Source organism: Mycobacterium sp. (assembly GCF_040509115.1).
In the GTDB taxonomy this organism is placed as follows: Bacteria; Actinomycetota; Actinomycetes; order Mycobacteriales; family Mycobacteriaceae; genus Mycobacterium.
On record NZ_JBEVLO010000276.1, the window covers coordinates 1 to 57671 of the forward strand.

The 57671-nt window shown below is 67.1% G+C and carries 40 protein-coding genes and 1 pseudogene (1 of these 41 running past the window's edge); 17 read left to right on the top strand and 24 right to left on the bottom strand.

What is annotated here, in order from left to right:
• Both ABW137_RS18540 and ABW137_RS18545 read right to left on the bottom strand, forming a co-directional pair.
• Positions 1–1542, bottom strand: a 1542-nt coding sequence (locus ABW137_RS18540) for an FAD-dependent oxidoreductase (RefSeq protein ID WP_526402601.1), incomplete at its 3' end; no start/stop codon positions are given.
• The gene (locus ABW137_RS18545) at positions 1539–2327 is read right to left on the bottom strand and encodes a carotenoid biosynthesis protein (RefSeq protein ID WP_526402603.1); all 789 of its coding nucleotides are present in this window, start codon (positions 2325–2327) and stop codon (positions 1539–1541) included. The genes ABW137_RS18545 and ABW137_RS18540, both read right to left, overlap by 4 nt.
• A gap of 66 nt (positions 2328–2393) precedes the next feature.
• Here ABW137_RS18545 and ABW137_RS18550 point away from each other — a divergent pair, with 66 nt between their 5' ends.
• Positions 2394–3518, top strand: coding sequence for a glycosyltransferase family 2 protein (locus tag ABW137_RS18550; protein WP_526402605.1), 1125 nt, complete (start codon positions 2394–2396; stop codon positions 3516–3518).
• The gene (locus ABW137_RS18555; protein ID WP_526402607.1) at positions 3515–5059 is read left to right on the top strand and encodes a phytoene desaturase family protein; all 1545 of its coding nucleotides are present in this window, start codon (positions 3515–3517) and stop codon (positions 5057–5059) included. Before ABW137_RS18550 ends, ABW137_RS18555 begins: the two co-directional genes overlap by 4 nt.
• On the opposite strand, the gene ABW137_RS18560 is transcribed toward ABW137_RS18555, so the two are convergent.
• Positions 4968–5666, bottom strand: coding sequence for a CDP-alcohol phosphatidyltransferase family protein (locus ABW137_RS18560; RefSeq protein ID WP_526402609.1), 699 nt, complete (start codon positions 5664–5666; stop codon positions 4968–4970). The genes ABW137_RS18555 and ABW137_RS18560 overlap by 92 nt on opposite strands.
• Before the next feature lie 45 nt (positions 5667–5711).
• Here ABW137_RS18560 and ABW137_RS18565 point away from each other — a divergent pair, with 45 nt between their 5' ends.
• Together ABW137_RS18565 and ABW137_RS18570 are read left to right on the top strand one after the other, a co-directional pair.
• Positions 5712–6566, top strand: coding sequence for a YhjD/YihY/BrkB family envelope integrity protein (locus ABW137_RS18565; RefSeq protein WP_526402611.1), 855 nt, complete (start codon positions 5712–5714; stop codon positions 6564–6566).
• Positions 6567–6640: 74 nt separating this feature from the next.
• Positions 6641–7729, top strand: a complete 1089-nt coding sequence (locus tag ABW137_RS18570; RefSeq protein WP_526402613.1) for a polyprenyl synthetase family protein — start codon at positions 6641–6643, stop codon at positions 7727–7729.
• A gap of 42 nt (positions 7730–7771) precedes the next feature.
• Here ABW137_RS18570 and ABW137_RS18575 read toward each other — a convergent pair whose 3' ends face one another.
• The 3 genes from ABW137_RS18575 to ABW137_RS18585 form a co-directional block, all read right to left on the bottom strand.
• Positions 7772–8461, bottom strand: coding sequence for an ANTAR domain-containing protein (locus ABW137_RS18575; protein ID WP_526402615.1), 690 nt, complete (start codon positions 8459–8461; stop codon positions 7772–7774).
• Positions 8462–8644: 183 nt separating this feature from the next.
• Entirely contained in the window at positions 8645–9085 is a 441-nt protein-coding gene (locus tag ABW137_RS18580; protein ID WP_526402617.1) for a hypothetical protein, read from the bottom strand.
• A gap of 110 nt (positions 9086–9195) precedes the next feature.
• A complete protein-coding gene (locus ABW137_RS18585) occupies positions 9196–10137 on the bottom strand; it encodes an SDR family oxidoreductase (RefSeq protein WP_526402619.1) in 942 nt (313 codons plus the stop codon).
• 101 nt (positions 10138–10238) lie between these two features.
• Here ABW137_RS18585 and ABW137_RS18590 point away from each other — a divergent pair, with 101 nt between their 5' ends.
• Positions 10239–11135 (top strand): MmyB family transcriptional regulator, encoded by an 897-nt coding sequence (locus ABW137_RS18590; protein ID WP_526402621.1) that lies wholly within the window; start codon positions 10239–10241, stop codon positions 11133–11135.
• Positions 11136–11186: 51 nt separating this feature from the next.
• Here ABW137_RS18590 and ABW137_RS18595 read toward each other — a convergent pair whose 3' ends face one another.
• Positions 11187–12518 carry a DUF2252 domain-containing protein gene (locus tag ABW137_RS18595; protein ID WP_526402623.1) on the bottom strand — a complete coding sequence of 444 codons (1332 nt, stop codon included), beginning with the start codon at positions 12516–12518 and terminating at the stop codon, positions 11187–11189.
• A 344-nt stretch (positions 12519–12862) separates the two neighbouring features.
• On the opposite strand from ABW137_RS18595, the gene ABW137_RS18600 reads away from it, so the two are divergent.
• Together ABW137_RS18600 and ABW137_RS18605 are read left to right on the top strand one after the other, a co-directional pair.
• Complete coding sequence (locus ABW137_RS18600; protein WP_526402625.1) at positions 12863–20221, top strand: SpvB/TcaC N-terminal domain-containing protein; 7359 nt, start codon at positions 12863–12865, stop codon at positions 20219–20221.
• A 95-nt stretch (positions 20222–20316) separates the two neighbouring features.
• Complete coding sequence (locus ABW137_RS18605) at positions 20317–30276, top strand: Tc toxin subunit A-related protein (RefSeq protein ID WP_526402627.1); 9960 nt, start codon at positions 20317–20319, stop codon at positions 30274–30276.
• Positions 30277–30597: 321 nt separating this feature from the next.
• Here ABW137_RS18605 and ABW137_RS18610 read toward each other — a convergent pair whose 3' ends face one another.
• Positions 30598–32346, bottom strand: a complete 1749-nt coding sequence (locus tag ABW137_RS18610) for an asparagine synthase-related protein (protein ID WP_526402629.1) — start codon at positions 32344–32346, stop codon at positions 30598–30600.
• Entirely contained in the window at positions 32346–33065 is a 720-nt protein-coding gene (locus tag ABW137_RS18615) for a lasso peptide biosynthesis B2 protein (protein WP_526402631.1), read from the bottom strand. The genes ABW137_RS18610 and ABW137_RS18615 overlap by 1 nt, the downstream gene beginning before the upstream one ends.
• A 186-nt stretch (positions 33066–33251) precedes the next feature.
• On the opposite strand from ABW137_RS18615, the gene ABW137_RS18620 reads away from it, so the two are divergent.
• Positions 33252–34862: a phospholipase D-like domain-containing protein gene (locus ABW137_RS18620; RefSeq protein WP_526402705.1), complete on the top strand. Its 1611-nt coding sequence runs from the start codon at positions 33252–33254 to the stop codon at positions 34860–34862.
• Here ABW137_RS18620 and ABW137_RS18625 read toward each other — a convergent pair.
• Positions 34856–35620: an endonuclease/exonuclease/phosphatase family protein gene (locus ABW137_RS18625; RefSeq protein WP_526402707.1), complete on the bottom strand. Its 765-nt coding sequence runs from the start codon at positions 35618–35620 to the stop codon at positions 34856–34858. The two genes, ABW137_RS18620 and ABW137_RS18625, sit on opposite strands and share 7 nt — an antisense overlap.
• Before the next feature lie 182 nt (positions 35621–35802).
• Here ABW137_RS18625 and ABW137_RS18630 point away from each other — a divergent pair, with 182 nt between their 5' ends.
• Complete coding sequence (locus tag ABW137_RS18630; protein WP_526402632.1) at positions 35803–37251, top strand: short-chain fatty acid transporter; 1449 nt, start codon at positions 35803–35805, stop codon at positions 37249–37251.
• Here the strand turns inward: ABW137_RS18630 and ABW137_RS18635 are convergent.
• On the bottom strand, positions 37155–37868 hold the full coding sequence (locus ABW137_RS18635; RefSeq protein ID WP_526402634.1) for a TetR/AcrR family transcriptional regulator: 714 nt from the start codon (positions 37866–37868) through the stop codon (positions 37155–37157). The genes ABW137_RS18630 and ABW137_RS18635 overlap by 97 nt on opposite strands.
• Before the next feature lie 115 nt (positions 37869–37983).
• Here ABW137_RS18635 and lipP1 point away from each other — a divergent pair, with 115 nt between their 5' ends.
• Positions 37984–38979, top strand: a complete 996-nt coding sequence (gene lipP1 / locus ABW137_RS18640; protein ID WP_526402636.1) for a LipP1 family hormone-sensitive lipase — start codon at positions 37984–37986, stop codon at positions 38977–38979.
• Between the two features lie 19 nt (positions 38980–38998).
• On the opposite strand, the gene ABW137_RS18645 is transcribed toward lipP1, so the two are convergent.
• The 4 genes from ABW137_RS18645 to ABW137_RS18660 all read right to left on the bottom strand — a co-directional run bounded on the left by ABW137_RS18645 (position 38999) and on the right by ABW137_RS18660 (position 42757).
• A complete protein-coding gene (locus ABW137_RS18645; protein ID WP_526402637.1) occupies positions 38999–40021 on the bottom strand; it encodes a fused (3R)-hydroxyacyl-ACP dehydratase subunits HadA/HadB in 1023 nt (340 codons plus the stop codon).
• Between the two features lie 90 nt (positions 40022–40111).
• On the bottom strand, positions 40112–40756 hold the full coding sequence (locus ABW137_RS18650; protein WP_526402709.1) for a response regulator transcription factor: 645 nt from the start codon (positions 40754–40756) through the stop codon (positions 40112–40114).
• Positions 40753–42054, bottom strand: a complete 1302-nt coding sequence (locus ABW137_RS18655) for a sensor histidine kinase (protein WP_526402639.1) — start codon at positions 42052–42054, stop codon at positions 40753–40755. Before ABW137_RS18655 ends, ABW137_RS18650 begins: the two co-directional genes overlap by 4 nt.
• Before the next feature lie 94 nt (positions 42055–42148).
• Positions 42149–42757, bottom strand: a complete 609-nt coding sequence (locus ABW137_RS18660) for a TetR/AcrR family transcriptional regulator (RefSeq protein WP_526402641.1) — start codon at positions 42755–42757, stop codon at positions 42149–42151.
• 128 nt (positions 42758–42885) lie between these two features.
• Here ABW137_RS18660 and ABW137_RS18665 point away from each other — a divergent pair, with 128 nt between their 5' ends.
• The gene (locus ABW137_RS18665) at positions 42886–43632 is read left to right on the top strand and encodes an SDR family NAD(P)-dependent oxidoreductase (protein ID WP_526402643.1); all 747 of its coding nucleotides are present in this window, start codon (positions 42886–42888) and stop codon (positions 43630–43632) included.
• 30 nt (positions 43633–43662) lie between these two features.
• Here the strand turns inward: ABW137_RS18665 and ABW137_RS18670 are convergent, their stop codons facing one another.
• A complete protein-coding gene (locus ABW137_RS18670) occupies positions 43663–44385 on the bottom strand; it encodes a DUF2306 domain-containing protein (protein ID WP_526402645.1) in 723 nt (240 codons plus the stop codon).
• Between the two features lie 128 nt (positions 44386–44513).
• On the opposite strand from ABW137_RS18670, the gene ABW137_RS18675 reads away from it, so the two are divergent.
• A complete protein-coding gene (locus ABW137_RS18675) occupies positions 44514–45119 on the top strand; it encodes a TetR/AcrR family transcriptional regulator (protein WP_526402647.1) in 606 nt (201 codons plus the stop codon).
• A 9-nt stretch (positions 45120–45128) separates the two neighbouring features.
• Here the strand turns inward: ABW137_RS18675 and ABW137_RS18680 are convergent, their stop codons facing one another.
• Complete coding sequence (locus tag ABW137_RS18680; RefSeq protein ID WP_526402649.1) at positions 45129–45551, bottom strand: winged helix-turn-helix transcriptional regulator; 423 nt, start codon at positions 45549–45551, stop codon at positions 45129–45131.
• 103 nt (positions 45552–45654) lie between these two features.
• Here ABW137_RS18680 and ABW137_RS18685 point away from each other — a divergent pair, with 103 nt between their 5' ends.
• Positions 45655–46287, top strand: a complete 633-nt coding sequence (locus ABW137_RS18685) for an FMN-dependent NADH-azoreductase (RefSeq protein ID WP_526402651.1) — start codon at positions 45655–45657, stop codon at positions 46285–46287.
• A 24-nt stretch (positions 46288–46311) separates the two neighbouring features.
• On the opposite strand, the gene ABW137_RS18690 is transcribed toward ABW137_RS18685, so the two are convergent.
• Positions 46312–47571: an oxygenase MpaB family protein gene (locus tag ABW137_RS18690; RefSeq protein ID WP_526402653.1), complete on the bottom strand. Its 1260-nt coding sequence runs from the start codon at positions 47569–47571 to the stop codon at positions 46312–46314.
• Here ABW137_RS18690 and ABW137_RS18695 point away from each other — a divergent pair.
• Positions 47534–48643, top strand: coding sequence for a glycoside hydrolase family 6 protein (locus ABW137_RS18695; RefSeq protein ID WP_526402655.1), 1110 nt, complete (start codon positions 47534–47536; stop codon positions 48641–48643). The two genes, ABW137_RS18690 and ABW137_RS18695, sit on opposite strands and share 38 nt — an antisense overlap.
• A gap of 12 nt (positions 48644–48655) precedes the next feature.
• On the opposite strand, the gene ABW137_RS18700 is transcribed toward ABW137_RS18695, so the two are convergent.
• On the bottom strand, positions 48656–48784 hold the full coding sequence (locus tag ABW137_RS18700; protein ID WP_526402657.1) for a hypothetical protein: 129 nt from the start codon (positions 48782–48784) through the stop codon (positions 48656–48658).
• 101 nt (positions 48785–48885) lie between these two features.
• Here ABW137_RS18700 and abc-f point away from each other — a divergent pair, with 101 nt between their 5' ends.
• A complete protein-coding gene (gene abc-f, locus ABW137_RS18705; protein ID WP_526402659.1) occupies positions 48886–50550 on the top strand; it encodes a ribosomal protection-like ABC-F family protein in 1665 nt (554 codons plus the stop codon).
• Between the two features lie 69 nt (positions 50551–50619).
• On the opposite strand, the gene ABW137_RS18710 is transcribed toward abc-f, so the two are convergent.
• Positions 50620–51234 (bottom strand): TetR/AcrR family transcriptional regulator, encoded by a 615-nt coding sequence (locus ABW137_RS18710; RefSeq protein ID WP_526402661.1) that lies wholly within the window; start codon positions 51232–51234, stop codon positions 50620–50622.
• Between the two features lie 77 nt (positions 51235–51311).
• Here ABW137_RS18710 and ABW137_RS18715 point away from each other — a divergent pair, with 77 nt between their 5' ends.
• Positions 51312–52538 (top strand): FAD-dependent oxidoreductase, encoded by a 1227-nt coding sequence (locus ABW137_RS18715; protein ID WP_526402663.1) that lies wholly within the window; start codon positions 51312–51314, stop codon positions 52536–52538.
• Positions 52539–52604: 66 nt separating this feature from the next.
• Here the strand turns inward: ABW137_RS18715 and thiC are convergent.
• From thiC to ABW137_RS18735, 4 genes and pseudogenes are all read right to left on the bottom strand, one after another.
• Positions 52605–54044 (bottom strand): annotated as a pseudogene (gene thiC, locus ABW137_RS18720) (phosphomethylpyrimidine synthase); the annotation flags it as partial.
• Positions 54041–55462, bottom strand: a complete 1422-nt coding sequence (locus ABW137_RS18725) for an NAD(P)(+) transhydrogenase (Re/Si-specific) subunit beta (RefSeq protein ID WP_526402665.1) — start codon at positions 55460–55462, stop codon at positions 54041–54043. The pseudogene thiC and the gene ABW137_RS18725, both read right to left, overlap by 4 nt.
• On the bottom strand, positions 55459–55785 hold the full coding sequence (locus ABW137_RS18730; RefSeq protein ID WP_526402667.1) for a proton-translocating transhydrogenase family protein: 327 nt from the start codon (positions 55783–55785) through the stop codon (positions 55459–55461). Before ABW137_RS18730 ends, ABW137_RS18725 begins: the two co-directional genes overlap by 4 nt.
• Complete coding sequence (locus tag ABW137_RS18735) at positions 55785–56870, bottom strand: Re/Si-specific NAD(P)(+) transhydrogenase subunit alpha (protein WP_526402669.1); 1086 nt, start codon at positions 56868–56870, stop codon at positions 55785–55787. Before ABW137_RS18735 ends, ABW137_RS18730 begins: the two co-directional genes overlap by 1 nt.
• A 204-nt stretch (positions 56871–57074) precedes the next feature.
• Between ABW137_RS18735 and ABW137_RS18740 the strand changes: the two genes are divergently transcribed.
• A protein-coding gene (locus tag ABW137_RS18740) for a ketopantoate reductase family protein (RefSeq protein WP_526402671.1) crosses the window boundary here: on the top strand, positions 57075–57671 show its 5' portion. 429 nt of this gene lie beyond the right edge of the window; the window shows 597 of its 1026 coding nt (coding positions 1–597); the start codon lies at positions 57075–57077; its stop codon lies beyond the right edge, outside the window.

The following is a 57671-nucleotide window of genomic DNA, read 5'->3' on the forward strand; positions in this document are numbered from 1 at the left end:
GTTCGGGACGCCGGCCAGCAGGCCGCGCTGGGGGACGCCCATGATCGGTTCGGCCGCTGCGCCCAGCTCGGCCAGCACGTCGTTGGCGGCGAGGACGCCAGACATCGATGACCTCTCCATCAGCCCTGCGAGATAGGGCAGCTCGACGAAGTCCCCGGCGATCCGCAATCCGCGGGCGTCGGTGCGTACCCCGGGTCGGGTTCCCGCCGAGCCTGGCGGAAACGCCGGTGCGGTCGCCTCTAGCCGGTCGTGGCTGTGGACGACGGTCGCGTCGGCGGTCTCCGGCCAGAGCGCGACCAATTCGTCGCGCATCGACTTCGCCGCGACGGCGGCGTCGGTCAGACGGCAGGAGTAGGAGTGCAGTTCGATTACCGAGCCTCCGGTGGCCGACGCCCACCGGGCGCTGGGCTCCTCGAGGCGGGAGTAGATGGCGATCGAATCGAGGTTCGGCTGTCCGCTGACCGCGCTGAACGGGGCCCGTTCGGGCGCGACGTCGCGGTCGAGCCAGATCCTGCTGACCGCGAACGGCGGCGCGACCCGCAGGGCGTCGCACTGCCGGGCCAGCAGGGGAGCAGCTGCCGCGGTGGCGGTGGAGGCGTCGAGCAGCGACCGCAGCGCACCAGGATCGAGGGCAAGGATGAGGTTGCGCGTCGTCAGGCCGTCCGAGTTTTCACCCCCATCGACGACGATCCGCCAGCCCTGGCCATCGGGCTCGACGCCGACCACGGGCGTGGCGGTGCGGATCTTCGCACCATGGGCCTCGAGATGGCGTTGCAGCGGGTTCCAGATCGCCGACGCGTGATCGGTGGAGGTCACGTCGAACCCGATGCCCTCGGGGTTGCCGAGGAAGTAGTAGTGGAACATCGCCACCAGTTCAGCGGCGGACAGCTCACCCTGGTTGCAGAAGAAGGACCGGGCGAACGCCTCGAAGAGCATGCTGCGGGTGCGTGCGCTCATGCCGAGCCGGTCGAGGAACGTAGCGGCGTCGACGTCGTCGAGCTGGGCCACGGTGGTTGCGCGGTCGTAGGCGAGGAGCGCCATTCCCGCGTCGGGATCCGCCTGTGTCATGTCCTTGCGCGACAAGCTCTTCGAACGCAATGCCAGGGCCAGAAGGTTCAGTGGCGGCGCGGCGGGCAGACCGGACAGATCCTCGGCGGGCCAATCCGCGGAGATGACCGGATACTTCGGCACCGGTGTCAGGAACGCCAGATCCGGTTGGGCGCGGCGCAGGATCGACCGCCACGTGTAGTAGTGCCGGAAGAACGCATGAAAGCCGTGCTCGACGTTTTGGGAGTCGCCGTCCGGCAATCGCTCCGGCCAGGCTCCCAACCTGCCCCCGAGGTGGCCTGCTGCTTCGAGCACGGTGACGCGGACACCGCGCTCGGCCAGCACGACGGCAGCGCTGACTCCCGCAATTCCGCCGCCAACCACGACGGCCTCGGCGTCCACTGCGACTCGCCGAGGCAACAGCGGGTCGGGAGTCACCAGGCGGCGGGGACTCATCCGAAATGGTGCGGCCCGGCTGGTCAGCGGATCGTTCACGAGACTCCTTCGTGGCGAGCGCTCCGGCTGCGCCGCACCAGCTCGATGGCGAACGGTACCGCGACGGCGCCCATGAGCAACCCGCCGGTCACCGCCGACCCGGGAAGGCCGAAGAACACCACATGGCCCATGACGGACGAGAAGTACACCCACAGGTAGAGGGCTGCCGCGGGCGCGGAAGTCGCATGGTGGCGGGGCAGAGTCTTGTCGAGGACCGCAATCACGGCCGCCGACACCAGAAGCCAGCCGACGTAGTTGGTCAGCGGGATGCCGGGGATCAGCGGGAGGCTTGGGGACGGGTCGAACCACTCCCAGTGGCCCGCCGCCACCATCTGCGGATCGAGGAACACGTCCCACGCGGTCAGCGCCGCGGCTCCGACCACGATGACCGGGAGCCGTCGCACCACTAGCGTGCGGGCGACGACTAGCGCGGGCCAGGCCATCATCACCCACGCCAACGGCACGACCGCAGGCACGCCGAGCACCTCCGCTCCCAGGGTGCCGGTGTAGGCGTACCGCCCGAACGGCCACCCCGTTGCCACTCCGACCGCTTCTGCGGCCAACCCGAATCCGCCGGCGACGACCACCAGCAGCGCGGCCGCCGATGGGCCGTGCACCCGCGCCGCGTCCGCCACGACCGCGAGGAAGAACACCACCACGCTGGCCACGGTGACCTCGGTCAGTAGCGACTCCGGCATCAGCGGATACGCGATCTGAACGAGGACGGCCGCGGCGGCCAGCGCCCACGTGGGTCCGACGGCGTGCCGCCGCGAGGCCTCAGACATCGCAAGCGCCACGCACGTACCTCGCGATCCTCGGAGCAGGAGCCGTGAGCTCCGTAGAGTTTGCAGGTGCCCGCCGCGCGATTCACCGAAACCCTCCACGCGTTGGTGGCGACCGGCTCCACGCTGGCCTGCATCGGCACCGTTCATCAACTCGTCAATCAGCGGCGACTGCGGCGCCCTCCCAGCGAGCCGCCGCCCGTGACCGTCGCCGTGTCGCTCTTGGTGCCTGCGCGCGACGAGGCGCACCGCATCGAGCCGACGATCCGATCGCTGCTCGCCCAGCGCGGACTGCGCGACGTCGACATCCTCGTGCTCGACGACGGGTCCACCGACGGGACTGCCGACGTCGTGCGCGCCGCAGCCGGGTCCGACCCTCGCCTGCGCGTCATCCCCGGCACCCCGCCCCCACCCGGTTCGCTGGGAAAACCACACGCCTGCGCACAGTTGGCCGCTGCCGCCCGCGGCGAGATCCTGGTCTTCGTCGACGCCGACGTCGTCCTGGCTCCCGATGCCGTGGCCGCCGCAGTCGCGGTGCTCAGGGGCCCCGATCCGCTGGACCTGCTCTCCCCGTGGCCGCGGCAGATCACCGCAGGCGTGTTGGGTGGGCTCGTCCAGCCGTTGCTCGCCTGGTCCTGGCTGACGACACTTCCGCTGAGCCGCGCCGAGCGCTCCGGGCGCCCGTCGATGGCGGTGGCCAATGGACAGTTCCTCTTGGTCGACGCCCAGGCGCTGGCCAGGGCCGGGGGGTGGCAGGGCGTCTCGGGCGCAGTGCTCGACGACATCGGACTGGCGCGCGCGATCCGAGCCACCGGCGGCCGCACCGGCGTGGCCGACGGCTCGACGCTCGCGACGTGCCGGATGTACGCCTCCGGTCGCGAGTTGCGCGAGGGGTACCGCAAGTCACTGTGGGCGGCGTTCGGGTCACCCGCGGGTGCCATGGCGGTGGGGACGGCTCTGGTCATCGTCTACGTCCTGCCCGCGGCCGCCGCCATGCGCGGCTCCCGGATCGGCGCGCTCGGTTATGCCGCCGCCGTCGTCGGACGCGTTTCGGCCAGGCGGTGGTGCGGCGGACGTTTCGGGTGGGCCGCTGCCGCGCATCCCCTATCCGTGCTGGCGTTGCTCTGGTTGATGATCTCGTCGTGGGTGGGACGCGTCCGCGGCTCACTCCGATGGAAGGGCCGGGCGGTATGAGCCGAGCCGTCGTCATCGGAGCGGGTCTAGGCGGGCTCGCGACCGCCGCGCGGCTAGCCGCCACCGGCCATCGCGTGACCGTCTTCGAGAGCGCCCCCACCGTCGGAGGAAAGCTAGGCGTCCTCCAGCGCGACGGCTTCACCTTCGACACCGGCCCGTCACTCCTGACCATCCCAGCTGTGCTTGAGCAGCTGTTCGCGGACACCGGCGGGCCGGTCGACCTCGGGTTGACCGCCGTCGACCCGGCCTGCGCCTACGTCTTCGCCGACGGCACCGAACTCGTGCTCCCGCACGACCCGCGCCTGATCCCCGCGGCCCTGGATGCCGCGCTCGGCGTCGGAGCGGGCGCGTCGTGGCGGCGGCTGCACGCACGCACGGCCCGGCTGTGGGAACTGGTCGGCGAACCTGTCCTGCGTCGACCGATCTCGGTTGCGGCGCTGGCCAGGATGAGTGCCCGGCCAGCCGACCTGAGGGCGGTCGCGCCGTGGCAGACCATCGACGGGCTGGGGCGCGGCATGTTCTCCGATCCGCGGCTGCGGACCTGGCTCAACCGATACGCCACCTACTCCGGGTCCGACCCGCGCCGCACCCCCGCCGTACTCGCGGTCACGGCATACGTGGAGCAGGAGTTCGGCGCCTGGTACGTCCCCGGTGGGCTGCGCGGGATCGTCGTCGCCGTCGAAGAGCGGTGCCGCGAACTCGGCGTCGACGTCCGCACCGGGACCGTGGTCGAGTCCGTGGTGGTCACAGACGGGCGGGCCCGCGGTGTGCGGGTTCAGGGCCGAGACGTCGCCGCCGACGTGGTGGTGAGCAACGCCGACGCCGCCGTCCTCCACGACCGGCTGTTGCCCCGTGGTTCGGCGAAGGCCGTGCGACGCCGAGTGCGTGGTAGTGAGCGCTCGATGGCGGGATTCGTTCTGCTACTTGGGCTTTCGGGGCGGAGTCCCGGTCCTGCCCACCGGGTGTACTTTCCCGACGACTACGACGCCGAGTTCGACGCGATCTTCGGTCGCGGGCCCACGCCGGTAGCCGATCCCACCGTCTACGTCCACGCGCCCGACGATCCGGCGCTCCGACCCGACGACGACTCGGAGGGCTGGTTCGTGATGGTCAACGCTCCGGCGCACGATCCCGGCAGAGGGGTCGATTGGGACCGCCCCGGGCTGCGCGACACCTACGCCCGACACGTGCTCGACGTGCTGGCCGGCCACGGCGTCGACGTCCGCGACCGAGTCCGATTCTGCGAGACCGTGACACCCGCCGACTTGCAACGGCGCACCGGCGCGCCGGGCGGCGCGATCTACGGCACTGCGTCGCACGGGCCGCGGGCGGCGTTGCGCCGCCCCGCCAACCGCAGTCCGGTGCCGGGGCTCTACCTGGTCGGCGGCTCTGCACACCCCGGAGGGGGCATCCCGCTGGTGTTGATGTCGGCAGAGATCGTCGCCGGCCTCATCGGTCCTGCGGAAAGCTCGGTGGCATCGACTTCCGCACGCCACGGAGCAGCTGACCCATCCCGACGACGCCCACGACCGTCCACGTGACCGCCAACGTGTCGGCCCAACCCCATCCGAGCACCGGAACGCCCGCCGGAGAGACCGCGACACCTCCGGCGGCCACTGCGACCACGATCAGCCTCGTCGGGCGCTCGGCGACCGTGACCGCGCCGACGCCCGGCATGCCGACGGCCTGTGCGCGAGCACGGACGTACTCCAGCAGCAGCACCAACGCGACGGTCGCCAACACCCACCCGAGCGCGGCACCAAGCGCCAGCAGCACGCCACCCAGCACGACGTCGCCGATGCGATCGGCCACCGAGTCGACCACCGCGCCGAGCGGCCGCGCCCGCCCCGTCCTCAGCGCCACCGCGCCGTCGAGACCGTCGAGCACCCCCGCTGCGACGATCAACAGGACCGCGACCGCGGGGCCACCGTGGTCGCCGGCAAACACGACGACGACCCAGGCGCCGACCAACGCCGCCACCCCGGCGAGGGACAGCACGTCCGGTGGGATGCGGAGCACCGGGCCGGAGGCCAGGATCCGCACCATCCGCAACCAACCACGGACGACCGGTGACGGCCGCACCCCACCGTGCAGCGAGGACCATTCCGAGTCGGCGGCGTCGTCGCCACCCGAATCCCCGGACGTCATCGCCTCAGCCTGCCAGGACGCACGACCCCGCGGGCGGTCGGCGGCATGAGACGACGACTACGCCAGATGGCGTCCGGGGCGAGAACGACGTTCCCGGGTAGCGACCTCGCGCTGTGGGCGGCGGGTGCCACCTACTTCGGTGCCATCGGCCTAGTGCCGCTGGCCCTGGCATCGCTCTGGGTGGTCGGCCGCGTGGTGGGCCACGACACCGTCACCGCGTCGATGGAGGAGGCGATCGGCGGGCTGCCTGCCGGGCACGGTACCCCGGAGGCGCTGCGCACGCTGACCTCGGTAGCACTGGCGATGTCGTGGTGGCAGGCCCTAGTCGTGCTGTTCCCTGCGAGTCTGTACGGCGAAGGTCTTCGCCGCGCTTTCGTCCAAATGTCTTCAGCCCCTGACACTCTCACCGGCTGGCGCGGGCGAGCAGGCCTGCTCGGGGTGGCTCTCGTCGCCCCCTTTCTCGTCTTGGCGGTGCTGGCCTCCGCGCCGTACGTCGGCCCGTTGTACGCCGGCGTCGGGTGGTCGCTGGTGTGGGGTGTGGTGGTCGCGTTTCACGTCGTGTGGATCACGGTCTCGACGGCATTGCTGGGTGTCTTCTCACTGATCGGCCCTGGGCGCCTCGGTTGGCGGGCGTTGCTGGTGGGTGCGTTCAGCACGGGCGCCATCGTGGCCGGGTTCCTGCAGGGGTTCGTTCTCTTCCTGGCGATCCCCGTCTCCTGGTCGGCGCCCTTCGGCGGTCTGCCGATCATCGGCGCGGTCTCGGCGCTCGCGCTGTGGCTCTACGTGCTCCACATCCTGGTGCTGTGCGGATTCCGGGTGACCGTCGTACTGGACGAGACGGTGTTCGGCGAGACGGTGTTCGACGAGAAGGGGCGCAAGGGCTCGGCAGGCGCAGATTGAAACGACGCGTTCGGGGTAAGTGCAGGGCACTGAGGTGCGGAAAGCGACTCTGGACCGCGCGTGAAGGGACGACGGTGAGAACTGGTGAGCTCAAGTCGTCGCGCTCGACCCTAGACGAGTGGCGCGCAGACGTGCGCGCCGACGTCAGTGCCCACCTCTCCGACTTCATCGCCGAACGATGCCTGGCCGACCTCGATGGCGCCAGGGTCGACGTCGCAGGCTCGGTGCTGTCTGCCTTCGTCGGTGGTGGCAAGTACGTGCGGTCGACGTTCATGTATCTGGGCTGGCTGTGCGGAGCGCGGGAAGACGAGGCGGCCCTGCGCGCGTCGGCCAGTCTGGAACTGCTCCACGCGTTCGCGCTGATGCAGGACGACGTGATGGACGGATCTGCGCTTCGCCGTGGGAGACCTTCGGCGCACGTCTCGTTCAAACGGTGGCACCGTGAGCGCCAGTTCACGGGGTCGTCGATCCGATTCGGGGAGTCAGCGGCGATCCTGCTCGGTGATCTCTGCCTGGTGTGGGCAGCCAAGATGCTGCGCGAAAGCGGGATCGAGGCCGAGGCGCTTGCGCGCGTGTGGCCACGCTACGACGACATGCGCGTGGAGTTGGCGGTCGGCCAGTTCGCCGACCTGGTCAACGAATCCCACGCGTCGCCGACCCTCGACGAGGTGCTCGACGTCTTGAGACGGAAGTCGGGTTGTTACACCGTGCAACGTCCGTTGGAGATCGGCGCCGCGATGGCCGGGTGCCCTCCCGAGGTGCTCCGCGTGCTCGGTGGGTACGGCGGCGCGATCGGCGAGGCGTTCCAACTGCGTGACGACCTCCTCGACGCCTTCGGAACCGAAGCGATGACCGGAAAGTCGGTCGGCACCGACCTGGCCGCGCGGAAGGCCACCAGTGTCGTGGTCGCTGCGTTCGAACTCGCCAATCCCAGCCACCGTCGCCAGCTCGACGAACTGATGAAGAGCCCGACGCTCGGTGCCCCCGAAGCCGAGAGATGGCGCGGACTCCTCGTCGCCACCGGCGCCGTCCACCGGATCGAACAACTCATCGACCAACGTCTGGCCGAGGCAATGGACCATCTCGATGCAGGCGTCATCCCCGAGATTCCCCGCAACGCACTGGAGGCCATGGCCGTCGTGTGTACCAAACGGGCAGCCTGATTCGTCGAAGACGTGAGGGACGAATCCAGTCCGCTGGCTACTTCAGAGCGCGTCGCTTTCGATGATCCGCTTGGCGATGGTCCGCAGCGGAATGTTGCCGTCCTGGGACAGGCGTCGCAGCATGTCGAACGCGCGTGTCGCGTCAATCCTGAAGTGGTTCATCAGGATTCCCTTCGCCTGGCCGATCTCGTCGCGACTTGCCAGCGCCGAGGCGAACTGCTTGCCCCGATCCGCGGTCATCAATGCGATCGTCGCCACCGTGGCCAACAACGCGCCGATGGCCTCGGCGGCGGGATCCGTCGTTCGCGGTGCGCGACCGAACAGGTTCAGCGCTCCTGCGCCGTTGCCATGGCTGATCAGCTGGAAAGACAACATGCTGTGCACGCCTGCGGTCACTGCGGCCTCGGCGAAGCAGGGCCAACGCTGTTCCTCACGCATGTCGGGGCACAGGATCATCGCGCCACCGACCGCTGCCGCCAAACACGGACCTTGGCCGAGACTTATCTGCACCGCGTCGAGGTCGATGACCAACGGGGCCGTCGCGCTGACCGACTGTGACCGGCCGTCGGCGATCACCATCACATCCGCGTAGTCGATTCCGTCGACGAGATCGACGGCGGCAGCGGTGACACGGGACAGGGTCCGCTCCACGGCAGCGTCTTGCTCGATGCCGCTGATCAGTTCGGCCATCGCGTTCCGGATGGACCCGTCGTAGTCTCGGCGCTCGGCCATTGGCTTCTTCCCGGACGGAGTTGAATCAACATCCAGGCTCGCCCTTGTTGCGTTCAGTATGCGCTCTCGTTTCCCGTCCGTGTCCGTCGTTGTCGCGGGAGCCTTGATCTTGCCTGACGGGGGACGTCAGAAATCGGTGACAACGCCGCCCACCGTCGGAGTATGTGGCCCCTACCTGCGGTTCTACCGCACCGAGCCGGGTGGTAGGTCGACGCCGATCTCGTCGCAGATCGGCGGAATGATGATCAGTGACCCCCGCGGACTGCAGAACGGCGTCCCCGGAGGCAGCGGCTCCGGTGCTGGCGCAGGTGCGATCGGGGGTGGGGGCGCAGTCTGATGCGGTACGCCAGCCCAGGGGTAGATGGTGCTGGTGCTGACATCCACGATGCCCTCGGAGTTCCAGTACCAGTCGTGGCAGACGTTCCAGTCCCAGCTGAGCACCTGGCTTCCCGGTATGGCGGGGTCACCAGGGCACCAGTGCGTACAGGTCAGCCCCTGCGGACAGTTGCCGCCCTGGTAGCTCGGCCCGTCAGCGGCTGAGGTACCCATGGCGAGTGTCAGGCCGGCCGCAGCCATGGCGCCCGTCACGACCACTGAAGCGGCGAACCGCGCGACTCGGCTCATTCGAGTCCTTCCATCGTGCACCGCCCCGGTGGCGTTGCGTGTGCACCAAGTAAAGGTCGACTCCTCGGCTACCGATCCCAAGATTGAAGAGATGCCGCACGCGGATGGCGCTAGTTCGTCGCAAACTGGAGGCCGACGGCCTGCTCGGACAGGCTCCAGAGCCGGGCCGCGTCGCCGGGGTCCCGAGCCGGCTTGTAGACCTCCTGCTCTGCGGCAGGCCCCGACAGGTGCTGGAACCCTCGCGGGCCGTAGAACTTGCCGCCGCGAGCGCTCGGGTGAGTGGCGGCATACAGCGCGGGAAGCAAGCCTTCGTCGACCGACTTGTTCAGCACGCCGATTCGGCCGAGGAGCCTGACCATCCGGACGGCCGTCGTGTCGCGGCTTCGGCCCAGGTGCGGTTGGGCGGCCAGCAGGTTCGTCGGCGTCACCCCCGGGTGGGAGGCATTGCTGGTGATGCCCCACCCGGCCGCCTCGCTGCGGCGGTTCAACTCGAGGGCGAACATCAGGTTGGCGACCTTCGACTGGCCGTAGGCCTTGCCCACCGAGTAGGACCTGTCGAAGTTGAGGTCATCCCAATTGATCCCGGCGGTGCGCGCCGCGATACTCGACTGGGTGGTGACTCGAGCGTGGCCGGCCGCCAGCAGTGGCAATAGCCGGGCGGTGAACGCGAAATGGCCGAGATGATTGGTGCCCCATTGCAATTCGAACCCGTCGACGGTTGTCTGGTGCCTGGGCGGGTTCATCACGCCGGCATTGTTGATCAAGACGTTGATCGGGCGACCATCGGCCACCAGGGCACCGGCACAGTCGGCCACCGACTGCTGCGAGGCCAGGTCTAGTTCACGGAGGACGACGCGCGCCCCCGGCGCCACTGCGCGGATCTGCTCCGCGGCGGCCCGCCCCTTCTCGAGGTCCCGCACCGGCAGGACGACCTCGGCGCCGGCCTCGCTCAGCCTTCTCGCCAATCCGAGACCGATCCCGTCGCTGCCGCCGGTGACCACGGCCAGGCGGCCGGTCAAGTCGGGGACTTCGATTCCTGCGGTACGTGACACGTCGTTCTCCCTCTGACCATCAACGGATGAATTGCCTCCACGTTCACAGGTTCTTAGCGGCGCGGTAAGGGGCGGGTCATCCGGGGACCGCCGATCCCTGGATGCCCCGGCCGTTCCTCGCCGCGGCTGGTTTGGGCGAGGCTGAAGTGGTGATGGCGGTGGGGATCGATCGGGCCCGCGTCGGCGATCTGTTGCGGACGCGGCGGCGGGCGCTGCAGCCGGAAGACGTCGGGCTGACGAGGGGCCGTCGCCGCCGGACACCGGGGTTGCGCCGCGAGGAGGTCGCCGCGCTGTGCTCGATGTCGACCGCCTACTACGGCCGACTGGAACGTGACTGCGGTCTGCGCCCCTCGCCCGCGATGCTCGCCACCATTGCCCGCGCGCTACGGTTCAGCAGGCCCGACCGCGACCTGTTGTTCAGCGCGGCGGGCTACGACGTCACCGAACATCGTTGGGGGACGACTCATGTGGATCCCGGCCTCATGCACATCCTTGGCCGTCTGGAGGACACCGCGGCGATGGCGGTGAACCCGATCGGCGAGGTACTCCACCAAACACGTTCTGCGCGGGCGCTGTTCGGTGATCTCACCGGCTACGCGGGATGGAACAGAAGCAGCTACTACCGATGGTTCATCGATCCCGCCGAGCGGCAGCGCCACGTCAGCGCCGACCATCACGCCATCGCCGCCGACATCGTCGCCGACTTGCGCCGCAGCTCGGGTGACGTCGCGGCAGCGCACCTGATTGGTCTGCTGCTGGACAGGAGCGAGGAATTCCGGTGGCACTGGCAGCGGCCTGCGACGGGTGTCACCGACCCGGGCAGTCGTCGGTGCCGGATCGCCCACCGCGACCTCGGCACCATCGACCTGCATCGCGAGATGCTGTGCAACGGCGACCGCAGTCAACGCATCGTGGTCTACCTGGCAACGCCTGGCACCGAGAGTCAGAGCAAGCTCGAACTCATCTCGGTGATCGGCCACCATCGATTCCCGGCGTGACGTCGGGGACGCTTGCAGGGGCCCGCGGTCTCCCGCGAATCGAGCCGTTCCTCAGATGGCACTGACGCCGGGAATCCGGCCTTCGCGAAACGCCTCGACGAAGTGGCGATGGTCGTCTCGAACGACCGCGGCGTAGGTCAGTCCGAACTCGACCATGTCGTCGACGAAGCCGGTTTCGTCGTCGCCGATCACCGCGACGATCGCGTCCTCGGTTTGAAAGTCGACGAGCGACTGGTCGCTATCCGTGTCGCTCACACAGTGCACCTTGGCCACGGCCTGACCGAGTTGTTCGATGACCTCGGCCAGTTCATCCGGTTCGGTCAGCTCGCTCCAGTCGAGATCCGCTTCATACGGCGAGAGCTCGCTGACCACGAAACCCACCCCGTCGATGTCGGTGTACCCGAGCAGCGGGTCGGCGTGTGCCTGCAGTGCGCGTTGGGAAACCGCAGTGCGATGCCCGTGGTGCTTGAAGTACTCGTGCACCTCAGAGTCGTCGACGACCCGGCTGGGTGCCGCCACGTTGCCCTGCTTCATCGACAGCACGACGTCGTTGTCCAGCGCCTGATTGAACCCTTCGATCAGCACGGTGTAGGACGGCAGGCCTGCGCTGCCGATGCCGAATCCGGTCTTGGCGATGACATCCTTTACGTCGTAGGCGATTCCGCGGAAGCGTTGTGCCTCGGGAATCGTGTCGAGGTAGCGCTCGAAGGCTGCCTCCACCGTCGCTCGCTGATCGTCGGTCAGGCGCACGACGCCCGGCAAATCGCGAAAACGGCGGTCGTACCCGTCGACCACGGTGATGTGGTCGAGCATTTCGGCGCGGGTGGAGAGCCTTGCCGCCTGCAACGCCGACAGCACGGCTCCGCGTGCGGTCAGGAGGTTGAGGGAGAAGCTGGCATCGTCCTCGACGTCGACGAACCACCGAACCTGGCGCACGTAGGCGCGGGTGAACGTCTCGATCAGCTTGGTGATCGTGTCATCGGAAAGTGCCTTCTGCCAACACATCAGCGCAATGCTCGCGGCGAATCGTTCGAGGTCCCACGTGAAGTGGCCGACGTATGCCTCGTCGAAGTCGTTCACGTCGAAGATCAGCACCCCCGAGCCGTCCATGTAGGTGCCGAAGTTCTGCGAGTGAAGATCGCCCTGTATCCAGATCCGGCTGGTGCGCTCGTCCGCCCACCTGTCGTCGCGAGTCGAGACGTCCGCGTAGAAGAGGCAGGCGCTGCCGCGAAAGAAGGCGAACGGGTCCGCCGCCATCTTGCGGAACTTGGTCCTGAACGCGTCCGGATCGGCTGCCATCAGATCGGAGAAGGCGTCGACGAGGCAGCGGACGATGTACGACTCCCGCTCGTCGGGCTCCGAGGCGGGTTCCGTGGGACTCATCCGTTCCGGATGCCCAAGGCGGTGCCTACTCAACCCCCGTGCCAGCCGTAAAAGCGCGTAGTCGACTACTCGCTACCTGGCGAGGCGAACCTGGGACCGTTCTAGATGTTCGAGCGTTCCTGTGGCGACTCACTCGGGAAGCGTCTACGCAGTGCGGAGGTGGCGGGAGCCCGATGTTTCCTAACAGCACAGCCGCATCCGATCGGCAGGGCTCCAGAAGTCCGCTGCGGGACACGCACCCTGCGGAGAGCGGGCCGTCGACTGGGCAAGGCTCGCCAGCCATCTCACTCCCCAAGGGCGGCGGCGCCATTCGCGGGATCGGCGAGAAGTTCGCGGCTAATCCGGTGACTGGCACGGGTACGTTGACGGTGCCGCTGGCGACCAGCCCGGGGCGCTCCGGATTCGGGCCATCGTTGAACTTGGCCTACGACTCTGGCAACGGCAACACGCCATTTGGACTGGGGTGGGAACTGTCGTTGCCGGCGATCACCCGAAAGACGGACAAGGGCCTGCCCCGCTACGACGAGGAACCCGACGACACGTTCGTCCTCTCCGGCGCCGAAGACCTAGTGCCCGTCCTGCAGCCATGCGACGAAGGTTGGCGAGACGTCACCGCCCTACGCGACGTCGACGACCGCACCTACCTCGTCCGGCGCTACCGGCCCCGAATCGAGGGTCTGTTCGCGAGGATCGAGCGCTGGGTGGACGTGGACTCGGGTGATACCCACTGGCGGTCGATCACCCCCGACAACGTCACCACCCTCTACGGCGCGACGCCACAGAGCCGGATCGCCGACCCTGCCGACCCGACCCGGGTATTCAGCTGGCTGACCTGCGAGAGCTTCGACGACTCCGGCAATGCCATCGCCTACGAGTACAAGGCCGAGGACAGCGAGGGCGTCGCGACTGACGCCAGCCACGAATACAACCGCAGTCCGTCGGATCGTTCGGCGAACCGCTACCTGAAGCGGGTCAGGTACGGCAACCGCGTGTCACGGCTGATCCAGCCGGACCTGACCGCCACCGACTGGATGTTCGAGACCGTGTTCGACTACGGCGACCACGATCACGAGGATCCGCGACCCGCCGAAGCACGGCCGTGGCGCTGCAGGCGCGATCCGTTCTCCACCTTCCGGGCTGGTTTCGAGGTGCGCACCTACCGGCTGTGCCGTCGAGTGCTGGTGTTCCACCACTTCTCCGACCAGGCTGACGTCGGTGCGGATTGCCTGGTCGGGTCAACCGACCTGAACCACCGCCACGACTCGGTGGCGTCGTTCCTGGATTCGGTGGTCCAGTGCAGGTACCGGCGACTGGCGACAGGGGGTTACCGGAGGAAGTCATTGCCGCCGCTGGAGTTCGGCTACACCGCCGCAGTCGTCGACCAACGGGTCCACACCCTCGACCCGGGCAGCGTCGAGAACCTGCCCTTCGGGCTCGACGGATCGGCGTTCCAGTGGGTGGATCTCGACGGCGAGGGATTGTCGGGGATCCTCACCGAGCAGTCGGATGCGTGGTTCTACAAACCGAATCTCGGGGGCGGTCGGTTCGGACCGATGCGGCCGGTCGGGGCCAAGCCGTCGGCTGCTGCGCTGGGGAGCGGCCGTCAGGAACTGCTCGATCTGGCAGGCGACGGCCAACTGGACCTGGTGGAATTCGGTGGCCCCACCCCCGGCTTCCATGAACGCACCAGCGATCTGGGCTGGGAGGGTTTCCGGCCGTTCAGGTTTCGGCCCGACATCGCCTGGGACGATCCGAATCTGCGACTGGTCGATCTGACGGGTGACGGGCACGCCGACATCCTGATCAGCGGTGACGACGTGATCAGTTGGTATCCGTCGCTCGCCGAGACCGGCTTCGGACCGCTCCGGCGTACCTACCATTCACTCGACGAGGACCGCGGACCCCGGGTGGTGATCGCCGATGCGGACCAAACCATCTACCTCGCCGACATGTCCGGCGACGGGCTCGCCGACCTCGTCCGGATCCGCAACGGCGAGGTCTGCTACTGGCCCAACCTCGGGTACGGCCGATTCGGCTCGCGGGTGGTCATGGATGGTTCACCCCAGTTCGACGAGCCGGATCACTTCGACCAAAGGCGGCTACGCATCGCCGACGTCGACGGCTCCGGCACCACCGACCTGATCTATCTCCACCGCGACGAGACACGCATCTACTTCAATCGGTCCGGCAACAGTTGGAGCCCAGCGCGTAGCCTCACCCAGTCGTTCCCGCTCATCGACAGCCTCAGCCGCGTCACCACGGTGGACCTCCTCGGCAACGGCACCGCCTGCCTGGTCTGGTCGTCACCGCTGCCTTCCGAGGCGGGCCGGGCGCTGCGCTACGTCGAGTTGATGGGTGCCCAGAAGCCCCACCTTCTGAGGGAGATCCGCAACAACCTCGGCGCCGAGACCCGTATCCACTACGCGCCCTCAACGCGGTTCTACGCCGCGGACAACGCCCTGGGGCGGCCGTGGATCACCCGGCTGCCCTTCCCGGTTCACGTCGTCGAGCGAGTCGAGACGTTCGACCGGATCAGTCACAACAGATTCGTCAGCCGCTATGCCTACCATCACGGTCACTACGACGGCGTGGAACGCGAGTTCCGCGGCTTCGCCATGGTGGAGCAGACCGACACCGAGTACTTCGCAGCGTTCAACACCGGACCCCAAGCGAGCAACGTCGACACCGCGACGCATGCGCCGCCGGTGTTGACGCGCACCTGGTTCCACACCGGTGCCGAACCGATGTCTCGGCTCGCCGCGGGATACTTTCACGAGTCCGACCACTGCAGTGCGGACCAAGACGAGCTGCTACTGCCGGATACCGTTCTGCCCCCCAATCTTTCGCCAGGCGAGAGGCGGCAGGCGTGCCGCGCGCTCAAGGGGTCAGTCCTGCGTCGAGAAGTCTTTGCCCTCGATGGAAGCACCGCGACGGGCCGTCCCTACACGGTCACCGAGAACAACTACACGGTGCAGCTGTTGCAGCCAGCCGAGGCCGGCGGCTACGCCGTCTTCATCACCCACCCCCGCGAGGCGATCACCGCGAACTATGAGCGGGCGCTCTACCCCGTTGACGGCGTACTGCGTGCCGACCCGCGCGTCAGCCACGAAATGGCGTTGTCCGTGGACGAATTCGGCAACGTGCTGCGGTCGGTCTCCATTGGGTACGGTCGTCGCCACGCCGATCCCGTTCTGGCTGCGGCCGATCGCGAGAGGCAGCGCCGGGCCCACATCATCGCAACCGAGGCCCGCTACACCAACGTCGTCGACGAAACCGACGCGTACCGCACACCCCAACTCGCAGAGACCCGCGCACTCGAGATACTCGGGCTCGAGCCAGACGCGTGCCGACCAGGTTGCACCAACCCATTCGGCCTCGACGAGCTGAACACCAAACTCAACGCGATCCGTCTGGAACTGCCCGTTGAAGAATGGGACGCCGACCCTGCCGTACTGCCGGGACCGGCGCGGCGGCTGATCGAGCACACCCGCGTCCTCTATCGACGTGACGATCTCACCGGGTGCCTACCGCTGGGCCGTGTCGAGGCGCGGTGCCTGCCGTTCGAGTCGTACCGGCTGGCACTCACGCCAAGCCTGCTCGCCGACCTGTACGGAGGGCGCGTGACCGGTGAAGTGCTCACCTCCGAGGGCGGCTACGTCGAGGCGGACGGCGCGTGGTGGGTCCCTTCCGGGCGAATGTTCTACTCGCCCGACGCAGCCGACGTAGCCGACGCAGCCGGTGCGGAACTGGATCACGCGTTGCGGCACTTCTTTCTCCCGCACCGCTTCCGTACTCCCTTCGGCGCGACCAGCACCGTCACGTTCGATCGCTATGACCTGCTGGTGGAGGAGACGCGCGACCCCGTCGACAACCGCATCACGGCTGAGAACGACTACCGCGTGCTCGCACCCCGGCTGATGACCGATCCGAACCGCAACCGGTCAGAGGTCGCATTCGACACGCTGGGCATGGTCGTCGGCACGGCCGTGATGGGCAAAGAAGCTGAGCACCTGGGTGACTCACTCACCGGATTCGATCCCGACCCCGACGAGGGCCTGGTAGCCGCCTATCTGGCCGACCCGCTCGCCGAGCCGCAGGTGCTGCTGCAGGGCGCCACGTCCCGTCTGGTGTACGACCCGTTCGCCTACCTACGCACCCGTGACTGCCCACAGCCGCAGCCCGCGGTGGTCGCCACGCTCGCCAGGGAAACCCACCGCGCCGACCTCGCCGCCGGAGAGCGCACGAAGATGCAGCAGAGCTTCTCCTACTCCGACGGCCTTGGCCGCGAGATCCAGAAGAAGTTGCAGGCCGCACCCGGCCCGCTCGACGACGACGAGCAGCATGTGGGTCCCCGCTGGGTTGGCAGTGGCTGGATCGTGTTCAACAACAAGGGCGCGCCGATTCGCGAGTTCGAGCCGTTCTTCAGTGCGTCGCATCGCTTCGAGTTCGACGTCCGCGCGGGTGTGAGCCCGGTGCTCTTCTACGATCCGGTGCAGCGTGCCGTCGCCACCCTCAATCCCGACGACACGTGGACGAAGACGGTCATCGACCCCTGGCATCAGCAGAGCTGGGACGGCAATGACACGGTCCTTCTCGACCCGTGCTCCGACCCCGACGTCGGCGGATTCGTCACGACCCATCTGGACTCGTCGGGGGAGTGGCGGAGCTGGTACCAACGTCGCATCGGCGGCCGCCTGGGCCAGCAGGAGCAGACGGCCGCCAAGAAGGCCGCCGCGCATGCCAATACCCCGGGGCAGTCGTGGCTCGACACCCTCGGCCGTCCGTTCCTGTCCGTCGCCCACAACCGAACCGCGGACGGCGACATGCTGCTGCAGACCCGGCTGGGCGTCGATGTCAACGGCAACGAGCGCGAAGTGGTGGATCCGAAGGGGCGGCTGATCATTCGGTACGGATGTGACCTCTTGGGAGGTCGCGTGTCGCAGGCCAGCATGGAAGCCGGGCAGCGATTGGTGTTCAACGACATCGACGGTCAGCCCGTGCGGTCGTGGAACGACCGCGGGTTCGTGTTCCGTACCGAGTACGACGCGCTACGCCGACCGAACCGGTCGTTCGTCGCCGGTGGCGGACTATCGGGAGAACTGCTGCGGGAGCGTACCGAATACGGCGAGGGTCAGGCCGACGACACCCGACTGAATCTGCGCGGTACGGTGTTCCGACATCACGACGGCAGCGGAGTCGCCACCAACGATGCGTGCGACTTCAAGGGCAACACGCTGATGGCCAGCAGGCAACTGGTGAGGGACTGCGCGAACGCGCCCGATTGGTCCCAGGACGTCGAGCTGGATGAACGTGTCTTCGTCAGCCGCAATCGATTTGATGCGCTCAATCGATCGACGGCCGCCATCGCCCCGGACGGCACGGTCGTCCGTGCGACGTACAACGAGGCCAATCTGCTCAGCGGGCTCGAAGCCGACCTGCGCGGCGCTGTCGAGACAACGGTCTTCGTTGCCGACGTCGACTACAACGCGCGTGGTCAGCGAACGGCATGCCGCTACGGCAACGGTGCGCGTACCGAATATGAGTACGACCCCTTCACGTTCCGGCCCACCTCACTACGGACACTGCGCAACGACAAGCGGCTCCAGGACCTCGGCTACACCTACGATCCCGTCGGCAACATCACCCACATCCGGGACGAGGCCCAGCAGACCGTCTTCTTCCGGAACCGCCGCGTGGACCCCTCCACCGACTACACCTACGACGCGATCTACCGACTGATCGAAGCCACCGGGCGCGAGCACCTCGGACAGGGAGTCGGCGGCGGACACGACTCGTGCGACGACGACTCCGCCCGAACGGGCTTGCCGCAACCCGGCGATGGCAACGCCATGGGACGCTACGTCGAGCGCTACCTCTACGACCAGGTCGGCAATCTACTGCGAATGGCCCATCGCGGTAGCGATCCCATCCAGCCTGGCTGGACTCGCACCTACGACTACGCCGAACCGAGCCTCCTGCAACCGGATCAGGTCAGCAACCGGTTGACGAGCACATCCGATGGCGGCGCCGCACGTTCCCAACCGTTCACCTATGACGCGCACGGGAACGTCACGTCGATGCCGGAATTGCCGGAGATGCGCTGGGACATGGCCGACTACCTCCAGGCGACGGCTCGGCAGGTGCTACACGATGGAACGCCCGAGACCACCCGCTACGCCTATGACTCCGCAGGAGTGCGGATCCGCAAGGTGACCGAACGCCAGGCCGGGCCCGGCACGTCACCCAGGCGCAAATCGGAGCGAATCTATCTGGGCGGCTTCGAGATCTACCGCGAGTACCGCGCCGATGGCAGCCTCGACCTCGAGCGCGAGACGCTCCACCTGCTCGACGGCGAGGAGCGCGTGGCCCTCGTCGAGACGCGGGTGGAAGGCAACGACGACGGCCCGACACAACTGCAGCGCTTTCAAATCGCCAACCACCTCGGCTCGGCCACGCTGGAACTCGACGGCGACGGCCAGATCATCACCTACGAGGAGTACTCGCCGTACGGCAGTTCGACGTACCAAGCGGTGCGCAGTCAGACCGAAGTGCCGAAGCGGTATCGATACACCGCAATGGAACGCGACGAGGAAAGTGGCCTGGAATATCACGGTGCGCGGTACTACATGCCGCGGCTCGGGCGGTGGAATGCGGCCGACCCCGCTGGTCTCGTCGATGGCCAGGGGCTATACACCTATGCCCGGGGTAATCCCGTCAATCTTCGCGACGTATCGGGAACGGATTCCCGGATCGGGACGCTCGTCAAGTACGACAAGAAGGGGCTTGGCCTTGGTAAGGACATCCACCAGCTGCACTTCTTCCCCGCAAGCATCCTGCAGAAGATCAGTCCCAAGTGGACCTACGACCTATCGGACACCCTGGGAGAACTGGTCTATGTCGCCCATCGGTCCCTCAACGATGCAACGGACGCCAAGCTCAGAGCGTATGGCAGGTCGATAGACAAGATCACCGACCAGAAGCACTTCATGCGCATAGTCCGTGACGTGCAGGAGATTTGGCGGGACGCGGGCGTGCCGCAGGACATCGTTCGCCCCTGGACGAAGAGTGCATTCTCGACGGCGAAGGACATCGGCATCACCAGGAAACCGACCGGCGGTGCTGTCTTCAAACGCGTCCCCGGAGGAGGCCTGACTAGCGCAATCCTCGACAAAGTGGACAAGTTCGCCAAGCCGCTGGCAGTGGTCGCCGGAGTCATCGTCGCAGGACAGGCGTTGGCGGACGTGGTCAACGGTGACTTCGGCAAGGCGGCGAACAGAATTGGCACCTTCGCGTACGAACAAACCATCGGTCCCGTGGTCGATGCCGCCAGCGCCATCAAGGACATCGGCGAATTCATCGCGGATCCGTTGGCGGGGATCCGGGAGAGCATCGAGCAGATCCAGCGTGAGCAGGATGCGATGCTCGACAGTTTCTCCTTCGGCACCGACGAGGACACGATTCAGTCCGCCCCAGCACCGTCCACGACGGCTGCGGCACCGCCGGCGAAGCGGGACCGAGGCACTCTCTACGAGAGCCTGATGTTGTGGAGCCTGGCCGTCGGGCTGGCCGCGCGGGCCCCATCCGTTGCGGACGTGGACCCAACGGCCGACAAGGAAGATCTCGGCGAAATCGACTGTGAGGGTTTCGACGAGATCGACTTCGAGGGACTCAACGACTTCTACTACTCCTGCCTCCCCGAATAGCGCGACGATGCCGACGAGGCGCAAGGTCGATCGCCCGCGGACAGCACCCAATGCTCTCGGATCACAGTTCTCAACAACATGATTGGACCATTCCAATGGCACTCCTAATTCTCCGGCTACACCCGGCCGAGCCCGTGACGGGCAATGCCTTCGACGAGTACCTCGACGGGCTCTCGATCACGGCATTCGACTTGGCGACGGACAACGCCGACGGAGTCCAGGTCGGCACGGCGCAGTACGTTGCCCCGCCGGATCCTCAGGAACCGTGGGAGCCGCACGGCGACTCCGGCATCGTCCAACACTTCGACCCGCGCCAGCCCGTACCTCAGCCGCCGCCATCCCCTCCGAGAATGCCTGCGGCACAGTCCGTTGCCACCGCGGTGATCGAGCTGGCTCTGCCGCAGGCGCATCCCGAGCACCTCACCACGGACCTGCGCCTGGAGATCACGCGCGGCGCGGGGACGATCGTGCACAGGCAGGTGTACTTCAACGTGCCGGTGTCGGGGGGCGGGCCACCGAGCCCCGACAGCTTCCCGGACCTGCAGCCGACGAGCCTGTTCCTTGCGCTGCCCGAACCGGGCCGGGAGGTCGATCCGGGTGACGCCTTCGTCGAGCTACCCGCAGACGGCACACCGCCGCGGTTCGATGACTTGCTGAGCGCAGTCAACGTCGTTCTCGGACATGACCCGGGCGGACCGTCGACGCTCGCCTCGCTCACCTCACGCCAGGCCTGTCACGTCGCCTACGAGATCGTCTGGAACCAGAAGTTCCGGCCACTTCCACGCCCCGAACGGGCCTCGTTGGAGGAGATCTACACACTGCCGGACGCAGACGACGACGACTCCGTCCAGGCGCGCACCCAATTCGAAGCCGAGTTGCGGGCGTACTACTCGACCGGCGACAACGACGCAGAACGGTTGGCGGCGTTCGTGTCCGCCCTGGCAGCGGCCGCGCACGCGGAGAGTCTCAGTGCCAGCGCAGTACGGGTGGGCTTCCGATTCCCGGTGCGTCTCGGCGCGACGAACGCCGGCGCCAGACTCAAATCCGTCCGGGTCATCCTGAGCGGGCCGAATGCGCCGCTTGAAACCTCGTTCGGCGTACCCGCGGCCTACTTCTACGCACTCGGGGCGACCACCCCTGCGCCGATCGCCGCCGAACAGCGGTACCGGTTGGCGACGTTGGCAGAAGAGGACCAGACGCGGGCGCAGGTGAGCGCCGCGGTCGAGCGTGGCATCGTGGTCGCCGCCCCGAACGGGACGATCGCGGGCATCGACGTCCCCGCCATCAACACCGCTCAGGCCGCCAGGAGGCTGCGTGCTCTGGGCGCCGTCAACGGCGTCGCACCGCAGTTCGAGCTCAACGGCCCCGACGCCGACCAAGTCGTCGTTCAAGCGCTGGTTGCCGGATGGCTCGACTTCTCGGCTGACGATGTGCAGGCGTTCTGGGTACCGACCCTGCCCGCCCAGCACCTCGCAGGACATCTGGAGTTGGTGCTGCGCGCCCTGACCGACGGCCACCAGAGCCTGATCGACGTGATCAAGACGGCGTCCGCGGCGTGGCCACCAGTCGTGACCGCAAGCGACGTCGACGCACGGACGACCGAGCAGTGGCGGGGTCTGTTCGGCGATCCGATCAACGAGGGTCTGCTCCCGGCCTTCACCCTGCCCGGCAGCCCAGCGGAACGCGTGGCCGCGTTCATCCGCCACGTGCGAAAGTTCGTCGACGTCGACCTCGACCTCGATGCGCCGGACGACCCGGAACTGTCCGCACCGCCGAGGTTCCGGCCTCTCACCGAGGACTTGCTCACCCGGTTCGTCGCTCAATACGGCACCGCTGTCGGCACGGACTTCGTGTTCGGCGGTGCATGGACCGAAGCTGACGTGCTGGCCGCGATATCCGTGGTACTTCCCGACGACGCACCCGCCCAGCGCTGGCTGGAACAGGCGATCCGCGCGATCGACGAACTGACCAGGCTCGCGCAGGCGCCGGGAATACCGCCCGAGTTGGCCTTCTCGGTGATGGAGGCGCTGTATGCGCGCGGGTTCACCAGCCGGGGACAGGTCGCGGCGCTGACGCAGGAACAGCTCCATGCCGCGCTCACGGGCACGGCCGCCCACCGGTACGCCGCGGCGATCGTTCAACACGCCGGCGGACCAGCACCGGTCGCACCGTCCGGAGATGACACGCCCCGTTCCGTCAATCCCGACGACTGCCTGGTCAATTGTGTTCCGCCGGTGTACCTTTCCCCGCTGGGCCCGGTCGCCTATCTGCAGGAGCTGCTGCTGCTCACCCATGACCAGACCTGCGCGGACACCCCGGCAGACAGCGACTCGCCCACCCTCGGGCAGTTGCTGTCCGATCGACGTGGACCGCTCGGGGAGTTGCTCGCGACCCGTTCGAACCTGGAGACGCCAGTCCCCCTGATCGACCTCGTCAACGAGTGCCTTGAAGGCGTAGCCGCGGACCCGACGACACCGGCGGGTGTCGTGCATCAGACGAATTCCGTTGTGTTGGGCGGACACTCGATTGGCGAGCACGACGCGGAAGCCTTGTTCTGTGCGCTGCCAGAGCATTCCACACCGGAATCCGACGCCTACGATCAGCTGAGAGCCGACTTCAGTGCCCCCGGGCTTCCTTACTGCCAACCGGTTGACGTCACCCGGACCTACCTGGCCCACCTGGGCACCAGTCGGTTCGCCACGATGCGTCGGTTCCGCAGGGACATCACGGAACTGGTACTGGACCCAGCGCAGGAGCCCGCCGACTTCCAACGCCACTCGTGGCGGTACCCGGTACGCATCGACATCGCACGCGAGTACCTCGGAATCACGCACGAGGAGCACGATCTGTTGTTCACCACGCAGATCACCGGGGTGCCCTCCGGCGGCCGCCCGGCCCTACGAGAGTTGTATGGGTTCCCGGCCAATACCGTCGACGGAGTCGACTGGAAGTTGATCGTCGTCCGGCTTCCAGAGTTCCTGCGCCGCACGGGGTTGACCTACTGCGACTTCCTCGATCTGTGGAGGTCGCGGTTCGTCGAGTTCTCCAGCGCAACTGACGATCACCCCACGTTCCCCAACTGCGAGCCGTGCCATCTCGACGACTATCGGATCGTGTTCCTCAACCCCGACGAACCGGTGAGCGCGCTGCGGAAGCTCGCGGTCTTCATCCGCCTCTGGCACACGCTGCGCAAGATGCCCGGTCGCGGGTACGGCTTCGCCGAGCTCCGCGACATCTGTGTCGTACTCGAGCTCTTCGACGGAAGCGGCACCATCAACCCAGACTTCGTCCGTCAGCTCGCGGCATTCCAGCTTCTTCGCGATCGCTTCCGCCCCGAACTCAGTGACCCCGACGACCCACCCGCACCAACGGCCACCGACGCGAATCGGACGCATCTGCTGTCACTGTGGACTGCGCCCCCCACGGCCAAATACGCCTGGGCCGTCGACGAACTGCTCGACCGGGTGCAGTACTACGCCAAGGACCAGTTGTACTGCGACTGCCGCCCGCCGGAGTTCCGCAAGTTGCTCGAGGAGAATCTTCGACCACTGTCGCGGCTGGCCGGCTTCGATCCGGACGTACCGGGAGACAGCTGGTCCGCCCATCCCACGCACACTCTGCGATTCGTCGAAGTGCTGGCCAAGATCTACGCCTCGGACTTCGGTGTGGGCGAGATCCTCTACTTGTTCACCACCGAGCCCCACCTGCGAGACGACGACCCCTTCCCGCTGCAGCCGGTCAACGAGACACATGACTCGCCGCTGGGGCTTCCCGACGACGAGCTGCCATTTGCGCTGGCGGATCTGCGGACCAAACTGTTGGCCGTCGACGTCACCGCCGAGGATGCCGAATCCTGGACCTGGGACCGAGTGGACGCGGCGCTGCGCCAGACGTTCGGCTTCGCGCCGCCCGCGGGCACGCCCGACTCGCTGCTAGTACTTGGTCAACACTTCTTCCCGTCGGTTCTGGAAGCGAGCGGGTATCCGGTCACGTCGGGGCAGAGCCAGTACCGAGCGGGTCTGGCAGGCACCAGCGCGCTGATGTGGAACACCCCGCCCGGGCCGCTTCGCTACGACCGGTCCAGCGAGGAACTGTTCGTCGAGCTTCCGCTGACCGATGAATCGGTGATTGCCAAGCTGTCCCGCATCCGGCAGCTCCAGCAGGCGGAACAGGACGCCGTGCGGGAGCTGTACTACGCGCCAAGGGCTGACCTGGCGCCATTCGCCTTCCTGTTCACCGACATCGAGGAGGCTGAGGCGGCGCTGATCCAGGAGCCCGACGAGCAACGTCGCTGGGCATACTTCCAGCACGCCTTCGCCGTTGCCCATCGGCGCGCCGAAGTCATCGGCGAACATCTGGCCGCCCACGTGGCCAAGGTGACTGGTCGGCAAAGTGCCGAGGGGACCGATGTCGCGTCAACGGTGTTGCGCGCGCTGTACGCGGACGAGAACGCGGCCAGCGGCAACTGGGAAGACGACAGCGGTGAAGCGCCACCGGTGACCTGGCCGAACCAACCCTCTGGTAGCGCCTTCGCCGCACTGCTCGGGGTGATGGGCACCGGCCTGCTCGGAGAGCTCACCCCGACCGGGTCGTCGACGGCGGCCTGGCGCGAGATCCGGGGTCCGATGGACGCGTTCGGCGCGGCCCGCAATGCCGCCAACGTTCCCGTCCCCACCGTGCTGCCAGATCTCGGTCTCACCGTCACCCCGGGTCAGCAGGACTTCGTCAACGTGAGCAACGGGTTCTTCTCCGCGACCGGAAACGGTGAAACACTCGGCGGCGGTCAGGGTTTCACCGTGGTCTGGACCGGAGCCCTCCTGATCGATGACGGTGGCACCTACGAGTTCCGGGCAGGCGGCCCCACCGCGGACGACCACGAGCCGGACGTCGACGCCGCGAGCGACAAGAGTTGGCGGGTGCTCCTCAAGCGCGGGCAGCGCAGTTGGGTGCTGCTGAGCCACGACTGGCCGGACGAGACGGCGCCTCCAGGCTGCGCCGAGGTGACTCTCCGCCGAGGTGTCTACGACCTGGTGGTCGAGATCAGCCATCCCCGTCCCGAATACGGACGTCAGGAGCACATCTGTCCGCTCAAGGCGGGGTTTCAGCTGAAGTACTCGGGCCCCGACAGCGGCGGCTCCTTGATGGCCATCCCCCATGATCGGCTGTTCCGCACGGCGAAGAACGCCACGCTCGCCGTGGACGGCATCACCGGCTCGGCGCAGCGATATCTTCGCGACCATTACACGGCGTCACTGCGCGACATTCGCCGCACGTATCAACGCGCGTTCAAGGCCGTGCTCTTCGCCCACCGGTTCGAGCTCTCCGCGCAGCCGGTTGCCGATGATGGGCAATCCGAGATCGGCTACCTACTGGCACACGGTGATGACTTCGCGGGCGTGTCCTATCCGCGCGGTGCAGGCGGGTTCACGGTGCACCGCGCCAACTTCGACCTGAATCTTCTTCCTCTGCTGGATGAATACCTACCCCCCACGATCGCCGACGATCAGCGGGTCGCACCGTCGGTGCGCCGACAGCAGGCGTTGTTCGATTGGTGGGAGCGAATCTTCGACTACACCCTGGTGCGCCGCGACACCGCGAGGGCACCGGAGCCGCCACTGTGGCTGCTCTTCCACGAGAATGCCGAGCAGCACCCCGACGTGGCGGCACACCTGCGTAGGCACCTCGGCGTCGAGCCGCGCCATGCCCCGTTGGTGCTGCGTCAGCTGCCCGGATACGACGTCACCGGCGCCGATCTCGAAGACGAGCGGTGGACCGTGCGGCTGTGGCATGCCGACCGCTGGTTGCGCTCGGTCCGAGCGGCATTCCTGGACAAGGGCATTCGGCCCGCCCGACCCGACCTATGGGCATCGGACAATCCGGGGGAGATCCCTGCGGGAGAGACGGAGTCGGGCAACGACAACCTGACCGCCTTCGTGCGTGACGGCTGTATCGAGAATGGCCCACCGCGTCGGTACGAGGACATCAAGGTTCTCAACGACGGGTTGCGGGTGCGCGGGCGCGCAGCGCTGCTCGCGCACCTGTGCGGCATGAACCGCGTCGTGCTGCCGGCTGGTGGTGTCGTGAGCGAACCGAAGGAGCTCAGCGAGCTGGTGCTGTTGGACGTCGAGGCCGGCCTCGGCCAACGGGCGACGAGGGTCGAAGAAGCGATCAGCGCGGTGCAGACCTTCGTGCAGCGGGCCAGGCTCGGCCTTGAGCCGGCGTTTCCCGTCTCGCGGGCCTTCGCGTCCATGTGGGACGAGCGCTTTGCGACGTTCCGCGTCTGGGAGGCCTGTACCCGGCGGCGGCTGTACCGGGAGAACTGGATCGACTGGGACGAGCTTGAGCTCGCGCGGCGCAGCGAGGCCTTCACCTTTCTGGAGGATGAACTGCGTCGGCGCACCTTGACCGTGCCGGTGGCCGGCGGGTTGGAGTACTGGCCGGGCGAGCGCCCACCCCAGCATCCCGGGCTGCAGCTGCTGCAGGCGCGCGAGCCGGCGCAGATCCGCCGAATCGATCCCGACGCGCACGGATTCGAGGTGTTGGGCACACCGGAACGGCACGCCCGCCCGTCCTGGTTGGCGGCGCTCGGACTGCCTCAGGACGAGGTCGTGATCCTCCGCGACACGAACGACGTTGATCCGCAAACGGATTCGGATCGGCTTCCGATGTGGATTCGGGCGGCGATCCGGCTGGGGGTGAACTTCGTCCGGGTGGCCGCCGCAGGGGAGCCGCCCGCCTGCACTGACTTCGCACCGCGGCCCGCAGCCGGCGATGCGGGTTGTTGCGCCGCGTGCGGCCAACCGCATGCCCCATTGGTCGACGAGTACTACTTCTGGCTGATCGATTCGTACGCCTACGAACCCGGCCAGCAGGTGGCCGACGACGGGAACGGAACCGTCCCCGACGGTGGAGTGATCCTCTTCCTCGACGGCCAGACCCCCACCTGGAGCTGGCACGACCCCACCGTGCTGCCCAAACTGCTCCGTTGGGAGGCAGAACCCGAGGTGCATCTCGCGTGGTGCCGCGTGCACAACGGAGAGTTCACCCAGCCGCGCCGCTCGTTCGAGGGTGTTCGGGTGTCCGAGAGCGGCGCCGAATTGGTCCTCCTCGGACGCGACGACGATTCGCTGCGCTTCGAGGTGGTCGGCGGTGAGGTGCCGGTGGGCCATTCCGACCCCGCTGCGCCGGGTTTCCGTTACGACATGGCCACGGACACCGCGGTGACGTTGCCGTTGGTGGTCGCGCCAACCGATCCCGCCACGGAGTATCCGGGTCACCTGGACGCGTATCCCTACTTCGCGTACTTCGACCCTGGCGCTGAGGTAGTACCGCCGTCGGTCTTCGGCCCAGCGGTGGCGGTCGCGAGCAGCCTTCGTGCGCACTGCCGGTTCGAGGCCGCGCTGAAATGGTACGAGCTCGCCTTCGATCCGCTGCGCTCCGACGCGGGCTGGCTGCAGTGCCAGGACGACGATACCGTCGAGCGTGTCGAGGACGACGGAACCTGCTGCCATGACAGCACTCTCGCGAGCGATACCCACTACCGCGAGCGTTCGATCGTGCTGCACTATTTGGACACTCTGCTCGATTGGGGTGACGCACTGCTGCGCCGGAACACCCCCGAGTCGACTCAGCAGGCGCGGCTGATCTACGACACCGCCGCCAAACTCCTCGGACGAACGCCACGCACCGTGATCGCTACCGACCCCTCGGAGGATCCCGACACCGTCGCCGGGTTCGTCGCCCACCACGCGCCGCTGAATCCGCGGTTGATGGCGCTCTACGAGCGAAGTGCGGACCGGCTGACTCAGGTGCGAAGCCGACTCAACGCCGCCCGCCTCGAGTCGGGTAGGTCCATCTACTGGGACGCCAACTCGCTGCGCGACGGGTGGCTGCCGGTCACCGATCCGTGCCTCGACGAGGGCGACTGGTGCGCGGCGCCGAGCCCCTACCGATTCGCATTCCTGATTCAGAAGGCGCAGGAACTGGCCAACGAGGTCGGCAGGCTGGGAGCGGCATTGTTGTCCGCGTACGAGAAGGGCGATTCCGAGTACCTCGGTTCACTGCGCGAAACCCACGAGCGACAGCTGCTCAACCTGGTACTCGAAGTGCGCCAGAACCAGTGGCGCGACGCCGATTGGCAGCTGCAGGCCTTGCAGAAGACCAAGGAAATCGCGCAGGCCCATCACCGCTACTACACCCTGCTGATCCAGAACGGTCTCAACAATCGGGAAGACGAGTACGAAGACCTGATCAGCGACTCGACGACCCTGCGCGCGGCGGCGAACGTCACCGAGGGGCTCGCCCAGACCATCAACACGCTTCCCGACTTCTTCGCAGGCTTTCCGGCCTCGCTCACGTGGGTGCTCGGCGGGACCAAACAGAACGGCGTCCTGACCGCCATCGCGCGCGTCGCCAACGGACTCGCCGAGATCGCCTCGTCGAACGCGGGTCTTCGACTGAGTCAAGCAGGCTTCGAGCGGCGAGAGGAGGAGTGGCGCCACCAGGTGGAGATCCTCGATATCGACCTTCAGCAGATCGAGCGGCAGATCCTCGCCGGGGAGCGGCGGCGCGACGTCGCCCTTCGCGAGCTCAACAACCACCAACGCCAGGTCGAACACTCCGCTGAGGTGCACGACTTCCTGCGGGACAAGTTCACCAGCCACGCGCTGTACCTGTTCCTCCAACAGGACACGGCGGCGCTGCACAGTCAGATGTATGAACTGGCCTTGCACACAGCCCACCAGGCGCAGCGGGCGTTCAACTACGAACGCGGCCACACCGCAAGTCGTTTCGTGAAGCCGGAGGTGTGGGATCATCTTCGCGAGGGCCTGCAGGCCGGCGACCGCCTACAACTGGCGCTACGCCAGATGGAACACGCCTACCTTGCCGCCAACACCCGCGACTACGAGCTGACCAAACACTTCTCGCTGCGGCTGCACTTCCCGTTGGAGTTCCTCCGGCTGGCATCCACCGGTGTCTGCGAGGTCGACATCCCCGAGTGGATGTTCGACCTCGACTATCCCGGTCACTTCCTCCGGCGGATCAAGAACGTGACCCTGACGATCCCCGCCGTGGTCGGCCCGTACACCGGCGTGCAATGCCGGCTCACCCTGCTGAGCAGCACCACCCGCGTGAATCCCCACCTGGCGGATCCACCGCACAGCTGCTGCCCCGATGGGCGGCCCGGTAACGGCTACTTGGCCCTGCCCGACGACCCGCGGATGGTCAATCAGTACGCGGCAGCGGAGGCCATCGCGACGTCCAGCGGCCAGAACGACGCCGGAATGTTCGAACTGAACTTCCGTGACGAGCGCTACCTGCCGTTCGAGTTCGCAGGCGCGGTCAGCCGATGGCGTATCGAATTGCCCTCGGAGAACAATCAATTCGACATCGACACGGTTGCCGACGTCATGCTGAACCTTCACTACACGGCCCGCGAGGGCGGCGAGATCCTGCGCCGGGCGGCCACTGAGATCACCCAGCGCCGACTGCCGGGAGCCGGTGTCCGGTTCTTCGACGTGCAACGCGACATGGGGGATGCCTGGCATCGCTTCCATTCGCGCCAGGACGGGTCCGGGGACCGCCCGCTACCCTTACGACTGAGCCGGGGCATGTTCCCGTTCTTGACCGGGCAACGTGAGATTCGCATCAACCGCATCGAGCTCCTCTTCGAGGCTGCCGGTGCGGTCCCCAGCGCGCACCAACTCGTCGAGTTCGTCGACACCCGCGGCGAGCCCGACTGTGGCGGCATCCGCGAAATCCGCTGCGTGGCAAGCGCGGAGTGGCCGGGCCTCTATCACGGTGTCGTCGATGTCGACCTCGGTCCGCTCGGCGGCGGAATCGAACGCGAACTAGCTCTCTTTCGCTTCGCAGGCTGTCCGAGCGACGTGACACGGGCGTTCGTGTTCTGTCACTACCAGGCCCACCAGGCCCACCAGGCTGACGAGGTGGCGGGCGGGCACCGATCGCCCAGCATCACGCCTGGCTATCTGGGCGGCGAATTCGGGCTCGGCGACCGAGGCGGGTACCAACCCGTTCACGGGGTTCGACCATGAGCGCACCGCCGAGCACGGCCCTGGCGTCGGGCTACTCCCTCGATGGCAGTGGCGCCACCGTGTCGGGTGTGTCGTAGTGCCTGGCGTACCACCCCTGGTATCCATAGCCCGTGGAACTGTCGGAAAGATAGTTGCCGTCGCCCTGTGTGGCAACGCGGACATCGCCGACATGAACAACCTGTGGGGGAGAGTAACTGTGCACCGCAGACCCTTCATCCTGTGAGTTTGCGCAACGGTACCTGAAAGCTGACGCGCGTGTACTCGGGATCGAGACCGAGAGGATGAACAGTCCCGAGGCGACCTGTCCGTGCAGGCGAGCGGTCAGTTCAACAACTCCGGAACGCCGGCATGGCGCAGGTGGCGGAGCCAGACTTCGACCTGGATCGCGCCATAGAGATGTGGCACCCCACCGGTTCGACCAACGGTGCGCAGGGCCGTGTCCCACGCCGCGGCATCGACGTACCCACGCTCCACGACGCGTGGACGGTCGCAAAGGTATTCGCGCCATTGGGGGCGACGGTCGAAGCCACGCAGCATGGCTTGGTCGGCGATCGACTTCGAGCGGCGACGGAGGACGGTTTCGCTGACGATGCCTGCGAAGGCGTATCTCTGTACGGCACGATCGATCCGGGGATCCGTGGCGACACCCCAGGGCGTCGCCAGCGCCAAGTCGACCAACGCAGGCGTCAGCAGCGGATGCCGCGCCTCGACACCCGCCGACGGGAAGACGTGGCGGCTTCTGGCGAACTCTGCGCAGCGTAAGACGTTCTCGAGAACGGCCTGGCCGTGTACCGACGGCATCCGGATGGCCGTAGTGGTCATCGTTCTGTTCTGCAGATCGCGCGCCTCGACGTACCCGCGGTGCAACCACGGCGCCGATACGGTTATGGGCCTGGGTGGTTGGAGCGTCAGCGTCCGTCCGCTCCGCCATCGGCGCAGTCCTTCCACGGCGGCACGCCTCATCCAAAAGGCGGAGGAGCGCCTCACATCGGAGTGTGCACTCCACCGAAGTGTCTCGCGTCGCAGCTGGTTCAACCGTCCCGTGCGCAGCAGGTCGGCCAGGTACCAGGGAAGTAGGCCCGCGAAGAACACGGCATCGCCACCCTCACCGGTCAGGATCGTGGCGGCGCCCAACTCCGTTGCGGCGGCATCCTCGGCAGCGCTGGGGGCCCAGTTGACGATTCGGCGTGACGGCGCAGGCAGAAACGTGTCGAATTCCGGTCCTGCGGTGAAGGTTCCGTGCTCGGTGGCGTCGATCGGATGCCACGACGCAGGCGTCGTCCCGAGTGCGGCGTGAATCCACGGGGTCTCGTCGCTCTCGGGGTCACCGGGGTGGACGAAGCTCAACGCGTGAACCGGGGCAAGCCCTGCGGCTACCGCGAAGACCGTCGAGGTATCCAGTCCGCCCGACAACTCGACGGCCCGAGCGCCGTCGGCGGACAGCGCGCCCGTCACCGACCGCGTGACGGTTGCGCGCAGCAGCTCCTGGTGGTCGTGAAGAGATCCGCCTGCCGTCTCCTCCGTTGGCCGCCAACCACTTCGGATCCGCAGACGGCAGGCATGCCACGTGGCGAACTCGCCAACGTCCAACCGCCTTATGTCGCGATATGGGGTACGCGAACCCAGGTGCAGACCAGTGCTCAACACGTCGGCCAGGTAGTCCTCGTCGAGCTCACGCCATGCACCGGTTTCGCGCACCAGGGCGCTGAGGTCCGTTGACACCACGGTTCCAGTCGGCCCGCCAGCGCAGTACAGCGGACGTAGTGCCATGCGATCACCGAGCATCACCGCATCGCGTCCGCTCACGACGACGGCGGCGTACTCGCCGATGGCCCGCTCGGCGGTGTCGGCACGCCACCGCCGCCAGGCTGCCTCGATGATCCGACCGAAGGACGCCAACCGGTCGAGCTTCAACTCGGCCCGCAGCTGTGCCGGCTCCGCGAGGTATCCGTGAAACCACACTGCGGATTCACCGACTGTCTCGTGCCGAGGCCAGCCCCGCACTCGGGCCGCGGTCTCGGTGGGTAGCGACACCAGGAAGCCGGTCAGACCCGGCGTGGCCTGATCCATCAGGCCTTCTGGATCACGGTGAAGCGGTGCAGAAAGGTCTCGCCCTCATTCAGTGGTGCCCCGTTCAACTCCACCCACGCGTGCGCTTCGAACGGGTACAGCGCAACTCCGATCACGTGTTGAACCGGCCAACCTGCCGCTCGCAGAAAGCAAGTCAGCGCGAGAGAACGCGGCAGACAGTCCAGGGGAGCCTCGCGAGCCGGGTAAAGACTCTCGGCCGATCGAAAGATCTTCGTCAGGCGCTCAACGTCGGCGCGCGGTGTCGTCGTGTCGGCCATCGGCTGGGTCCGCTTGCCATAGGCGTCCGCAAAACCCCTTCGTAGGTCGCGCTCGGCGCTGGCGCGTTCCTTCAACGCGAGCAAGGCGGTTGGTCTGCGGCGCTGCATCTGGAGAATCGGCGGCGGGGCCTCGTGTGGTCGCTCCTCGACTAGACGGCCCGCAGCCAGTTGCGCCGCGCCGAAGTCCATGAAGTCTGCCTCCACCACGGACGGGGAAGCCCCGAACCTCTGAGCCAGGCCCCGGATGTCGCGGTCGACGGGGCTGCGGGTGAGTTGCGCCCACATCGCCGCGCCAACCGCGTCGGCCACTTCGTACGTGCCTGCCGAGAGGTCAAGCATGACAAGGTGCTCGGAGACCTCGACACACCGCAGGTTCGGTGTCGGAAACAGTTGCGGCAGGGACAACGACGCCCCGTGACCATGCCGCCGGAGACCGTCCACGCAGACAAACTAGCGAACCAACGTGCCGATCGATCCCCGTTGGCCGTAGATCGCCGTCGATCGCTCCCGACCGGCCGCATCGGGCATGGGGGAGGATCACGGGGTGGATTCGCACGTGGGCGCCAGGTCGCGGAGAATCCGGAGGGGGAGAAGTTCGTGGACACCGACGACTCGGACGGCGACGACATGAATCAGGGCGACGTGCCGTTGCTGGTGCCTGGGACGACCTGCTGGCGTTCGGCGCGCGCAGATCGCTTCGCCCAGATCATCGACGGTGCCGACTACCTGCGGCACGTGAAGGCGGCCATGTTGACCGCTCGCCATCGGATCGTCGTGATCGGCTGGGACCTGGACTATCGCACGGCGTTCGAGCGCGGCGGAACAACGTTGGCCGGGCCCAATCACCTCGGCCCATTCCTGCACTGGCTGCTGTGGAAGCGGCGCGAACTTAACGTGTACCTACTGAAGTCCAACCTCCGTCTGCTTCCCGCTTTCGATGGGTTCTGGTTCGGTGTCGCGCCGGTGAGTCTGCTCAACCAATTCACCTCGGCGCGAATGCACTTCGCCGTCGACGGCGCGCACCCCACCGGTGCCGTGCACCACCAGAAGATCGTGGTGATCGATGACGCACTGGCGTTCTGCGGCGGCATCGACCTGACGATCGGGCGATGGGATACCCGCGAGCACCTTCCCCAGGATCCCCGCAGACACGGGCCGGGCGATGCCTACGGCCCACGCCATGAAGTTGCCGTTGCGGTGGATGGCGATGCTGCCCAGCTGCTCGTCCAGCAGGCCCACGACCGATGGCGGGCAGCGACCGATCGACCGTTGGTCAAGGACGTGCCTTTTGCGTGCGCGTGGCCCGAGGGACTCCGTCCATCGTTGCGCAACGTCGAGGTCGCGGTGGCGCGCACGCTGCCGGCGCTGCCGAAGCGCACCGAGGTCCGGGAGATCGAGGCGCTGGACCTCGCTGCCATCGCGGCCGCTCGTGACGTCATCTATCTGGAGAACCAGTACTTTGCGTCGCGGAGCATCGCGGAGGCGATCGCGGCCCGGTTGCGGGAGCCACACGGGCCGGAGGTAGTGATCATCCTGCCGCGCAGCTCTGAGAGCCGCCTGGAACAGGAGTCGATGGACAGCGCTCGCGAACGCCTGGTGCGCTTGTTGCGGAAGGCGGACCTGCACGCGCGGTTGGGCGTCTACTGGCCGGCGGCAGGCAACGGGGTGTCGGTCTACGTGCACTCGAAGGTGATAGTCGTCGACGGCCGGCTGCTCCGCGTCGGCTCTTCCAACTTCAACAACCGATCGCTGGGCTTCGACAGCGAATGCGACGTAGCGATTGAAGCCGATCCCGCGCGGCCGGATTGCGCGGAGGTGGAACGTGAGATCCTCGTCATCCGTGACGGTCTGGTGGCCGAGCATCTCGGTGTTTCCGTCGGTGCCTTCCGTGACGAGGTGAAGCGCCGCGGGGCATTCCGGCACGGTATCGAAGAGTTGCGCAGTACCGGTCGTTCGCTGCGAAAGTTGACCGACACGATGGTCTCGGCGGACGAAGGGCCGTTCGCCGAGAACGACCTCATGGATCCCGACCACGTGCCGCCGTCCATAGCGCAGAGCACGCTGAAGCTGGTGGAGTCGGTGGCGACCTGGCCGTTGCGCCGATCGTTGCTCGGCGCGTGGTATCAGAAGCTGCGCGGCATCGATGCCGAGGTCGTAGTCGATGAGAGTGGTTTCCCGACAGGTGATTTGGAAGTATCCATGCCATCCGTGGCTGAGCGGGACGAGAGCGGTCAATGACGCTCCAGTTCGACCAATAGTGGTCGGTGATCCGAGATCGGCAGCACCGGCGTTTCGTAGCGGCGAACGGTCAATCCTGGGTCGTCTGTCAGAATGTGATCCAGTTGGCGCCGTGGTCGGTCGGCGGGAAACGTCGGCGCCGTCGCCAGCGTCCGCAGCCCAGACGAGCGGCGCACCGCGGTGGCCGTGAGATTCAGATCGCCGACCACTAGTCGCGGACCGGGGAGCAAGCGCAGAGCCCGCACGATCCGACGCAGCTGATGTCGATTCCATCCTGGCACGAACGACAAGTGGGTATTGGCCACCGTCAATGGCCCGAGAGGAGTCTCCACTCGGGCTACGACGGCCGCTCGCGGTTCCTCGTTCACGACCACCACCCGATTGGGGCCGGGTAGATACATCGGGAACCGGGCAGGGAGGTGCGGCAGCCGCACCACCTGCCAGCTGGAGACCGGAAACCGGGAGAGCAGCGCGATTCCGTAGGCCGCCGATCCGAGTTGCTCGACGCCGGTCGCAGCGATCCAGGTCGCCCCGGGTGTGCCCGAGATCGCAGCGACGAATCGGTGGGAGACGGCGCCCATCGCCTCGGCGGCCACCGCAGTCAGATCGGTTCGGCCTGAACGCTCTTGATCGAGGTCGACCTCCTGCAGCGCCAGGATGTCGGGATTCAGCCGGCGAACGCCGTTCCACAGACGAGCGGGGTCGACCCCGTCGCCGACGGTTCGCCCGTGCAGGATGTTGAAGGTCGCTACCCGCAGGACGATCACCTGATCCTTGAGTCGGTCCACCTGTCGAGCCCTGTGTCCTGTCTAGCATCCGGAGCGGACGCCACTCCGTTGGTGGCAAGGCCGGTGAGGCCGATGTGCGGTGAATCAGGCTTATCTGCGGTGTCAGTGACGGCGCGGCGCGATACTCAGTAACCGACTGAAGAGGAAGCCCAATGACATCTGCCACCGAGGATCGCAGCTCCGAGAAGGGGTTGGCACGGGTCGCCCAGTCGCTGGCCGGCTGGACGGAGAGGTGGTTTCCGGACGCGTATGTCTTCGCCCTGGCCGGTGTCGTCCTCGTCGCCGTCGCCGCGATGGTCAACGGCTCCTCCCCCCAGACCGTGGTGAATGCCTTCGGGGACGGCTTTTGGGATCTGGCCACCTTCACCCTGCAGATGGCCATGGTGGTACTGACGGGATACGTCGTCGCCACCTCCCCGCCGGTGGCCAAGCTGATCGATCGGCTCGCCACCGTGCCTCAGACGGCGAGGAGCGCGGTGAGTTTCGTTGCGCTCCTGTCCATGTCGGTCTCGTTCCTGAACTGGGGGCTCAGCCTGGTGTTTGGCGGACTGCTGGCCAGGGCGATCGCGCGTCGGACCGATCTGCGGGTGGACTATCGCGCGCTCGGCGCCGCGGCCTTCATGGGGCTCGGTGCCGTGTGGGCCCTTGGCATGTCCTCCTCGGCCGCGCAACTGCAGGCAACCGCGAGCTCGCTGCCTCCCGAGCTGCTGAAGATCACCGGGGTGCTCGACTTCGGTACCACGATCTTCACCTGGCAGTCGCTGCTCATGTGCGTCATCATCATCGCGCTGACGGTGGTGATCGCACACTTCTCCGCGCCGAGGGGCGCGGCGATCACGACTGCCGCAGATCTGGACGTTGACCTGGACGACCGGAGTTCGGAGGTGCCACCACGGGCGCGGCCGGGAGAGTGGCTCGAGTACAGCCGCATCCTTCCCGTGCTGGCGGGTGTGATGACCTTGGGCTGGCTAGTCTCGCAGCTCTTCACCAAGCCGGTGCTGACGGTCGTCAGCAGCCTGAACGGCTATCTTCTGGTCTTTCTCATTCTCGGGCTGGTGCTGCACGGGACGCCACGCAAGTTCCTGCACGCCGTCGCGAAGGCCGTACCGGCCACCGGCGGAATCCTGGTCCAGTTCCCGCTGTACGCGGCCATGGCGGCGATCCTCACCAAGGCTGAGGGCCGCGGCGGCCAGACCGTCTCGGATCTACTTGCGGGATTGTTCACGGACGTCGGCGGCGGTGCCTTCGCCATCGTCATCGCGCTCTACACCGTCGTGCTCGGCCTGTTCGTTCCATCCGGGGGCGGCAAGTGGTTGGTCGAGGCACCCTACGTCATGCAATCGGCCACGGACGTCCAGATGAATCTCGGCTGGACGGTGCAGATCTACAACGTCGCCGAAGCGCTGCCGAATCTGATCAACCCGTTCTTCATGCTGCCGTTGTTGGCAGTGCTCGGGCTAAGGGCGCGCGATCTGGTCGGATTCACGTTCTTGCAGTTCATCTTTCATTTGCCGGTGGTGCTGGCCCTGGTATGGCTGCTTGGAATGACCTTCGACTTCGTCCCTCCCGTGGTCCCTCCCGTGGTCCCTGCCGCACCGTAGGACTCGATGTGATCGAGGACGACCGATACGGCAAGACGATAGGCCGTAGCCGAACGGCGGACCTGAGCTAGCAGCATCCCGCCCTGGATCGCAGCGAGCAGAGCGGTCGCAAGGGCGGACACGTCGGCATCGCCGCTGAGCTCCCCTCGATCCTGCATGCGGGTGAGTCCGGAGCGGATCGGGCCCTCCCAGTGCTCGAAGGCCAGAGCCAGGTCGGCCCTCGCGGAGGGGTCGGTGTCGGCGAGTTCACTTGCCAGGGAACCGATCTCGCAGCCCCCCTCGCAACCCGAGGCCTCTTGACGGACCGCTGCGTCCTCACACCACCTGCGGAGCGCCGCCATGCTGTCGAGATTGTCGATCAACGGTTGCTGTCCCAGGATCTTCTCGTCCGTCCGGTGCTGGATGACGGCGCGGATCAGGCCCTGTTTGTCGCCGAAGTAGTGATAGATCTGCGATGCACTCACGTGCGCAGCGGCCTGCACGTCGGGGATGCTCGTGCCCGCCACCCCGCGATGGTGCATCAAATCCGCGGCGGTCTGGACGATCCGGTCCCTGGTCTTGCGTCCTGGCGCCGTCAGCCGCCGGCCCGACGGCACTCCCGCCTCTGCTTGGTCCACCCGTCCAGAATAGGCCGTTCCAGCGCCTAATTGGAATTGACATTCCAATTAGGCGTGGGCCATGGTTGGAGTCTTGATTCCAATCGCACGCACCCAGCAGTCAAGGAAGACCGTCATGGCCGTTGACCGACAGCTCGCCTCCGTACTGACCACGTTCGCCGACGGCCCCGCTCCAGAGAGCCTGACCGTCGCGGAGAACCGCGCCATGGTCGCCGCGCTCGCCGAGTTCGGCGACGGGCCGCAACCGGTGGCATCCGTCGTGAATACGCACGTGCCTGCCGACGGTCACGACATCCCGATCCGGATCTACTCTCCGGCGGGCCCATCCACGGAGCATCCGCTCCCGGTGACCGTCTTCGCGCACGGCGGTGGATGGGTGGCGGGCACCCTCGACAGCCAGGACCACATCGCCCGCAGCACTGCCAACCGATCGGGCACCATCGTGGTCTCCGTCGACTATCGCCTCGCGCCGGAACACCCCTTTCCCGCCGCAGTCGAGGACGTCTACGCGACGCTGGTGTGGGTCTCGCAGCACGGCAACGTGTTCGGCGGAGACCCAGAACGGATCGCGCTCCTCGGCGAGAGCGCTGGGGGCAACCTCGCCGCGGTGACGGCCCAGGAGACGCGACGCCGCGACGGCCCACGCGTGACGCTGCAGGTGCTGGCGTACCCGGCCACCGACCGGCTGGACGAGAGCCCCTCGATGTCCGAGAACGCCGAAGGTCCCGTACTGACGCGCGCGTGGCTCGAGTGGTTCTGGAACTTGTACCTGACCTCGCCCGACCAGGGCTCGGATCCACGGGTGTCGCCTGCCCGAGCCGCGGATCTCCGTGGCCTGGCGCGAGCCGTCGTCGTCACCGCCGAGCACGACCCGCTGCGTGACCAGGGGGCGCGATACGCCGCGCGGCTACAAGAGGCAGGAGTGCCGGTCGAGCACATCGACGTTCCTGGCGCCGTCCACGGCTTGCTCTCCTTCACCCGTGACGTCGCCCTGTCGCGTGACGTCCTCAACCGGCTGGGCGACGAGATCCGCGATGCCTTCGCCGAGCCTGCCGCTGTGACGAACGAGCCTGCGGCTGTGGCCAACGAGCCTGCGGCTGTGGCCGAGTAGAACGCCGGGACACCGCGGGTCAGCGGAAGCGGACGTCCAACGTCGCCAGCCCGAAGATCTTCTTGCCTTCGGACTTCGCCCCGACGAGGACGACCCCGGTGCGGGTTTCCGGGTCGAGCGACTTGATCCGGCCGCTGAACTCGATGTCCGCGCCCGCGGTGGCCGACACGATCGCGGGTGCGGACAGTCGCACCGCATAACGGGTCACCGCGCCGGAGTCGCCCGACCATGCGGTGGCGAATCCGGCTCCCAGACCCATGGTGAGCATCCCGTGGGCGATGACGTCGGGCAGGCCGGCCAACTTGGCGATGTCCTCGTCCCAGTGAATCGGGTTGGCATCACCTGCCACGCCGGCGTAGTTCACCAGATCGCCTCGGGACAGTCGGGTATGACGAGCGGGCAACTCGTCACCGACCTTCACGTCGTCGAAGGACGGCGTCGCAGGCGTTCGGGTGGTGTCGCAGGCGATCCGCACCTCACCCTCCGGACGCACGGTCTTCACGTATTCGGATTCGCCGACGCCAAAGATGTTGACGTCGTGCATCATCGCGTTGTGCACGGCTGACTTGATCTCTGGGTTGAGATCCTCGGCGGTGACGCCGACGACGGTGGTGTGCAGGGTGTGCACCCGCTCGCCCGCCGCATCGGTGAAGGTGTTGGTCACCGTGATCAGGTCTCTGCCTGCGATCCTGCGCACCGAGGTCAGTTCGACGTCGACGCGCAGTTCGTCGCCAGCCACGATCGGGCGGTGCTGCTCGAAGACCTCTTCGGTCTGCATGTAGGTGTCGTAACCGACGACCACCTGCTCGAACATGTGACGATTGCAGGTCATCCCGGGGGTCGACGTGAACGTCAGAGGAGCGACCAGGTCCGAATACCCCAGGTCGGCGGCGGCAGCGACATCCCAGTGCGCGGGGTGATAGTCCTGCACGGCGCGGGCGTACTCGCGAAGCTTCTCGCGGCCGACGAGGTAGGTGCCGTCCATCTGGTAGTAGTGGCCGACCCGCGCTTCGAGCTGCGACGTTTCAGTTGGTGCAGTCATGTATCAATCAACTTCTTCCACCGGCCTGTTCGCTGAGGCCGACCACAGCACAGTAACGCGCGCACGACGTCACCCACGTCGGCAGTGCCGCTACCCCCGGAGGTAGGTCAGCACGGCGAGAACTCGGCGGTGCTGTTCGTCGTCGGGCGGCAGCATCAGCTTGGCGAAGATGCTCCCGACGTGTTTCTCCACTGCGCCATCGCTGACGACCATGGCCCGAGCGATGTTCTGGTTGGACCGGCCCTCGGCCATCAAGGAGAGCACCTCCGTCTCACGCGCCGTCAGCGTCCGGAGTGGGTCGTGCCTGTGACGCCGAATCAGCAGCTGTGCGACCACCTCCCTGTCGAGCACCGTCCCACCGGACGCCACGCGTTCCACCGCGTCGAGGAACTCGGCGATCGCGGTGACCCGGTCCTTGAGGAGATAGCCGATTCCGCCGGTGCCGTCGGCGAGCAGGTCATCGGCATAGGACACTTCGACGTACTGGGACAACACCAGCACTGGGGAGCCGGGTATTCGCCTGCGGGCCTCGACCGCGGCGCGCAGTCCCTCGTCGGTGTGTGACGGCGGCATCCGGACGTCCACCACGGAGACGTCTGGCCGGTGATCCGCGACTGCCTGTACCAACGCTGGGCCGTCACCGACCGCAGCGACCACCTCGTGGCCGTTCTCGCGCAGAAGGCGGACGAGGCCTTCCCTGAGGAGAACCGAGTCGTCGGCCACTACGACTGTCAGCACGGCAGCTCTGCGCTCACCGTCGTTGGTCCACCTTCCGGACTGGTCACGGTCAGGGTGCCGCCGGTGGCTCGCACACGATCGGACAGACCGGACAGGCCGTGGCCCTTGGCCAAACTTGCGCCACCGTCGCCGTCATCGATGATCTCGACGCGTACCCGATCGGGCCCGTTGGCGACGGTCACCCAGCAGTTCGTCGCACGGCTGTGCTTGGCGACGTTGGTCAGCGCCTCGGCGACCACGAAGTACGTGGTCGTCTCGACCGCTGCGTCGAGCCGACCCGTCGGGGTGCCCAGCTCCGGGTCGACGATGAGCTCGATCGGGACGGTGCTGCGAACGGCCAACGCGGTGAGCGCGCTCGGCAGGCCACGGTCGGTGAGCACCGGTGGCGCGATACCGCGGGACAGCGAGCGCAGCTCGTCAAGGGTCTCCTGGGTCTGGCTGACCGCCTCGTCGAGTGCGTCGCGAAGCACCTTCTGGTCGCCGCCCACATGCTGGCGGGCGCGACTCAGGTCCATCGCGAGGCGGACGAGTCGTTGTTGCGGCCCGTCGTGGATGTCGCGTTCCAGACGGCGTAGCGAGGTCGCTTCGGCGGACGCCGCGGCGGCCTTCTGCTCCGTCAAGACGGTGATCGTCTGCCGCATCTCGGCGACACCGGTCAGCAGGAGCCGACTGAAGCCGGCCGAGAGCAGCGCGCTACCCCGCGCCACGAAGGGGAGGGTGACCAGACAAGCCAGGCCGATCGCGGTTTGCAGGCCGATGCGCGCGAACGTGCTGTCACCGAGCCCGATCAGCTCGGCGAGCGACCGATTGTCCGGACCGCGCGGGATGCTCCAGTCCCAAACGATGGTCAGCGTGCCGCCGATCGCCGACGCCCACCAGGTGACGACGACGCTGAATGTGGTCGCTGCGATCGGGAAGATCAGGATGCCGTGCGCGACGTCCAGCCATGACTGGGCCTGGGTGAGCGGGGCGACGGTCCGCCTCCACAGCCCGGCTCCCGATCCGGCCGCGCGGTACGTCGGCCGGATCAGTGGCCGCCGCAACACCGCTGGGATCCGCATCCGCTCGACGTCGGCGAAGAACCTTGCGACGAGCACCGTGCCTGTGAGAACCGGCACGCCGACGACGAAGACCAGCGTGCCGAGCCCCGCCGACAAGCCGGTGACGAGGACGCTGAAACTCACGATGGCGAGCGGAAATCCGAGCAGAACGTAGCGGGTGTCCATCCCGAGTTGCCGCAAGACGCCGAATCGCTGGGACGTGGCCGTATCGGGCCGGGCGGCACGTGTGCTCATGGCTTCGACGTTAGGCATGTGGCGTGGTCACCCCCATCCGGTGCGCCTGCGCCTCCAGGGTAGGGCTAGCCTCACCTGCCAGGGACGACACCGCTCAGACGGGCGGCCACTGCCGTGTCGCCCCGTCGGCCACGCGTTGAAGTTCGTCGCGACCCACCCCGCTGGCAGCCTGTACGGCGATGCCGTTGCTCACGGTCAGGATGAATCGCGCGAGCAGGCCTGGATCGGCGTCCGGTGCCAGATCGCCCTCGTCGACGGACCTGGCGAAGCGGTCGCGAAGCAGCGCCCAGGACTGTTCACGACAGGAGGCCAGGACGTCTCGGGCGGCCCGCCCAGAGTCTCCCGCGGCCAAGGATCCTTGCACCGCCAGGCACCCGTGAGGTTCGCCGGGCCGTGTCGTGGCGTGCACCGAGCCGGTGAGAAACGCCTCGGCCACTTGGCGAGCGGTCGGCTCATTGAGCGCGCGGGTCAGGTAACTGGCGGGGCCGTCGATGTACCGCTGCAGCGCCGCGTGGAACAGCTGCTCCTTATTGCCGAAGGCGGCGTACATGCTGGTGCGATTGATGCCCATCGCCTCGGTCAGATCGGTGAGCGAGGCGCCTTCGTAACCCTGCTCCCAGAACACCAACATGGCCCGTTGGAGTGCTTCGTCGACGTCGAAGCCTCTCGGGCGCCCGATGGAACTTCCCTTGGTTGATGCCATACCTCGGCCATGATACCCGTTCCGCACCGAGCGGTACGAAAATCGAGGGCGGATTGTGTATCGATCGGTGCCGAAGTGCTAGGCTGCCTTCAGTACCGATCGATACCGAAATATGAAGGAGAACGTACATGGGAACCCTCGAGGGCAAGACTGCCGTGGTCACCGGCGCTAGCACCGGCATCGGACTGGCTTCCGCGCGACGCCTGGCGGCCGAGGGCGCTCACGTCTTCATCACCGGTCGTCGGCAGGCGGAACTCGATGCCGCCGCCGAGTCGATCGGGGCGGCAGCAACCCCGGTGGTGGGTGACATCGCCGAACCCGGCGACCTGGATCGGCTCTACGCCGCCGTGGAAGCTCGCGGACGGGGCCTCGACGTGCTGTTTGCGAACGCCGGCCTGGCCGTCTTCGCGCCCTTGGCACAAGCCACCGACGAGGACTACGAGAAGAACTTCGGCGTCAACGTGCGCGGAACGTGGCTCACCGTGCAGAAGGCATTGCCCCTCTTCAACGGCGATGCTTCCGTCATCATCAACTCGTCCATCCGCGCCGACGACGGATGGGAGAACTTCGGCCTGTACTCGGCGTCCAAGGCGGCGGTTCGGTCGCTGGCGCGCACCTGGGCCAACGAGCTGAAGGACCGGCGGATCCGCGTGAATACGATCTCGCCGGGCTCGATCGACACCCCCGCGGTCGAAAGTGTCGTCGGAACGGAGGCGGGGGCGACGTTGAAGGCCGAACTCGCCAAGCGGGTTCCGATCGGCCGACTGGGTCTGCCCGAGGAGGTCGCGGCCGCAGTCGCCTTCCTCGCGTCCGCCGATAGCAGTTTCATCTATGGCGCCAATCTGGACATCGACGGCGGCGAGCACCAGTTCTAACTGTCGGTGGCGCAGGCGATTTCGCTGACATCACCTAGTCGTCGAGCGCGGGCGAGCTCGAATCACTGACGGCAGTCCCCGCCGACGGATGAGGTATTCCGCTATCACGATGTTGGGCAGCCAGCACAGAAAGGGCACCGGCGCATAGGCATTGGCCGCAGCCGTAGCTTCGTCGACACCGAACGGAAGCTGGACGACCATCAAGAGGATCAGCCACAGGCGCAACGTCGGCGCGGCATAGGTCAGGGCGAAGCTGCGAATCATCCACGCTTGGTGCTCGGCGAAGTCCCCGATGCGGGCACTTCGATAACCGCGGTACGTCGTCCAGATCCACAGCACCGCGAGAGTGCCGAAACCGAAGAATCCGACGAAGGCGGCGGAGCTAACCGCCGCCATCACCAAACCCGCCCCTCCGCCGACGAACACCGAGCCAACGTAGACGCGACCGATCCAGCGGTGCGCTCGCCGGGACCGCTGTCGGATCCGGCGGGAGAATTGAAAGCCGCCGACCAATAGCGCCAGGCCAGAGAAGGCGATGTGGACGTAGAACACGAACTGGATCGGCGCGGGGCGGTCGGCGTAGGTGCCGGCAAGACCGGTGCCGCGCTGGGCCAACGTCTCCAGGGTCTCGCCGACGTACTGGAGGGGGGAGTACACGGCGACCGCGAGTGAGGTCAGGAGCAGTACGAGCCAGGGCGCGGTGCGCAGCCGCCGCGGCGGACCGGCGGCGGGAGCGGGGGCGGTCGTAGTCATCTAGCGTCCTGTCCGCACGGGGTTTATGCGTGTAAGTAAACACACGTAAGTACACAACTGTCAACATCATTTTCGCCATCGAGGCGGCAGTAGGCTTACAGACGTTTACCTAGACGGAGAGGCGGTCCATGCCCGCACGGCAGCGCAACGCCCGAGGCGAGGGCGCAAAGTTGCGCGACGAGCTGGTCATGGCGGCTCGCCGGATCCTCGAGCGCACCGGCAACGAGGACGACGTCAGCCTGCGGGCCGTCGCCAGGGAAGTCGGGGTGTCGGCGCCGTCGATCTATGCCCACTTCGCTGACGGCAAGGCCATCGTCGATGCGGTGGTGGAGCAGACCTTCGAGCAGCTCTGCGCAATACTTCGCGAGGCTCGCGACGACGCGAGGCCGTCCGAGCGTCTCTTCGCAATCTGCATGGCCTACATCAACTTCGGGCTCCAGCAGCCCGAGCGGTACCTATCCATCTTCGAGCGCCGTCGGACGCTTGAGAGGACCAGACAACTCGCGGCAGAGGGGCCGATGTTCTTTTACGCCAACGGCGCCGAGGCCTTTGCGATTCTCACCGATGCGGTCGCCGAATCGGCCGGCAATTCCGGCAGGCCCGCGGAGCAGGACGCCGCACTGCTGTGGGCAGCCATGCACGGCTATGTCACCCTCCGAGCGAGCATGCCGAGATTTCCTTGGTTCGCCGACGAAGAACACATCTGCCGGGAATTGGTGAGCCGGTACGTCTGAATCGCCCCGCTAGCGCCGAACGGGTTCTCGATCCGCGCCCACATCGGCATCGGCGAGCGCCTTGGCGGGGAACCGCGCTCGATTCGCCCGGATCTCGTCCTGATGTTCGGCCGCCCACTCCGCCATTCCCAGCACGATGGATAACAGTGACGCACCAAGGGGAGTTAATTCGTATTCCACCCGCGGCGGGACTTCCGGGTAGGCGGTCCGCGTCACGATGCCGTCGCGCTGGAGTTCCTTCACCGTCACGGTGAGCATCCGCTGGGAGATACCGGGGATCCTCGCCAGTAACTCGGAGTAGCGAAGCGGTCCCGTAGCCAACGTGCCGATGATCAGGACGGTCCACTTGGCGCTGATCCGGCCGAGGATCTCGCGGATGAAGGGTCCGTCCTCACCCCATCGATCGCACGGAGCCGTGCCGGTGGCCGCCATTTCCTACCTCCATGGGCGCTACGAACGCCGAGATACCTTTTGTACGGCCAACATAACACACCTAGAGTGCTGCTACGCACTGAAAGTATGAGAGGAACAGAAGATGCCGATCCTGCTGTACGTCGAGTCGTCAGCCGCAGAAGGCGAATCCGTGTCCCGGGTGGTGGCGGACGTCGTCCGAGACGAATGGCGAGGCGACGTGGTTCGACGAAACCTGGCCGCCGATCCGATTCCGTTCATCACCGCTGAGCACATCGTCGCCCGGCGCACCGATCCGGCCGACCTCACAACGGAACTCGTGACGGCGACGGTGCTGCAGGATGCGCTGATCGAGGAGTTCCTCGCCGCAGACGCGTATCTGTTCGCCGTGCCGATGTACAACTGGTCGGTACCCGCGTCGTTCAAGGCGTGGATCGACCAGATCGTGGTTCTCCACCGGACCTTGGCGTTTCCTCCCCCCACCGCGGGGCGGCCCGCCGTCGTCGTCTCGGCCCGAGGCGGCGCCTACGGTCCGGGCACCCCCAACGACGGCAAGGACTTCGCCACGCCGTGGCTGCAGCTCATGCTGGGGGACACGCTGGGGCTGGATCTGCAGTTCATCACCCCCGAACAGGCGCTGGCGGCGACGATGCCTGCGCTGGCGACGCTCGTGCCTGCCTACGAGGAGTCACTCGGGACGGCCAAGGAGCAGGCCCGTATCCACGGGCGGGGCCTCAGCCAACGACTTGCCGCGTGAGTCGCGAGCGTCCGACGGTGGCCATCAACGGCGCAGTGGGACGACGGCCTCGAACGCCGCCGCCCTTCCGGCCGATTGCCACCGCAACCACCGCTCCCATCGCGCGAGGTTGACGTCTTGCCACCGTCGATCGACCCTGCCCGAGACCCGACGCGCGAGTTCGAGTGTCAGGATCAGAGGAGATCGCAGCAACAGCAACGTGATTCCCGGTAGTGGCGAGGGCAGCCGGTAGCGTCGGCGGTTCCACGGCAGCATGTACAGCCCGAGGTATCCCGCCTGCAAGCGGTAGTGGTACTCGGCGCGGACGCGTTCGAGACCTCTGAGCCCATGTCGAGGCGCAAACGCAGGGACGAAGGACTCGACCAGTTCGGCACCACTGTCGCCGCTGTCGTAGCTGCGTGCGGAGTCGGCCATGAACAGAATGCGCCAGGCGTCCGCGACGGTCTCGGGAAAATAGCCGGTGCACCGGACGCCGACGAGATGGCCGCAGTAGCGGTTGAAGTGCAGAACCGCGCGCATCTCGCCGGGTGACGTGAGATGCCCGAGCAGGAACAGGCCGAACGCGGGCGCGACGCTGCCACCGAGAAGGGTCAGCAGCATGGCGGACTGACTGATCGGCAGGCCCCAGCGCTCGGCATCCCATTCCGGGTGCGTCTTCACCCGATCGCGGACGCTGACGTGCATGACTCGCACGTGTAGAGAAATGTTGCGGCCCAACGACCCCGGCGTCAGGATCGCACCGGCGCGGCAGACTTCTATCCACCACCTCGAGGTCTCCAGGTAGCGGTGTAACGCCCGGTCGCCCGCGTAACCGCCGGACAGCGAAAGTGGCACGGCGAGCCAGCCTTCGGTGTAGGTGTCATTGGTGCCTGCGTTGCCGAGTGCGCCGAGCGCGTAGGCCCAGCGGCGCCAGACGGCGGCGCCCTCGTCGACGAGATCCGGGTCCAGCCAGTCGGGGCGCTGCTCGAACTCCTCGAGCAGCGACCGCAAGGAGTCGGGGACACCGGGGACACCGGCAATACCGTCTCGCTGAGCCGTCTCCAGGAGCTCACGGGCGCGCCGCGGGCCGAGCTCGCCGTGGTAGGTCTCGGCGACGAACCGCTCTGCGACGGGGTCGCCCTCGTTGAGCCCTGCGATGAAGGCCTGCTGGATCGCGGCGGACGGATAGAGGTCGAAGCCGGTGACACGCTTGACCAGATTCCGCAGTCGCGCGCGTCGCCCGTGCGGATTCGGCGAGCGGAAGGCGGTGGGCCCCGCAGGCGGTCGGGCGGTGGGTTCCGGCATCGCTCTGTCTTATCCCACTGCCCCCCGGTGCAGGAGTGATTGGCGCTCACCGCCTCGTGACACTAGTTTTTCTCGGGTGACGTCCTCAGCTGCCAGAGCAGTCGCACGATGGTTCCTCCCCCTCGTGACGGTCGGGGCCGTCGTCGGCCTGGTCAGCTCCGTCGAGTTGGTGCCGTCGGCACCCGCACCGGGGATACGTCTGGTCGCCGACGGCAACCCGCTGGCCGGGCTGCCCTTCTACGTCAACCCCAACTCGAAGGCCATGCGCGCTGCCAACAACGCAGGGAGCCCCGAGTTGACGGCCATCGCCAACACGCCGACGGCCTACTGGATGGATCACCTTTCGACTCCCGCCGTGGATGCGAAGTACATCGCCACGGCGCAGGCCGCAGGCACCATGCCGATCCTGGCGCTCTACGGGATCCCGCACCGCGACTGCGGGAGCTTCGCCGCGGGCGGGTTCGGGTCGGGTGACGCCTACCGAGGCTGGATCGACGGCGTCGCAGCGGCGATCGGCGGAGGGCCTGCGGCGATCATCCTCGAACCCGACGCGCTCGCGATGGCCGATTGTCTGTCGGGGGATCAGCGTCAGGAACGCTTCGACCTGATGAGCTACGCGGTGGACACGCTGACCCGCAATCCCGCCACCGCGCTGTACGTCGACGCAGGCCACTCACGCTGGGTGAGCGCCGACGACATGGCCGGCCGGCTGAATCAGGTCGGCGTTGCCAAGGCGCGGGGCTTCAGCCTCAACACCGCCAACTTCTTCACCACCGGAGAGGAGATCGGTTACGGCGATGCGATCTCCGGGATGACGGGTGGCAAGCCCTATGTCATCGACACCTCGCGCAACGGCGCCGGACCGGTCGAAGGCGATCCGCTGTACTGGTGCAACCCCAGCGGCCGCGCACTCGGCGCCGCGCCAACCACCGCGACCGGAAACGGAAACGTCGACGCCTTCCTGTGGGTGAAGCGTCCCGGCGAATCCGATGGCTCGTGCCGCGGGGGAGCCGGGGCAGGCACCTTCGTCAATCAGTTCGCCATCGACCTGGCTCGCAACGCCGGTCAGTAGGCCGCTCGCGCCTCAGGTCTCCGTGTCGGGAATCGTGGCGTCGTCGGCGAAGTCGGGATCGGGGCTTTCACCCCCGGGGCCGCTGACGGGTTCCGTCTCGTCTGACTCCGTGGTGGGGCGTTGGTCTGCTGGCTCGGTCATGTACTTCGACTACCCGCAGGCCCCCGAGTCAACCCCCGGCCCACCTCGATGACGGGAGAGGCACGCCTTCTCCCCACCCGCGCTGATGCGACGATGGACCGATGACCGCAACGCTCGTCGCCAAGAACGTGGCAGGCGGTTTCGCCCATCGCACCCTGTTCGAGGGCGTTGACCTGACGGTCGCACCCGGTGACGTCGTCGGTGTCGTCGGCGCCAACGGCGCAGGCAAGAGCACGCTCCTACGGATCTTGGCCGGAGATCTGGAACCGCTCGACGGTACGGTGAGCCTCGCGCCCGCCGACGCGTTCGTCGGATGGTTGCCGCAGGAGCCCGAGCGGGTCCTCGGCGAGACCGTCACGGCCTACGTCGCGCGCCGCACGGGCTGCGCCGCGGCGACGCAGGCGATGGAGTCGGCGGCCGAGGCCCTGGCGGACCCGCCACGGAGCACCGCAGACGTGGATCCGGCTGATGCCTACGCCGCGGCGCTGGATCACTGGCTCGCAACGGGCGCGGCGGACCTCGACGAGCGGTTGCCAGCCGTGCTGGCCGATCTCGGCCTTGACTTCGACGCCGAGCGGCCCGAGTCGATGCCGATGACCGCGCTGTCGGGCGGGCAGGCGGCGAGGGTGGGGTTGGCGGCCCTCGTGTTGTCGCGGTTCGACGTCGTCCTGCTCGACGAACCGACCAACGACCTGGACCTCGACGGGCTTGCTCGGCTGGAGCAGTTCGTCAACGAGCTTCGTGGTGGTGTGGTGCTGGTGAGCCACGACCGGGAGTTCCTCGCCCGCAGCGTGACTCGCGTCCTCGAACTCGACCTGGCACAGAACACCACCACGGTGTTCGGTGGCGGGTATGAGAGTTACTTGGAAGAGCGGGAGGTGGGTCGCAGGCACAAACGGGAACAGTACGAAGAGTTCGCCGACAAGAAGGCGGATCTGGTGGCCCGCGCCCGCACTCAACGCGAGTGGTCGAGCCAGGGCGTCCGCAACGCAATGCGCAAGGCGCCCGACAACGACAAGATCCGGCGCCGTGCGGCCACCGAGTCCAGCGAGAAGCAGGCGCAGAAGGTGCGTCAGATGGAAAGCCGGATTGCCCGCCTCGAGGAAGTCGACGAGCCCCGCAAGGAATGGGCACTCCAATTCACCATCGGCGCCGCGCCGCGATCGAGCTCGGTGGTGGCGACCCTCGACAACGCCGTTGTGCGGCAGGGGAACTTCGTTCTTGGCCCGGTGTCGTTACAAGTCGATGCCGGCGAGCGGATCGGCATCACCGGGCCCAATGGAGCGGGCAAGTCGACGTTGCTGCGGTTGCTCCTGGGCAGGCAGCAACCCGATGAGGGCCGCGCCACGCTCGGGCCCAACGTCGCGATCGGCGAGATCGACCAGGCGCGTGCGGTTTTCACGGGTTCAGGGCGCCTCGTCGATCGTTTCGAGCAACGGGTGCCGTCGTGGACGACGGCCGACGTGCGAACGCTCCTTGCGAAGTTCGGGCTTCGCGCCGACCACGTGGAACGCCCGGTCGGCGCCCTCTCACCTGGCGAGCGCACCCGCGCCGGCCTGGCGCTGTTGCAGGCGATCGGCACGAACGTGCTGGTGCTCGACGAGCCGACGAACCACCTGGACCTGCCAGCGATCGAGCAGCTCGAACAGGCGCTCGAGAGCTACGACGGTGCGCTGCTTCTTGTCACGCACGATCGCAGGATGTTGCAGAACGTTCGGGTGGACCACTCTTGGGTGGTCGGCGGCGGGCGAGTCGCCGAGTCGTAGGCCCGGATGTCCGACGAGTCTGAATTTTCCAGCGTCTGAATGTCTCCAGCGTCTGCGCGCTCGACGTCGTCACTGGGCCGCCCGGGCCTCCGCGAAAGTCGTTGCCAGGGGCAGGAAGACGTCATCGACGATCTCGACGATGGTCGCCGGTGGTACGGCCGTCATCGTCATGAAGAGCTCGTGCCGGACCAGGTCGGTGGGCAGCGAGACGATTCGGGCGGGTAGCGGTGTCGGGCCGATCTCACCGCGCGCGACGGCCCGTCCGACGATCGTTTCCATCACCGAGGGACCGTCGGGTAGGAACAGGGTGCGGAGTTTCGCTGGTGACCCGCCGTCTTCGTCGAAGTATGCGCCGAGGCGGGCGGTGAACAACCCGATGATCTTGGATCGCCGGTCGTTGAACTCGGTCAGAACGGCGAGGACGTCGTCGCGCAGGCTTCCGGTGTCCGGCGTCGCGATGGCGTCGACCTCACCACGGTGGCGGAGCGTCGCTACGAGCAGGTCCGTCCGCGACGGCCAGCGCCGGTACAGCACCGAACGGGCCGCCGAGGACCTGGTCGCCACCGCGTCGATCGTGAAGCGGTCGTAGCCGGCCTCGAGGAGTTGGTCCCACGCCGCGTCGAGGATTGCGTTCTCCAGCGCCGCACCGCGACGTCGAGATCCCGATCCCAAGTTAGAGGACACTTGTGTAGCTTATCGCAGGGTGTTAGCGTCGCACCAATAAGCAACACCGCTGTATCTAATCTTGGGAGGCAACCGTCGTGACCGCCCGCACCGCCCTGATCTCCGGCGCCAGCATCGCCGGCCCCGTACTCGCCTTCTGGCTATCGGAGGCCGGGTGGGACGTCACGGTCGTCGAGCGGGCAGGTCGCCTGCGGACGAGTGGCTACCCCATCGACATCAGGGGGACGGCGGTCGAGGTCGTCCGGAGGATGGGACTGCACGACGAGATCGTTGCGGCGCGCCATCGCCACGTTCCCGTCCAGCTGCTCGCGCCCAGCGGGCGACGATTGTCCACCGTGAGATTCGGAGATCTGCTGAGCGACACCGGCTCCGGCGACGTCGAACTCACGCGTGGTGCGCTTGGCGACATCTTGTACCGGGCCACCGGCAACCGGATCGCGTACGTATTCGGGGACTCGATCACCGGCATGACGCAAACCGACTCGAGCGTGGCCGTCACGTTCGTCGACCATCCGCCCCAGTCGTTCGACGTGGTCATCGGCGCCGACGGGATTCACTCGAACGTTCGAGCGCTGGCCTTCGGTGACGAAGACCAGTTCATCCGCCACCTTGGCCCGTACGCGGCGATCTGGGATCTGCCCCCCGACCGGTTTCCCCCTGGCTCCGGCTACATGTACTCGCACCCGGGCCGTACCGTCGTCGTCGAGCACCCCGAGGGTGGCGGACCCGCCCGAGCATTCCTGGCGTTCGTCCACCAGGCCCCGGGGTCGGTGAACACGCGCGACGTCGACCAAATCCTCGAGGCGCTCCGCGTCGGCTTCAGTCAAGACCGTTGGCGCACAGCCGAGATCATCGAGACCCTTCCACTCGCCGAGGACGTCTACTTCGACACCGTGAGCCAGATCCGAATGGAGCGGTGGAGCGAGGGTCGTATCGCACTCGTCGGTGACGCCGCCTATGCACCGGCGTTCCTGTCGGGTCAGGGCACCAGCATCGCGATCGCCGGTGCCTACGTCCTGGCCAGCGAACTCGCGCGGTGCGAGCAACCGCGGCAGGCCTTCGCCGCCTATGGGAACCGGTTGCGGGAGTATGTCACCCAGAATCAGGACCTGGCGTTGCGCACCGACTCGACCGTGATCTCGCGGACTCGCGGGCAGTTGTGGCGCCGCAACGCGAAGTTGTCATTGGTGCCGTGGCTGCAGCGGCTCGGACTGGGCCCCCTGCTGCTGTCCAACGTCCGCGATGCCGCGACCGGACTGTCCCTGGCAGGCCACGACCTTCGCCGAAGCAACTCCCTCGCGTGAGCGCGGGGGCGCCGCGCACGCCCGTGTGTTCGGATCCTCGAGATAGCGCAGTGCGTGACTGATTCGCAGGGAGTAGAAGTGCGCGAGCTTGGCCGGTCCGGTCGAGTCGGTCCGTTCGTAGGCCTTGCGTGCAGTGCCCGGGTCCAGTGCGAGCGCGAACTGGTCGTACCAACTGAACTCGAAGCGGGCCCGTGACAGTGCGTCGTCACGCGCCTGAGCCTGAGGGTGCCCCTTGGCGAGATCCGCAGCGTGAGCGGCGATCCTGTGCGCAATGACGGCGTCCTTGACTTCGGCGCGATCGGGCGCCGCCAGATGCTCCTTCGGTGTGACACAGCTCAGCAGTGCCGCGCCGGATTGGGCGACGACGGCTGCCCCGATCGCCGACGTGATGTGGTCGTAGCCCGGCGCGATGTCGGTGGTGAGCGGGCCGAGGGCGTGGAGCGGAGCGCTCTGACACAGCTGCTCCTGCAGGCGCATGGTCTCGGCGATCTTGTGCATCGGCATGTGTCCGGCACCCTCGACCATCACCTGCACGCCATGGACTTTCGCGATCTTCGCGAGGTCACCGAGGGTGCGTAGTTCGGCGAACTGCGCAGCGTCGTTGGCGTCGGCGATCGATCCCGGCTGCAGGCCCGCCCCCAACGACAGGGTCACGTCGTACCGCGCCAGGATGCCGCAGAGTTCGTCGAAGTTCGTGTAGAGGAAGGATTCGGTTCGACGGCTGAGGCACCACGCCGCCATGATGGCACCGCCACGGCTGACGATGCCTGCGACCCGGCCCGCCGTGAGCGGCACGTGGTCCAATCGGACGCCGGCGTGCACGGTCATGTAGTCGACGCCCTGCTCGGCTTGCTCGATAACGGTGTCGCGGTAGGTCTCCCAGGTCAACGCGGCGGGATCGCCGTGGACCTTCTCCATGGCCTGGTGCAGCGGCACCGTGCCGACCGGGACCGGCGAATTGCGCAGGATCCGTTCCGTGGTCAGGTCGGGACGGCATCCGGCGGAGAGATCCGTGACGGCGTCGGCACCCCACCGGATGGCCCACATCATTTCGTCGAGCTCGCTGCGCGCCGAGTTGCCGATGTTGGCGTTGACCTTCACGCGGAACGCCCTGCCGATGATCATCGGCTCGCTCTCGGGGTGACGATGGTTCACTGGAATCACCGCACGACCTGCGGCGACCTCGTCGCGTACGAGCTTGGGCCGCAGTCCCTCCCTGGCAGCCACGAAGGCCATCTCGGCGGTGACGATGCCTGCGCGCGCCCGCTGTAGTTGGGTGCCGCGATCACCGATCACCCCAGGCCGCGGCGGCAACCCCACCGCTACGTCGATGACCGCTCCGGCATCGGTATAGGGTCCCGAGGTGTCGTAGAGGTCCAGATACCTTCCGTCGGAAAGGTTTACGCGTCGGAACGGTACCCGGCCCCCTGGCACGTCGACGAGATCGCGATAGCCCTTCGTGCTGCCGGCGAAGGGTCCGTCGAACCGCTGTGCGGGCTTGGTCACAGGGCCTTGAGTTCCTCGATGACCTGGCCGACGGACTTCTTGGCGTCACCGAAGAGCATGGAGGTGTGGCCGAGGAAGAACAACGGATTCTCGATGCCGGCGTACCCGGAGGACATCGAGCGCTTGAGCACGATGACCGAACGGGATTCATCGACGTTGAGGATCGGCATGCCGTGGATGGGTGAGCTCGGGTCATTGCGCGCCGCCGGGTTGGTGACGTCGTTGGCACCGATGACGAGAGTGACGTCGGTACGGCCGAACTCGCCGTTGACGTCGTCCATCTCCCGCATCGCCTCGTACTCGACGTCGGCCTCGGCCAGAAGGACGTTCATGTGCCCGGGCATCCGGCCCGCCACCGGGTGAATCGCGTACTTCACCTCGACGCCCTTGGACTGCAGGATCGAGGCCATGTCCTTGACGGCGTGCTGGGCCTGCGCGACGGCCAGGCCGTAGCCGGGCACCACGATGACCTGGTTGGCGTAGGCCATCTGGATCGCGGCGTCGGCCGCCGAGGTCGCCTTGGCGGTGCCCCGGTCGCCCGCTGTGGCAGCGGCGGCCTCGCCGCCCGCTCCAAACGAGCCGAACACGATGGCCGGGATGGACCGGTTCATCGCCACGGCCATCAGGTTGGTCAGGATCGAGCCGGACGCACCGACGATCATGCCCGCCACGATCATGGCAGTGTTGTTCAGCGCCAGACCTGCGGCGGCAGCGGACAATCCGGTGAGCGCGTTGAGCAAGGAGATGACCACCGGCATGTCGGCGCCGCCGATCGGGAATACCACGAACAGGCCCATGACCCCGGCCAGCACCAGAATCACCACGATCGCCCAGTCCGGGCTGCCGGTGTTCAGGCCGAGGTAGACCGCCGCGGCCACCGCGCCAACCAACAGCACCACGTTGGAGGCCTGAAACAGCTTGGCGCAGCGGATGAGTGACTTCTCGACGTTCTTCGGGATCGACTCCTGCAGTTTCAGGAACGCCACCAGGGAACCCCAGAACGACACCGAGCCGATGATCGCCGCGAACAGGGACCCGACGATCAACGCGACCGACGGCGACTCTGCGACGTGGCTGAACCCATCGGTGTCGATGAACTCCGCCCACGCGATCAATGCGACCGTGCCACCGCCCACGCCGTTGAACAGCGCGACCAGCTGCGGCATCGCCGTCATCTTGGTCTTCTTGGCTGGCGGCACACCGAGGATCACGCCGATCACGAGGCCGGCCACGATCAGTATCCAGTTGATCGAGGCCGTGTCCCGCACCTTGATCAACGTCGCCAGCACCGCCAGAGCCATCCCCGCCGCGGCGACGAGGTTGCCGCGCACGGCGGTCTTGGGTCCGGTCAACCCCGACAGGCCGAGGATGAACAGCCCGAAGGCGACGACGTACAGGCCGTCGACGAGATAGCTCACTTGTCCGCCTCGATCGCCGCGACGGCGTCGGACTTGCGGCCCTTGAACATGCCGAGCATCCGGTCGGTGACCAGGAAGCCGCCGATCACGTTGAGGGTCCCGAAGATCAACGCGACGAACGCGATGATCCGTATCCCCCACGATGCGTCGGAGGGCAGTTCACCCAGCACGATCAGGGCACCGAGCACCACGATGCCGTGGATCGCGTTGGTGCCCGACATGAGCGGGGTGTGCAGGGTGTTGGGCACCTTGGAGATCACGGCGAACCCGACGAACCCGGCCAGCACCAGGATCGCGAGATTGGCCAACAGGTGGTCGTACATCAGGAAGCGTCCTTCTTGTCGCGGGTGATGCACGCTGCCGCGACGACCTCGTCGTCGAAGTCCGGTGCCAGCGCCCCTTCGGTGATCAACAGATCCAGCAGCGAGGTCAGGTTCTTGGAGTACAACTCGCTGGCGTGCTCGGGCATGGTCGCAGGCAGATTCAACGGCGAGGCGATCGTCACCCCGTGGCGGACGACGGTCTCACCCGGCACGGTGAGCTCGCAGTTGCCGCCCGTCTCCCCGGCCAGGTCGACCACCACGCTGCCCGGCTTCATGCCCTCCACCGCGGTGGCCGTGACCAGCCGCGGTGCCGGACGTCCTGGCACCAACGCGGTGGTGATGACCACGTCGAACTTGGTGATCGCCTGCTCCAGCGCGATCTGCTGCTGGGCGCGCTCCTGCGCCGTCAGCTCACGGGCGTACCCGCCCTCACCGGCCGCGTCGATCCCGAGATCCAACCACTGCGCGCCCACCGAGCGGACCTGGTCGGCCACCTCCGGGCGCACGTCGTATCCGGTGGTCTTGGCGCCGAGACGCTTGGCGGTGGCCAACGCCTGCAGCCCCGCAACGCCGACGCCGAGGATCAGGGCACTGGTGGGTTTGACCGTGCCCGCCGCGGTGGTCAACATGGGGAAGAACCGCGTCGACAACGACGCCGCCAGCACAACGGCCTTGTACCCCGCGACGTTGGCCTGCGAGGACAACGCATCCATCGCCTGTGCACGCGAGATCCGCGGAATCGACTCGACGGCGTATGCGGTGACGTCGGCGAGGCGTAGGCGCTCGGCCAGTTCGGGCTGGGTTCGCGGCGCCAGGAATCCGATCAGCGTCGAACCGGGCTTCAACTGGCTCACTTCGTCGAACGTCGGTGGATTGACCTTCACCACCACGTCGGCGGGCCAGGGATCGCCGATGACCGCTCCGGCCCGCACGTAGACGTCGTCGTCGATCAGGGCGCCGACCCCGGCGCCGCTCTCCACGACCACTTCGAGGCCAGTCGCGCAGAGTCGCTCTACCACCTTGGGCACCAACGCAACTCGGCGTTCGCCCACCGCGGATTCCCTCGGCACTCCGATCAACGTCATGTTTCCCTCCTGGCTGCGGCGGGGCGGAACGCTCGAGGCGGTGCACGTCCTGAGGCCACCAACGGCTCTGACGAGTCCGGCAAGAAAGAGGCTAGATCAATTGCATATTGTATGCAAGCATTGGGCATCGAAGGGACTTCGCCAGGACGGCGAGGCACCGTTGGAGCACATCGGTGCATACACCATACGATCTGAGGAGAGCCCGTGAAGATTGCAGTCGTCGGCGCCGGAGCGATCGGTGCGTACTGGGGTGCCGCATTGCAACGCGGAGGTGCGGACGTGCATCTCATCGCCCGCAACGCGCACCTACATGCCATGCGGCAGAACGGCGTTCGCGTACTCAGTGAGCGCGGCGACTTCGTGGCCTACCCGAATGCCACCGACGACCCGGCCGAGATCGGCCCGGTCGACTACGTCTTCCTCGGGCTCAAGGCGCACAGCTACCCGACCTGCGGCCCCCTGGTCAACCCGCTGCTCGGTGCGCACACCGCAGTCCTGGCCGCACAGAACGGCATCCCGTGGTGGTACTTCCACGAGCTGGAAGGTCCCTACCGCGGTCGTCGCGTCGAGGCCGTCGATCCAGGGGGCGCCACCACCGCGGTCCTGTCCCCCGAGCGGGCCATCGGATGTGTGGTCTATCCCGCGACCACCATCGAGGCGCCCGGCGTGATCAGGCACCTGGAGGGCACCCGGTTCTCGATCGGCGAGCCGTCCGGGGAGATCTCCGAGCGCTGTATCGCGTTGAGCGAGGCCATGATCGCCGGTGGGCTCAAGGCCCCCGTCGAGGCCGATCTGCGCAAC

What these genes read in the sequence shown, in the direction of transcription:
- ABW137_RS18735 (WP_526402669.1), bottom strand. Translation starts at nt 56,870, where the DNA reads ATGACGTTGATCGGAGTGCCGAGGGAATCCGCGGTGGGCGAACGCCGA.
- ABW137_RS18620 (WP_526402705.1), top strand. Translation starts at nt 33,252, where the DNA reads ATGAATCAGGGCGACGTGCCGTTGCTGGTGCCTGGGACGACCTGCTGG.
- lipP1 (WP_526402636.1), top strand. Translation starts at nt 37,984, where the DNA reads ATGGCCGTTGACCGACAGCTCGCCTCCGTACTGACCACGTTCGCCGAC.
- ABW137_RS18665 (WP_526402643.1), top strand. Translation starts at nt 42,886, where the DNA reads ATGGGAACCCTCGAGGGCAAGACTGCCGTGGTCACCGGCGCTAGCACC.
- ABW137_RS18685 (WP_526402651.1), top strand. Translation starts at nt 45,655, where the DNA reads ATGCCGATCCTGCTGTACGTCGAGTCGTCAGCCGCAGAAGGCGAATCC.
- ABW137_RS18595 (WP_526402623.1), bottom strand. Translation starts at nt 12,518, where the DNA reads ATGAGTCCCACGGAACCCGCCTCGGAGCCCGACGAGCGGGAGTCGTAC.
- ABW137_RS18680 (WP_526402649.1), bottom strand. Translation starts at nt 45,551, where the DNA reads ATGGCGGCCACCGGCACGGCTCCGTGCGATCGATGGGGTGAGGACGGA.
- ABW137_RS18655 (WP_526402639.1), bottom strand. Translation starts at nt 42,054, where the DNA reads ATGAGCACACGTGCCGCCCGGCCCGATACGGCCACGTCCCAGCGATTC.
- ABW137_RS18590 (WP_526402621.1), top strand. Translation starts at nt 10,239, where the DNA reads ATGCCCCGGCCGTTCCTCGCCGCGGCTGGTTTGGGCGAGGCTGAAGTG.
- ABW137_RS18630 (WP_526402632.1), top strand. Translation starts at nt 35,803, where the DNA reads ATGACATCTGCCACCGAGGATCGCAGCTCCGAGAAGGGGTTGGCACGG.
- ABW137_RS18660 (WP_526402641.1), bottom strand. Translation starts at nt 42,757, where the DNA reads ATGGCATCAACCAAGGGAAGTTCCATCGGGCGCCCGAGAGGCTTCGAC.
- abc-f (WP_526402659.1), top strand. Translation starts at nt 48,886, where the DNA reads ATGACCGCAACGCTCGTCGCCAAGAACGTGGCAGGCGGTTTCGCCCAT.
- ABW137_RS18675 (WP_526402647.1), top strand. Translation starts at nt 44,514, where the DNA reads ATGCCCGCACGGCAGCGCAACGCCCGAGGCGAGGGCGCAAAGTTGCGC.
- ABW137_RS18690 (WP_526402653.1), bottom strand. Translation starts at nt 47,571, where the DNA reads ATGCCGGAACCCACCGCCCGACCGCCTGCGGGGCCCACCGCCTTCCGC.
- ABW137_RS18610 (WP_526402629.1), bottom strand. Translation starts at nt 32,346, where the DNA reads ATGGATCAGGCCACGCCGGGTCTGACCGGCTTCCTGGTGTCGCTACCC.
- ABW137_RS18730 (WP_526402667.1), bottom strand. Translation starts at nt 55,785, where the DNA reads ATGTACGACCACCTGTTGGCCAATCTCGCGATCCTGGTGCTGGCCGGG.
- ABW137_RS18555 (WP_526402607.1), top strand. Translation starts at nt 3,515, where the DNA reads ATGAGCCGAGCCGTCGTCATCGGAGCGGGTCTAGGCGGGCTCGCGACC.
- ABW137_RS18560 (WP_526402609.1), bottom strand. Translation starts at nt 5,666, where the DNA reads ATGACGTCCGGGGATTCGGGTGGCGACGACGCCGCCGACTCGGAATGG.
- ABW137_RS18575 (WP_526402615.1), bottom strand. Translation starts at nt 8,461, where the DNA reads ATGGCCGAGCGCCGAGACTACGACGGGTCCATCCGGAACGCGATGGCC.
- ABW137_RS18605 (WP_526402627.1), top strand. Translation starts at nt 20,317, where the DNA reads ATGGCACTCCTAATTCTCCGGCTACACCCGGCCGAGCCCGTGACGGGC.
- ABW137_RS18580 (WP_526402617.1), bottom strand. Translation starts at nt 9,085, where the DNA reads ATGAGCCGAGTCGCGCGGTTCGCCGCTTCAGTGGTCGTGACGGGCGCC.
- ABW137_RS18545 (WP_526402603.1), bottom strand. Translation starts at nt 2,327, where the DNA reads ATGTCTGAGGCCTCGCGGCGGCACGCCGTCGGACCCACGTGGGCGCTG.
- ABW137_RS18565 (WP_526402611.1), top strand. Translation starts at nt 5,712, where the DNA reads ATGAGACGACGACTACGCCAGATGGCGTCCGGGGCGAGAACGACGTTC.
- ABW137_RS18700 (WP_526402657.1), bottom strand. Translation starts at nt 48,784, where the DNA reads ATGACCGAGCCAGCAGACCAACGCCCCACCACGGAGTCAGACGAGACG.
- ABW137_RS18645 (WP_526402637.1), bottom strand. Translation starts at nt 40,021, where the DNA reads ATGACTGCACCAACTGAAACGTCGCAGCTCGAAGCGCGGGTCGGCCAC.
- ABW137_RS18670 (WP_526402645.1), bottom strand. Translation starts at nt 44,385, where the DNA reads ATGACTACGACCGCCCCCGCTCCCGCCGCCGGTCCGCCGCGGCGGCTG.